General features: G+C 40.5%; 55 protein-coding genes (2 of these 55 cut by a window edge). 33 read left to right on the forward strand and 22 right to left on the reverse strand.

What is annotated here, in order from left to right; genetic code table 11:
- Both OCI93_RS11800 and OCI93_RS11805 read left to right on the forward strand, forming a co-directional pair.
- Positions 1-7, forward strand: the final stretch of a protein-coding gene (locus OCI93_RS11800) for a YnbE family lipoprotein (RefSeq protein ID WP_261595224.1). Its footprint begins 173 nt before the window's first position; the window shows 7 of its 180 coding nt (coding positions 174-180); the start codon falls outside the window, past its left edge; the stop codon is at positions 5-7.
- An 11-nt stretch (positions 8-18) separates the two neighbouring features.
- On the forward strand, positions 19-339 hold the full coding sequence (locus tag OCI93_RS11805; protein ID WP_261595223.1) for a YdbL family probable chaperone protein: 321 nt from the start codon (positions 19-21) through the stop codon (positions 337-339).
- 73 nt (positions 340-412) lie between these two features.
- On the opposite strand, the gene OCI93_RS11810 is transcribed toward OCI93_RS11805, so the two are convergent.
- On the reverse strand, positions 413-973 hold the full coding sequence (locus tag OCI93_RS11810) for a DUF1415 domain-containing protein (RefSeq protein WP_261595222.1): 561 nt from the start codon (positions 971-973) through the stop codon (positions 413-415).
- Positions 970-2,244 (reverse strand): lipid IV(A) 3-deoxy-D-manno-octulosonic acid transferase, encoded by a 1,275-nt coding sequence (waaA, locus tag OCI93_RS11815; protein WP_261626483.1) that lies wholly within the window; start codon positions 2,242-2,244, stop codon positions 970-972. The genes OCI93_RS11810 and waaA overlap by 4 nt, the downstream gene beginning before the upstream one ends.
- Positions 2,245-2,422: 178 nt before the next feature.
- On the opposite strand from waaA, the gene OCI93_RS11820 reads away from it, so the two are divergent.
- Genes OCI93_RS11820 through hldE form a run of 3 tightly spaced genes read left to right on the forward strand, consistent with a single transcriptional unit; the run spans position 2,423 to position 5,976 of the window.
- Positions 2,423-3,874 (forward strand): capsule assembly Wzi family protein, encoded by a 1,452-nt coding sequence (locus OCI93_RS11820; protein ID WP_261595220.1) that lies wholly within the window; start codon positions 2,423-2,425, stop codon positions 3,872-3,874.
- Between the two features lie 54 nt (positions 3,875-3,928).
- Positions 3,929-4,519 (forward strand): SIS domain-containing protein, encoded by a 591-nt coding sequence (locus OCI93_RS11825; protein ID WP_261595219.1) that lies wholly within the window; start codon positions 3,929-3,931, stop codon positions 4,517-4,519.
- Positions 4,519-5,976, forward strand: a complete 1,458-nt coding sequence (hldE, locus tag OCI93_RS11830; protein ID WP_261626484.1) for a bifunctional D-glycero-beta-D-manno-heptose-7-phosphate kinase/D-glycero-beta-D-manno-heptose 1-phosphate adenylyltransferase HldE — start codon at positions 4,519-4,521, stop codon at positions 5,974-5,976. Before OCI93_RS11825 ends, hldE begins: the two co-directional genes overlap by 1 nt.
- On the opposite strand, the gene OCI93_RS11835 is transcribed toward hldE, so the two are convergent.
- Complete coding sequence (locus tag OCI93_RS11835; protein ID WP_261595217.1) at positions 5,966-6,694, reverse strand: 3-deoxy-D-manno-octulosonic acid kinase; 729 nt, start codon at positions 6,692-6,694, stop codon at positions 5,966-5,968. The two genes, hldE and OCI93_RS11835, sit on opposite strands and share 11 nt — an antisense overlap.
- Positions 6,695-6,817: 123 nt before the next feature.
- Between OCI93_RS11835 and OCI93_RS11840 the strand changes: the two genes are divergently transcribed.
- The 6 genes from OCI93_RS11840 to OCI93_RS11865 all read left to right on the forward strand — a co-directional run bounded on the left by OCI93_RS11840 (position 6,818) and on the right by OCI93_RS11865 (position 12,067).
- Positions 6,818-7,864 carry a glycosyltransferase family 9 protein gene (locus OCI93_RS11840; protein ID WP_261595216.1) on the forward strand — a complete coding sequence of 349 codons (1,047 nt, stop codon included), beginning with the start codon at positions 6,818-6,820 and terminating at the stop codon, positions 7,862-7,864.
- Positions 7,861-8,415 carry a D-glycero-beta-D-manno-heptose 1,7-bisphosphate 7-phosphatase gene (gene gmhB / locus OCI93_RS11845; RefSeq protein WP_261595215.1) on the forward strand — a complete coding sequence of 185 codons (555 nt, stop codon included), beginning with the start codon at positions 7,861-7,863 and terminating at the stop codon, positions 8,413-8,415. The genes OCI93_RS11840 and gmhB overlap by 4 nt, the downstream gene beginning before the upstream one ends.
- A gap of 183 nt (positions 8,416-8,598) precedes the next feature.
- Positions 8,599-9,795: a glycine C-acetyltransferase gene (locus OCI93_RS11850; protein WP_261595214.1), complete on the forward strand. Its 1,197-nt coding sequence runs from the start codon at positions 8,599-8,601 to the stop codon at positions 9,793-9,795.
- Between the two features lie 41 nt (positions 9,796-9,836).
- Positions 9,837-10,862 (forward strand): L-threonine 3-dehydrogenase, encoded by a 1,026-nt coding sequence (gene tdh, locus OCI93_RS11855; protein WP_261595213.1) that lies wholly within the window; start codon positions 9,837-9,839, stop codon positions 10,860-10,862.
- 63 nt (positions 10,863-10,925) lie between these two features.
- A complete protein-coding gene (glpE, locus tag OCI93_RS11860) occupies positions 10,926-11,243 on the forward strand; it encodes a thiosulfate sulfurtransferase GlpE (RefSeq protein ID WP_261595212.1) in 318 nt (105 codons plus the stop codon).
- The gene (locus OCI93_RS11865) at positions 11,240-12,067 is read left to right on the forward strand and encodes a rhomboid family intramembrane serine protease (RefSeq protein WP_261595211.1); all 828 of its coding nucleotides are present in this window, start codon (positions 11,240-11,242) and stop codon (positions 12,065-12,067) included. Before glpE ends, OCI93_RS11865 begins: the two co-directional genes overlap by 4 nt.
- On the opposite strand, the gene OCI93_RS11870 is transcribed toward OCI93_RS11865, so the two are convergent.
- Positions 12,048-12,443, reverse strand: a complete 396-nt coding sequence (locus tag OCI93_RS11870) for a flagellar basal body-associated protein FliL (RefSeq protein ID WP_261595210.1) — start codon at positions 12,441-12,443, stop codon at positions 12,048-12,050. The genes OCI93_RS11865 and OCI93_RS11870 overlap by 20 nt on opposite strands.
- Before the next feature lie 174 nt (positions 12,444-12,617).
- Between OCI93_RS11870 and OCI93_RS11875 the strand changes: the two genes are divergently transcribed.
- Both OCI93_RS11875 and ubiA read left to right on the forward strand, forming a co-directional pair.
- The gene (locus OCI93_RS11875) at positions 12,618-13,166 is read left to right on the forward strand and encodes a chorismate--pyruvate lyase family protein (protein WP_261595209.1); all 549 of its coding nucleotides are present in this window, start codon (positions 12,618-12,620) and stop codon (positions 13,164-13,166) included.
- Positions 13,144-14,016 (forward strand): 4-hydroxybenzoate octaprenyltransferase, encoded by an 873-nt coding sequence (gene ubiA, locus OCI93_RS11880; protein WP_261595208.1) that lies wholly within the window; start codon positions 13,144-13,146, stop codon positions 14,014-14,016. The genes OCI93_RS11875 and ubiA overlap by 23 nt, the downstream gene beginning before the upstream one ends.
- Positions 14,017-14,113: 97 nt before the next feature.
- Here ubiA and OCI93_RS11885 read toward each other — a convergent pair whose 3' ends face one another.
- The 3 genes from OCI93_RS11885 to OCI93_RS11895 form a co-directional block, all read right to left on the reverse strand.
- The gene (locus OCI93_RS11885) at positions 14,114-15,013 is read right to left on the reverse strand and encodes a LysR family transcriptional regulator (protein ID WP_261595207.1); all 900 of its coding nucleotides are present in this window, start codon (positions 15,011-15,013) and stop codon (positions 14,114-14,116) included.
- A gap of 110 nt (positions 15,014-15,123) precedes the next feature.
- Positions 15,124-16,650, reverse strand: a complete 1,527-nt coding sequence (locus OCI93_RS11890; RefSeq protein WP_261595206.1) for a DUF3369 domain-containing protein — start codon at positions 16,648-16,650, stop codon at positions 15,124-15,126.
- Positions 16,651-16,713: 63 nt separating this feature from the next.
- Positions 16,714-17,109 (reverse strand): DUF2721 domain-containing protein, encoded by a 396-nt coding sequence (locus OCI93_RS11895; RefSeq protein ID WP_261595205.1) that lies wholly within the window; start codon positions 17,107-17,109, stop codon positions 16,714-16,716.
- A 37-nt stretch (positions 17,110-17,146) separates the two neighbouring features.
- Between OCI93_RS11895 and OCI93_RS11900 the strand changes: the two genes are divergently transcribed.
- The 3 genes from OCI93_RS11900 to tsaD all read left to right on the forward strand — a co-directional run bounded on the left by OCI93_RS11900 (position 17,147) and on the right by tsaD (position 19,156).
- Positions 17,147-17,479: a putative signal transducing protein gene (locus OCI93_RS11900; RefSeq protein ID WP_261595204.1), complete on the forward strand. Its 333-nt coding sequence runs from the start codon at positions 17,147-17,149 to the stop codon at positions 17,477-17,479.
- Positions 17,463-18,053 carry a YjaG family protein gene (locus tag OCI93_RS11905; RefSeq protein ID WP_261595203.1) on the forward strand — a complete coding sequence of 197 codons (591 nt, stop codon included), beginning with the start codon at positions 17,463-17,465 and terminating at the stop codon, positions 18,051-18,053. Before OCI93_RS11900 ends, OCI93_RS11905 begins: the two co-directional genes overlap by 17 nt.
- Before the next feature lie 89 nt (positions 18,054-18,142).
- A complete protein-coding gene (tsaD, locus tag OCI93_RS11910) occupies positions 18,143-19,156 on the forward strand; it encodes a tRNA (adenosine(37)-N6)-threonylcarbamoyltransferase complex transferase subunit TsaD (protein ID WP_261595202.1) in 1,014 nt (337 codons plus the stop codon).
- Here the strand turns inward: tsaD and plsY are convergent.
- Positions 19,153-19,740 carry a glycerol-3-phosphate 1-O-acyltransferase PlsY gene (gene plsY, locus OCI93_RS11915; protein ID WP_261595201.1) on the reverse strand — a complete coding sequence of 196 codons (588 nt, stop codon included), beginning with the start codon at positions 19,738-19,740 and terminating at the stop codon, positions 19,153-19,155. The two genes, tsaD and plsY, sit on opposite strands and share 4 nt — an antisense overlap.
- 114 nt (positions 19,741-19,854) lie before the next feature.
- Here plsY and folB point away from each other — a divergent pair, with 114 nt between their 5' ends.
- The 3 genes from folB to OCI93_RS11930 are packed head-to-tail and all read left to right on the forward strand — an operon-like array spanning position 19,855 to position 21,499.
- Positions 19,855-20,208, forward strand: a complete 354-nt coding sequence (folB, locus tag OCI93_RS11920; protein WP_261595200.1) for a dihydroneopterin aldolase — start codon at positions 19,855-19,857, stop codon at positions 20,206-20,208.
- A gap of 2 nt (positions 20,209-20,210) precedes the next feature.
- A complete protein-coding gene (folK, locus tag OCI93_RS11925) occupies positions 20,211-20,699 on the forward strand; it encodes a 2-amino-4-hydroxy-6-hydroxymethyldihydropteridine diphosphokinase (protein WP_261595199.1) in 489 nt (162 codons plus the stop codon).
- Complete coding sequence (locus tag OCI93_RS11930) at positions 20,696-21,499, forward strand: undecaprenyl-diphosphate phosphatase (protein ID WP_261595198.1); 804 nt, start codon at positions 20,696-20,698, stop codon at positions 21,497-21,499. The genes folK and OCI93_RS11930 overlap by 4 nt, the downstream gene beginning before the upstream one ends.
- Positions 21,500-21,722: 223 nt before the next feature.
- Here OCI93_RS11930 and OCI93_RS11935 read toward each other — a convergent pair whose 3' ends face one another.
- Positions 21,723-22,829, reverse strand: coding sequence for a tRNA nucleotidyltransferase (locus OCI93_RS11935; protein ID WP_261594416.1), 1,107 nt, complete (start codon positions 22,827-22,829; stop codon positions 21,723-21,725).
- 103 nt (positions 22,830-22,932) lie between these two features.
- On the opposite strand from OCI93_RS11935, the gene OCI93_RS11940 reads away from it, so the two are divergent.
- Both OCI93_RS11940 and OCI93_RS11945 read left to right on the forward strand, forming a co-directional pair.
- On the forward strand, positions 22,933-23,844 hold the full coding sequence (locus OCI93_RS11940) for an ExeA family protein (RefSeq protein ID WP_261594415.1): 912 nt from the start codon (positions 22,933-22,935) through the stop codon (positions 23,842-23,844).
- Between the two features lie 9 nt (positions 23,845-23,853).
- Entirely contained in the window at positions 23,854-24,855 is a 1,002-nt protein-coding gene (locus OCI93_RS11945) for a general secretion pathway protein GspB (RefSeq protein ID WP_261594414.1), read from the forward strand.
- Positions 24,856-24,858: 3 nt separating this feature from the next.
- Here the strand turns inward: OCI93_RS11945 and OCI93_RS11950 are convergent, their stop codons facing one another.
- Complete coding sequence (locus OCI93_RS11950; protein WP_261626485.1) at positions 24,859-26,100, reverse strand: HD-GYP domain-containing protein; 1,242 nt, start codon at positions 26,098-26,100, stop codon at positions 24,859-24,861.
- A 196-nt stretch (positions 26,101-26,296) separates the two neighbouring features.
- Positions 26,297-30,100 carry a bifunctional proline dehydrogenase/L-glutamate gamma-semialdehyde dehydrogenase PutA gene (gene putA, locus OCI93_RS11955; protein ID WP_261594412.1) on the reverse strand — a complete coding sequence of 1,268 codons (3,804 nt, stop codon included), beginning with the start codon at positions 30,098-30,100 and terminating at the stop codon, positions 26,297-26,299.
- Positions 30,101-30,379: 279 nt separating this feature from the next.
- Between putA and OCI93_RS11960 the strand changes: the two genes are divergently transcribed.
- Positions 30,380-30,865 (forward strand): winged helix-turn-helix transcriptional regulator, encoded by a 486-nt coding sequence (locus tag OCI93_RS11960; RefSeq protein ID WP_261594411.1) that lies wholly within the window; start codon positions 30,380-30,382, stop codon positions 30,863-30,865.
- Between the two features lie 39 nt (positions 30,866-30,904).
- Here OCI93_RS11960 and OCI93_RS11965 read toward each other — a convergent pair whose 3' ends face one another.
- Complete coding sequence (locus tag OCI93_RS11965; RefSeq protein ID WP_261594410.1) at positions 30,905-31,531, reverse strand: TIGR04211 family SH3 domain-containing protein; 627 nt, start codon at positions 31,529-31,531, stop codon at positions 30,905-30,907.
- A 167-nt stretch (positions 31,532-31,698) separates the two neighbouring features.
- Between OCI93_RS11965 and OCI93_RS11970 the strand changes: the two genes are divergently transcribed.
- The 4 genes from OCI93_RS11970 (at position 31,699) to OCI93_RS11985 (ending at position 36,870) form a co-directional block, all read left to right on the forward strand.
- Positions 31,699-33,219, forward strand: coding sequence for a CYTH and CHAD domain-containing protein (locus OCI93_RS11970; protein WP_261626486.1), 1,521 nt, complete (start codon positions 31,699-31,701; stop codon positions 33,217-33,219).
- A complete protein-coding gene (locus OCI93_RS11975; RefSeq protein WP_261594408.1) occupies positions 33,210-33,875 on the forward strand; it encodes an START domain-containing protein in 666 nt (221 codons plus the stop codon). Before OCI93_RS11970 ends, OCI93_RS11975 begins: the two co-directional genes overlap by 10 nt.
- Positions 33,876-34,004: 129 nt before the next feature.
- On the forward strand, positions 34,005-34,919 hold the full coding sequence (locus tag OCI93_RS11980) for a DMT family transporter (protein ID WP_261626487.1): 915 nt from the start codon (positions 34,005-34,007) through the stop codon (positions 34,917-34,919).
- 112 nt (positions 34,920-35,031) lie between these two features.
- A complete protein-coding gene (locus OCI93_RS11985) occupies positions 35,032-36,870 on the forward strand; it encodes an FAD-binding oxidoreductase (RefSeq protein ID WP_261626488.1) in 1,839 nt (612 codons plus the stop codon).
- A gap of 36 nt (positions 36,871-36,906) precedes the next feature.
- Here the strand turns inward: OCI93_RS11985 and OCI93_RS11990 are convergent, their stop codons facing one another.
- Entirely contained in the window at positions 36,907-37,725 is an 819-nt protein-coding gene (locus OCI93_RS11990; protein ID WP_261594405.1) for a sterol desaturase family protein, read from the reverse strand.
- 475 nt (positions 37,726-38,200) lie between these two features.
- Between OCI93_RS11990 and OCI93_RS11995 the strand changes: the two genes are divergently transcribed.
- The gene (locus OCI93_RS11995) at positions 38,201-39,154 is read left to right on the forward strand and encodes an AraC family transcriptional regulator (protein WP_261594403.1); all 954 of its coding nucleotides are present in this window, start codon (positions 38,201-38,203) and stop codon (positions 39,152-39,154) included.
- A 55-nt stretch (positions 39,155-39,209) separates the two neighbouring features.
- Here the strand turns inward: OCI93_RS11995 and metK are convergent, their stop codons facing one another.
- Complete coding sequence (gene metK / locus OCI93_RS12000) at positions 39,210-40,361, reverse strand: methionine adenosyltransferase (protein WP_261594402.1); 1,152 nt, start codon at positions 40,359-40,361, stop codon at positions 39,210-39,212.
- A gap of 265 nt (positions 40,362-40,626) precedes the next feature.
- Here metK and tkt point away from each other — a divergent pair, with 265 nt between their 5' ends.
- Positions 40,627-42,618 carry a transketolase gene (gene tkt / locus OCI93_RS12005; RefSeq protein ID WP_261594401.1) on the forward strand — a complete coding sequence of 664 codons (1,992 nt, stop codon included), beginning with the start codon at positions 40,627-40,629 and terminating at the stop codon, positions 42,616-42,618.
- A 307-nt stretch (positions 42,619-42,925) separates the two neighbouring features.
- Here tkt and OCI93_RS12010 read toward each other — a convergent pair whose 3' ends face one another.
- From OCI93_RS12010 to lptD, 7 genes are all read right to left on the reverse strand, one after another.
- Positions 42,926-44,941 carry a methyl-accepting chemotaxis protein gene (locus tag OCI93_RS12010; protein ID WP_261594400.1) on the reverse strand — a complete coding sequence of 672 codons (2,016 nt, stop codon included), beginning with the start codon at positions 44,939-44,941 and terminating at the stop codon, positions 42,926-42,928.
- Positions 44,942-45,057: 116 nt separating this feature from the next.
- The gene (locus OCI93_RS12015; RefSeq protein ID WP_261626489.1) at positions 45,058-45,858 is read right to left on the reverse strand and encodes a symmetrical bis(5'-nucleosyl)-tetraphosphatase; all 801 of its coding nucleotides are present in this window, start codon (positions 45,856-45,858) and stop codon (positions 45,058-45,060) included.
- 7 nt (positions 45,859-45,865) lie between these two features.
- The gene (gene apaG / locus OCI93_RS12020) at positions 45,866-46,255 is read right to left on the reverse strand and encodes a Co2+/Mg2+ efflux protein ApaG (protein WP_261594398.1); all 390 of its coding nucleotides are present in this window, start codon (positions 46,253-46,255) and stop codon (positions 45,866-45,868) included.
- Positions 46,239-47,045 carry a 16S rRNA (adenine(1518)-N(6)/adenine(1519)-N(6))-dimethyltransferase RsmA gene (rsmA, locus tag OCI93_RS12025; protein ID WP_261594397.1) on the reverse strand — a complete coding sequence of 269 codons (807 nt, stop codon included), beginning with the start codon at positions 47,043-47,045 and terminating at the stop codon, positions 46,239-46,241. Before rsmA ends, apaG begins: the two co-directional genes overlap by 17 nt.
- The gene (gene pdxA / locus OCI93_RS12030; protein WP_261626490.1) at positions 47,042-48,034 is read right to left on the reverse strand and encodes a 4-hydroxythreonine-4-phosphate dehydrogenase PdxA; all 993 of its coding nucleotides are present in this window, start codon (positions 48,032-48,034) and stop codon (positions 47,042-47,044) included. The genes rsmA and pdxA overlap by 4 nt, the downstream gene beginning before the upstream one ends.
- A gap of 11 nt (positions 48,035-48,045) precedes the next feature.
- Positions 48,046-49,338: a peptidylprolyl isomerase SurA gene (surA, locus tag OCI93_RS12035; RefSeq protein WP_261594395.1), complete on the reverse strand. Its 1,293-nt coding sequence runs from the start codon at positions 49,336-49,338 to the stop codon at positions 48,046-48,048.
- 16 nt (positions 49,339-49,354) lie between these two features.
- Positions 49,355-51,601, reverse strand: a complete 2,247-nt coding sequence (gene lptD, locus OCI93_RS12040) for an LPS assembly protein LptD (protein WP_261626491.1) — start codon at positions 51,599-51,601, stop codon at positions 49,355-49,357.
- A gap of 88 nt (positions 51,602-51,689) precedes the next feature.
- Here lptD and OCI93_RS12045 point away from each other — a divergent pair, with 88 nt between their 5' ends.
- The 3 genes from OCI93_RS12045 to djlA are packed head-to-tail and all read left to right on the forward strand — an operon-like array spanning position 51,690 to position 54,213.
- Positions 51,690-52,700 (forward strand): aminoglycoside phosphotransferase family protein, encoded by a 1,011-nt coding sequence (locus OCI93_RS12045; protein ID WP_261626492.1) that lies wholly within the window; start codon positions 51,690-51,692, stop codon positions 52,698-52,700.
- Positions 52,700-53,365 (forward strand): N-acetylmuramate alpha-1-phosphate uridylyltransferase MurU, encoded by a 666-nt coding sequence (gene murU, locus OCI93_RS12050; protein ID WP_261626514.1) that lies wholly within the window; start codon positions 52,700-52,702, stop codon positions 53,363-53,365. Before OCI93_RS12045 ends, murU begins: the two co-directional genes overlap by 1 nt.
- A 2-nt stretch (positions 53,366-53,367) precedes the next feature.
- A complete protein-coding gene (djlA, locus tag OCI93_RS12055) occupies positions 53,368-54,213 on the forward strand; it encodes a co-chaperone DjlA (RefSeq protein WP_261594392.1) in 846 nt (281 codons plus the stop codon).
- A 1-nt stretch (position 54,214) separates the two neighbouring features.
- Here the strand turns inward: djlA and OCI93_RS12060 are convergent, their stop codons facing one another.
- Positions 54,215-55,072: an alpha/beta hydrolase family protein gene (locus OCI93_RS12060; RefSeq protein WP_261594391.1), complete on the reverse strand. Its 858-nt coding sequence runs from the start codon at positions 55,070-55,072 to the stop codon at positions 54,215-54,217.
- Positions 55,073-55,287: 215 nt separating this feature from the next.
- On the opposite strand from OCI93_RS12060, the gene OCI93_RS12065 reads away from it, so the two are divergent.
- Together OCI93_RS12065 and nhaD are read left to right on the forward strand one after the other, a co-directional pair.
- Complete coding sequence (locus OCI93_RS12065; protein ID WP_261594417.1) at positions 55,288-56,163, forward strand: DUF368 domain-containing protein; 876 nt, start codon at positions 55,288-55,290, stop codon at positions 56,161-56,163.
- A gap of 491 nt (positions 56,164-56,654) precedes the next feature.
- Positions 56,655-57,671, forward strand: partial view of a sodium:proton antiporter NhaD gene (nhaD, locus tag OCI93_RS12070; RefSeq protein WP_261594390.1) — the 5' portion only. Its footprint extends 369 nt past the window's final position; the window shows 1,017 of its 1,386 coding nt (coding positions 1-1,017); the start codon lies at positions 56,655-56,657; its stop codon lies off the right edge, out of view.

Here is a 57,671-nt window from a genome sequence, read left to right on the forward strand (position 1 = left end):
ATTCTAAGGGAGAGAAAAATGAAAGCGAATAAGTTAATTGTGGCAATTGCAGCTGTTGGTATGGCATTTTCAGCTTGGGCATTAACCTTAGATAGTGCAAAAAATCAAGGTTTAGTGGGAGAAACAGCGAGTGGTTATTTGGCAGCAGTGTCTAGCAATTCGCAAACGCAGCAACTCATTTCTGAGGTAAATACTAAGCGCAAAGCTAAGTATCAACAGTTAGCGAAAAAGAATGGGATCAGTCTGTCACAAGTGGAAGCACTCGCGGGTAAAAAGGCGATAGAGAAAACATCAAAAGGTCACTATGTGCAAATAAATGGCCGTTGGGTTAAGAAATAGCTATACAGTATTTCCTATTTCAAAACCCTTATCTAAACCTGAGGTCAGATAGTAAGCAGGTGATACAGTGCTATCACCCGCTTTTTTTGTGACAGTCTTTTAGTAGCTGTTGCCAAAATGCTTCGCCTTTTCTTCTGGCTAAGCGAATGTTATTGTCTGGGATGCTTTGAGGATCATCGTAGCTTTGCAGTGCTTGAGCCATACTTTGTTCGCGAATTAAGTGCAAGGTAGGGAAGGGGGCGCGGTTGGTATAATTTGCCGCGTCTTGCTCGTCACTATCGGCAAACACATAATCAGGGTGGAAATTTGCGAGTTGATATTTTCCTTCATAGCCTTGCACGCTGAGCATGGCATTGGCTAAGTCAACCAAGTCTAGAAAGTCGCCGAAGTCACAAAAACCATTTTCAAAAATAAGCAGTGATGTTTCTCGATTTGACTCATTGTCTAATGTGGTGCATTCATCCAGCATATCCATAACGGCATCATCATGGTTTATGGCTGTGGATACTCGATAATAAATTGTATTTTGCTCTACTTCTTGACGAGCAAATGGACAGAAGTTGTATTTAACAATCACTGAGCTAACCCAGTTTTGCATGACTTTTTGTGGCGTGAGTGAAGGATGGTTTGTCATGACTGTTCCGTGGTTTTTAATTGAGATTGCAATAAGTTGAGGGTTTTTGTTATTGCGCCTTGATTGCGCGCTAAACATGCTAAGGCTTGCTTGCCTTGTGTTTTTCTTTGTGGCTCATCATTGAGTAAAGTATTTAAAAGGCTTGCGAGCTCTTGGCTGTTGCTCACTTTAGTTGCTGCATTTAATTCAAATAGTAATGGATAGATATGAGCAAAATTATACACATGAGGGCCGGTCAAAATCGGTAATGAAAATGCAGCCGCTTCTAACGGATTATGGCCACCGCGCTCAATTAAGCTTCCACCAATGTATGCTATATCAGCACATCCAAATAACATTTTTAATTCACCGAGAGTGTCTGCTAGTAATACTTGTGATTTTGGGTCAAAAGTTGAACTACGTCGGCAATGTTGCAAAGGAGATTGTGTGAGTAACGCTTCTACTTTATTAAACTGCTCTGGATGGCGAGGAGCAATAATTAACAGCGCGCTGGGGTGAGTATTTAATAATATTTGGTGTGCAGCTAAAATTTGCTCATGCTCACCCGGATGTGTTGAACCGGCAACCCATATAGGTCGTTCAGAGAACGTTTGTTTTAGCTGGTTGGCAGTATTTTTGTCATGTTTTGTAAGCTGTATATCAAACTTGATAGAGCCTGTGACCATGACTTTGTGCGGCTCTAACCCTAAGCGAATAAAACGTTGTGCATCTTCGTCATTGTGACTGGCTAAGGTATTTATGTGCTGCATAATAAACCGGCTCAAAGGGGCGATTTTTTGATAGCCCAGAAATGATTTTTCAGATAACCGAGCATTGATGATATTGACAGGGCAGTGCAGTTGCCTTGCGTGGGCAAACAGGTTTGGCCAAAGCTCTGTTTCTAACATCACCAGGAGTTTGGGTTGCACATGGTGAATAAAACGTTTACTAGAAAAATAAAAATCAATGGGTAAGTAACACACAGTGACAGTATTACCTAGATTCTGTTCTATTTGCACTCTGCCTGTTGGTGAGTTGCATGTAACTAATATGTTCTCTAGTGGGTTTTGTTGAATAAATGTTTTTATTAATGGTGTGGCTGCAAGCACTTCTCCTACAGAAGCACAGTGAAACACCACGGCATGTTTAGGTATTTCAGTACTATAGATACCCAAACGCTCTAAAAAGTGTTGCCGATAGGCGCTTTGTTTGTTGCCACGAATTGCATACAAATACAACAAAATAAGCGGACTTAGTAACGCCAATGAGAGTGAGTAAAGTAGTTGGGTCATAAAGGCTAGGCCTGTGATCATGAAAGGTTGTTTTGAAACGTCAGATATTATGCCATTTTAACGTGTTCGATGGCTTAAGTGAAATACTATAACAAAATTACACATTTGGGGTCGTGCTCATAAAGCGGTTATTTGTTATTATGCTACTACTTTAATCTACTCATAATTATAATTCACTATGTCGTTAAAACTCTCTTCATATTTGGCTGCGCTGGCACTATTTTTTTCGAGCTACAGTTTTAGTGCGCCTACTGCATATTTGCCGATTGGTAAGGATACATTATTAGAGTACCAAATTGACCGCATGTTCGCGCTTACTGATGGTACGCCAATGGCTAAACCTTATCGTATTAGCGAAATTAACATAGCTTTGCGCCACTTACAGCGTATTGATAAACCTTTATACAGCTCAATTCGTAAGCGTTTAAAAAGGTATTTTAGTAAGGATGATGTAACACGTCAGGGAGTTAAACTTCGTTATGACTCTGGTGAAACTGTAAAACTTGCCAATGATAGAAGTAATTCATCTAATGAGTACGCAGAGGTGTCACTCGAAGGTGTATGGCGAGGGAGTGAAAGTTCCTTGCTGCAGTTAGGAATGGACTATCGAGTTCGCGAAGGTGATTTGGTGCCTTACAATACTTTCTATGCATTAGGCGGTGATACTTTTCAATTAAATTTGGGCTATAAAGAGCATTGGTTTTCGCCTTTTAAAAGCTTTGCACAAGTTTACTCAAATAATGCGAAGCCTTCTCCGTCAATATCTTTAGGTTTAATTGCGCCATTACAAAACTGGTGGAATTTTGACTTTGAATTGTTTTATTCAGAATTAGAATCGGTAGAAAATGGCATCGTATATCAAGGCAAGCTTCACGGTGGTTCACCCAAGCTTGCTGGTACTCATTTTAGCTTTGAACCTATTGCAGGCTGGAAGATAGGCATTAATCGTATGATGCAATTTGGTGGTGGGCCAAGAAAGGTTGGCACAAGTGATATTATCAAAGCATATTTTGACCCAGCTGGTAGTGACAATAAAACGGCTGAATTGAGTCAAGATGACGAACTGGGCGACCAATGGGCGACTATCACCAGTACCATAAGAACTGACTTTTATACGCCAATTGAGTGGTACTTTGAATATGGTGGTGAAGATACTAAAGGCCATAAAAACTATCAATTTGGTAATACGACCAACAGTATTGGCTTCTATTTGCCACAACTAACAAATACCACAACACTGCGCTATGAATATACCAATATGCACAGTCTTTGGTATGTAAATGAGATTTATCCGAAAAGTGGCAATACCATCAAAGGTGCAGTAGTGGGTCACTTTGCTGCTGATCATCGAGTGTTTGGTGATGCAGCGCCAAGTCAAATTCATACAATTGAAGCGACTTACAATAGTGATAGCAACTCAATGTGGCGAGTGAAATATACACAGATAAATAATGAGAGTAACTATCTTAATGAGCTCAACCAAATCGGGGCTGAATATGAGCAGGCCAGAGCTGTTGAACTAAGTAATAGTCAAAGAATAGATGGTCGTCAGGTAGAAACTACCTTGAGCTTTGGCACGGATGTGTTTGGTGAAAATTATACTTGGCTTTCGCTCAATGTATACTGGTAACCTTGTACGATATTAATAAAGTTTATACCCGAAAGTGGTAATTTAGGAACAGATATGTCGCAAAATGAGCAAATTGAACAAAGTTACTTAGCGAGCCTTGAACGCCACCAATTGTTATTTGAAACAATGGCAAACTATCACCAAGAATGTATCAGACTGCTAGAAGCATGTCATAGTACATTAGCTAAGGGTGGTAAAGTGATTTGGTTTGGTAATGGTGGTAGCGCTGCTGACGCGCAACACTTAGCTGCGGAATTTGTGGTGCGCTATAAGTTAGAACGAGGCCCGTTGGCATCGATTGCTTTAACGACTGATACATCGATTCTTACTGCACATAGTAACGACTATCATTTTGATACTGTTTTTGAGCGCCAAGTGCAAGCTTTATGTAAACCAGAAGATTTAGTCATTGGTTTAACTACCTCAGGCACGAGTAACAATATTAATTTAGCATTAGCGGCAGCTAATGAGATTGGTGCCAACACGGTCGCGTTAACAGGTCGTGATGGGGGAGATGTAAAAAACATCGCAAAATTACCAATTATCATTAAAAATGATGAAACAGCACGTATTCAAGAAGCGCACATGTTTATTGGGCATTGGTTATGTGAAGCCGTTGATATGTTGGTTGCGGAGCAGCTGTAATGGACTTTTTTCGCTTACAGAACTTAAATCAGGCTCGCATTTTGGTTGTGGGTGATGTGATGCTTGACCGATACTGGTTAGGTGATACTGCGCGAATTTCTCCAGAAGCGCCAGTGCCTGTTGTTAAGGTAAATAGTTTAGAAGACAAAGCGGGTGGTGCAGCAAACGTAGCTAAAAATATTGCTCATTTAGATGGTCATGTTGGTTTGCTAGGACTAATCGGTGAAGATGACAATGGGCAGTCTTTGACGCGTATTCTAGAGAATGAAAAAATTGCGTCTCAGTTGGTTAGTATCGAAGAATTACCAACCATTGCTAAAATGCGTGTAATTAGTCGTCATCAACAGGTTGTACGCTTAGACTTAGAAGAACCATTTACCGAACAACATAGCCGTTTGCTTCTAAAGCGACTTGAGCAAGTTATTGATAGCTATGATTTTGTGCTCTTTTCAGATTACAACAAAGGTGCACTTAGCTCGATTAAAGATATGATTGCCCTAGCAAAAAGTGCAGGGAAAACGGTATTAATTGACCCCAAATCTAGTGATTTATCTTTGTATCGGGGGGCTGATTTTATTACTCCAAACTTAAATGAGTTTAAGCTTGCAGGTGGCCTGCTAGATAGTGAAGACACATTGACGCAAAGCGCGCGAAAGTTGATTGCAGACAATGGCATTGGCGCTATGTTGTTAACACGTTCGGAACAAGGTATGTCACTCATTTCTCAGACTGAAAAGTATGACTTTCCAGCTCAAGTGCTAGAGGTGAGTGATGTTACTGGTGCCGGTGATACGGTGATAGCGACGCTTACCACGATGCTTGGTGCAGGTATGCAACCTAAAGACGCTGTTGAGGTAGCGAATATCGCAGCAGGTATCGCAGTGAGTAAGCTCGGTGCCGCAACGGTTTCTCCTGAAGAGCTCAGTCGTAAAATGGGTCAGTACTTACGAGAAACAGGTGAGCACTATCAAACACCATTTGACGATGTGTTTAAGCATGTTGCTTTTGCCAAGAAAAATGGTGAAAGAATCGTCTTTACCAATGGTTGTTTTGACATTTTACATGCAGGGCACGTACGTTATTTGGCACAAGCAAAAAGTATGGGCGACCGTTTAGTTGTTGGGCTAAATAATGATGAGTCAATCACGAGGCTTAAAGGGCCTGAGCGGCCGATTAATTCATTACATGAACGCGCCATGGTATTGAGTGCTTTGGCTTCGGTTGATTGGGTTATTCCCTTTGGTAGTGAAGCTGAAAATGACACGCCAGCTAAGTTAATTGAGCAAATAAGCCCTGATACCTTAGTAAAAGGGGGGGATTATAAAGTTGAAGATATCGCGGGAGCTGACTTTGTGCTGAGTCAAGGTGGTCAGGTTGAAGTGTTGGCATTTTTAGACGGTTGCTCTACGTCGGGCATCATAGCAAAAGCCAAACTGGGTAAAAAACTTAAACTTTAACTGTTTTCAATGAGTTTAAGTAAGATTGGTGTAGTAATTGCCAATCGTCTTTGGTGAAATTAAAGGCCGGCCATTTGCCGGCTTCTTTATTAAATGAGCGTTGTAAGCGGCTAATGTTTTCTTTTTGCCAGCTAGATTTCGGTGAGCGTAGTTGGCCTCGGTCAAAGTCAATCAGATATACCTGACCGTCGTCACTAAATAATATATTATTAATATTTAAATCTGCATGAAAAACACCAGCGTTGTGAAAGTTGGCAAGCGTTTGAGCCACTAATATTAGCTCTTCTTTGCTTGTACTACGCGCTTGTAATACTTCACATAGACTTTTAGCGCCACTAATTGCATGTGTAATTAAGTCACCGCGATAAATTATACCGCTGCGCGTTACTTTTGCTGCAATAGGCTTTGAAATAGATAAGCCTAGAGCGTCAAGTTGACATAAAAGGGTAAATTCTTGATATACACGGGTGTTTTTAAAACCGCTAAAAAAGTATTGATCAGACAAAAATTTACCGGCTATTCCACCACGCCAATAGTGCTTTAGTACATTCACTTGTCCATCATTTTTAAAAAACCAAGCGGTCGCACGGCCTTGTTTAGTCGCAACTATCGCATTTTTTTGTTGCCAATATTTGGCATCAAACCAATTTAATGTAATTGGATAGCTAACCGACTCAGGTGTAAGTAAATAATGATTATCAATGATGGTTGTTTTCATGCAAAAAAATGTGCTTATGAACAATTGCGTCAAGTGTAACGTTTTTTTTGTCGGCCATAAACTTGCAAAGCAAATTGATTAATTTAAGATCTGGGCCAAAGATTTTTGATAAGCAGGAAATTTGTGTCTCAAGCTCCTCGTTCTATTTGTATTTTAAGGTTATCGGCCATTGGCGACGTCTGTCATGCAGTTGCGGTTGTACAAGCAATTCAATCGCAATATCCAGAGGCGTCAATCACGTGGGTAATTGGCAAGGTTGAAGCGATGTTGCTGGCCGAATTGCCCGGTGTTGAGTTTGTTATTTTTGACAAAAAACAGGGTAAAGCAGCTTATCAAAGCCTTAAACAAACTTTTAAAAGCCGAAAGTTTGATGTGCTGCTGCACATGCAAGTGGCATTTCGTGCCAACTGGGCTGCACGTTGTATTCCTGCCAAGATAAAAATAGGCTTCGATAAAGGGCGTAGTAAAGAACTCCATTCGTTATTTGTTAAGCAACGTATTAAGGCGCAAACCGAACCACATGTACTAGAGGGTTTTCAAAATTTTGCACGTGCCATTGGTGTTCAATGTGATACACCGAGCTGGCAAATGCCCATAACGGTGCAACATGAGCAGCAGGCACAAATGCTATTAGCTGATTGTAATGATAGAGTGTTTGTTATTTCACCCGCGGCCAGTAAAGCCGAGCGAAATTGGTTAGCTCAGCGTTATGCCCAACTTGCAGAACACGCAGCTGCGCGTGGTTTCTCTGTTGTTATAACGGGTGGCCCTACTGCCATGGAAGAAGACTTGGCAAAGCAAATTATAGCGCATGCACAATGCAATATTATCAATCTGGTCGGTAAAACACAGTTAAAAGTGTTGTTGGGTGTGCTCAAACAAGCTTCCTTAGTGCTAGCACCTGATACAGGTCCGGCGCACATGGCAGTAACCGTGAATACACCGGTGATAGGTCTTTATGCTCATTCTAACCCTAAACGTACTGGCCCCTACTTGTATCAAGATTATGTTGTGGAGGTTTACCATAAAAATTTACTAGAACAAAGAGGTAAAACAGCACAGCAATTGCCTTGGGGTATGCGTGTAAAAGGGAGCAACTTAATGCAGCAAATTACAGTAAAGCAAGTAGTGGAAATGTTTGACCGTGTAGTGGAAGCTGAAAAGTTATGATTAAGAAACAAAACAAAGCAATATTCTTAGACCGAGATGGCGTAATAAACGTTGACCATGCTTACGTACACAAAATCGAAGACTTTCATTTTATTGATGGCGTTTTTGAAGCATGTCAGCAATTTGTGGCTATGGGTTACATCATCGTAGTTGTTACCAATCAATCTGGTATTGGCCGTGGTTATTATAATGAACAGCAGTTTGCCACACTAAGTGATTGGATGTGTAATGAGTTTGCAAAGCACCAAATTTCAATAAGTAAAGTGTATTATTGCCCACACCACCCTGACAAAGCAATTGCGCCTTTTAAGCTTGACTGTAATTGCCGTAAACCAAACCCAGGCATGTTATATGAGGCCATCGAAGAGTTTAATATTAATGTTAGTAGTAGTGTTATGGTGGGCGATAAATTATCAGATATTAAGGCGGCAAGAGCCGCGGGTATAAAAACAGCAATTTTGGTGGGATCAGGCCACTCACTTAGTGATGAGGCTAAAGACCACGCTGACAATGTTTGTGCATCACTACAGCAGGTGCCTGCATTGCTGTAACTTATCTCAAAAGTGTTTACTTGACGTGTTATCACACGATAATCACAACCCGTGCAATTGGGGCTTTAACCTTTTACAATAGCAGCCCAGTTTTTTGATTTACCCTGTATGCGTTTTGACACTCTCACTTAATGATAATAGTGGCGCGTACATTGGGACCCGTGCAAATAATGGAGACTCCAAATGAGAGCATCGGCCTTTTACAGCCAGCTACAACAACAGCTTGAAGATGTTAAAGCTGAAGGTTTATACAAAAGTGAACGTGTGATCACTTCTTCTCAACAAGCGCAAATAGCGGTTGAAAGTGGTGAATCAGTAATTAACTTTTGTGCGAACAACTACTTGGGGCTTGCCAATAACCCAAGCCTAATCGCTGCAGCAAAGCAAGGATTAGACGCACATGGCTTTGGCGTAGCGTCTGTACGCTTTATTTGTGGCACACAAGATATTCACAAAACACTTGAAGCTAAAATTAGTGAATTTTTACAAATGGAAGATACCATTTTGTATTCTTCGTGCTTTGACGCGAACGCAGGCTTATTTGAAACTATTTTAGGCCCTGACGATGCAATTATATCAGATGCACTAAATCATGCTTCAATCATTGATGGTGTTCGTTTGTGTAAAGCTAAACGTTTCCGCTATGCTAATAATGATATGACTGATTTAGAGCAGCAGTTAATTGCGGCTACAGAAGCTGGTGCAAAAACTAAATTAATTGCCACAGATGGTGTGTTCTCGATGGATGGCGTGCTGTGTAATTTAGAAGCAGTGTGTGATTTGGCCGATAAGTATGATGCATTAGTTATGGTAGATGATTCTCATGCTGTTGGCTTTGTTGGTGAAAATGGCCGTGGTACGCCTGAGTATTGTGGTGTAATGGATCGAGTTGACATTATCACTGGTACTTTGGGTAAAGCACTTGGCGGTGCTTCGGGAGGTTACACATCTGCTAAGAAAGAAACGGTTGAGTGGTTACGTCAGCGTTCACGTCCATATTTATTTTCAAACTCACTGGCTCCTTCTATTGTTACTGCTTCTATCGCTGTATTAGATATGCTCAAAGACGGTAAAGCGTTAAGAGATACTTTGTGGACCAATGCAGCCTATTTCCGTGAAAAAATGGAGGCGGTAGGTTTTACTTGTGCAGGTAAGGATCACGCAATCATTCCAGTGATGTTAGGTGATGCAAAAGTTGCGGCCCAAATGGCTGACAAGCTATTGGCTGAGGGCATTTATGTAACAGGTTTTTCCTTTCCTGTTGTGCCAAAAGGGCAGGCTAGGATCCGTACTCAGATTTCAGCAGCGCACACACGTGAGCAGTTGGACAAAGCTATTGATGCCTTTACACGTATTGGTAAAGAGCTGGGTATTATTTAATTTTAAAGTGAAGCTTCGGCTTCCTTGTTTGAGTAACAATTATGAAAGCTTTATCTAAGTTAAAAGCCGAACCAGGTATTTGGATGACAGATGCGCCCAAACCGGAAGTAGGGCATAACGATCTGTTAATTAAAATTCGTAAAACGGCTATTTGTGGAACAGACGTACACATTTATAAATGGGATGAGTGGGCACAGAGTACGATTCCTACCCCAATGGTTGTGGGTCATGAGTACGTAGGTGAAGTGGTTGATATGGGACAGGAGGTTCGTGGCTTTGACGTTGGTGACCGAGTGTCAGGTGAAGGTCATATAACATGTGGGCATTGCCGGAACTGTCGCGCTGGGCGTGTTCATTTGTGCCGTAACACAACCGGTGTAGGTGTTAATCGCGAAGGTGCTTTTGCTGAGTACTTAGTAATACCTGCATTCAATGCATTTAAAATTCCAGATAACATATCTGATGACTTAGCTTCAATATTTGACCCGTTCGGTAATGCAGTGCATACCGCCTTGTCATTTGATTTAGTGGGTGAAGATGTACTTATAACAGGTGCTGGTCCTATTGGCATAATGGCTGCCGCGGTTGCTAAACATGTTGGTGCTCGTCACGTAGTGATCACCGATGTCAATGAATATCGCTTAGATTTAGCGCGTAAAATGGGCGCAACTCGTGCGGTAAACGTGGCCAATGAAAAGCTTGAAGATACCATGACTGAGCTTGGCATGACAGAAGGGTTTGATATTGGTTTAGAGATGTCAGGTGTGCCTGTTGCGTTCAATAGCATGCTAAATAATATGAATCATGGTGGAAAAATAGCGATGCTTGGGATTCCGCCTTCTGATATGGCTGTTGACTGGAATCAAGTGATTTTTAAAGGGTTAGTAATTAAAGGTATTTATGGCCGAGAAATGTTTGAAACGTGGTACAAAATGGCCAGTTTAATTCAATCGGGGCTAAACCTAGAGCCTATCATTACACACCAGTTCCAAATAGATGAATTCCAAACAGGCTTTGACACGATGATCTCTGGTCAATCTGGTAAAGTGATCTTAAACTGGGGTTAACATCCAACTTTTAACACATGAAAGGCGGCATCAGGTCGCCTTTTATATTTTGAGTAGTAATTTATGACAATGAAACATATATCAGTAACCCAAACCAAAGCGTTACTTGAGCAAAAAGATGTAATAGTTGCTGATATTCGCGATGAAAATAGCTTTGCACAAGGCCATATTCCTGGCTCAGAGCATTTATCTAACGCTAATATTGGCCACTTTATGCAAGAAAAAGAGTTTGATCAACCGATCATTGTTGTTTGTTATCATGGTATAAGTTCACAAGGTGCTGCAAGTTATTTAATAGAGCAGGGCTTTGAAGATGTGTATAGCATGGATGGTGGTTTTACTCAGTGGGCTTCACAGCTGCCGGATTGTATTAATAAATGATTTTGCTGGGCACATTTAATAATCCACGCGCTGTTCAGGGCGCAGCCGATTACTTTAAAATGCAAGGCGTGCTTGTGAGCCTTCGCTCAAATGATGGTATGACTGTTGAGGCTTGGGTTGCGGATGAGCACCGTGAGCAAGGCGCTATATTGTGGCAAGATTTTTTGAATGACCCCTATCAAGAAAAATACTCTAGTGCATCTTGGCTTAGTGGCGAAGCGAACTCCCCACTAAAGTACGGTGGTAGTGAACTGAACTTAATGCAACGCTTTCATGCGTTACATTGGTTTTTAAAAGTAATTTTTGGGCTTGGTTTAATTGTATTTGGTAGTTTCTATATTTTTGATGCGAATACAACCTTTAATTATCTACAATTTAAGCCTGACACTCCAATAAGTTGGGTAACACCAGTATTGCTGCACTTTGGTGTATTACACTTAGTTTTTAATTTAAGTTGGTGGCTTCATCTTGGCCAGAAAATAGTAGAGCGAACGAGCCCTCGCTACTTGTTTTTACTATTTTTTATTAGCTCGATAGTAAGTAATTGGGCTCAGTATTTAATGGTTGACAGCCGCTTTGGGGGGCTCAGTGGTGTTGTTTATGCTTTGTTGGGCTTTGCTTGGGTATACAGTGTAAGGCATCAATCTGAGCCTGAGTTAGTCAGCAAACCGGTGGTTGGCTTTATGCTACTTTGGATGGTGTTTGGCTTCACCGAGTTATTTTTTATTAGCATGGCTAACTGGGCTCATTTGTTTGGGTTACTCAGTGGTATTCTGGTTGCTTTTTTACAGCCGACAAAGCGTACTAGTGATAGAGATACTTAGTAAACAATACGTCTCTAATTATCTCACTGCCAGTCTCTTCTTTTAGTAGGCTCTTTAATTTATCTGCACAGCGCTGTCTTATCTCTTCTCGGCCAGTAAGAGACTTTATGGTTTCTTCAGGCTCTTTACTTAAAATTTGAACGATGGCGTCTCTAAGTAATGGTGTATGGTGTTCAACAACACTGATATTACCTACATCATCTAACATCAAGTCAACGGTTACTCGCACGTAACCAAGCTTCTTATTTGATTGGCCAATATAGTTTGTGATTATGTCTGGTTCAAAACCAAAATAGCCTACGTTAGAGTTCGCACGAACGCCAAAACAAGTGATGACGAGTGTAAAAACTACGAGTAAGTAATAAGGTTTGTTCATAACAATTTGAAATCCCATTAGTTCAACTGCGAATTGGCACTGTTAAGTGTATACTTAAATGCAAGTATTTTACATATTTGTAGTGGATATCTTATTAAAATATCAGCAAACTTTTGTGTAAGGCTTGGTGGTGCTATGATGTGATGAGTTTTTAGAAGAACAGATAGAGTTGTGTTGAGAACGCCTTTTTCCATTGACTTTGCATGGCAATTAGCCTCAGAGTCCGCTCATTTACCAAATGATGATGTAAATATTATATTAGACAGTGGGTCATTAACCGCGCTGCTAAAACAGCACTTTGAACAATTTAGAGTTGATGTGTTACGGGAGCAGTGGTTAGCTTGCGAAGTACAACATAAGAAAGTTTTAGGTCAACAATGCAAGCAGTTACAATGTCGAGAAGTGTTACTTGTATGTGATGATGTGGCTAGAGTGTATGCTCAAAGCTGGATTAGTACACAAGCTTCAGATTTGGGAGTTCGAAAGCTGGGTAATAAGCCGCTTGGAGAGGTTTTATTTCAAGATGCAGCTTGGCAACGCTCACCAATTGAAATCGCGCAGATTAACTATCAACAAGGATATGAATCCTTACTTAAAGATTTGCATTTACCGTACAAGAATATGTTTGCACGGCGCAGGGTGTTTTCATACCAAGATGCCAAAATCATGGTCTGCGAAGTTTTTTTACCTAAGGTTCACTATGCAACTCAATTCGCTTCATAAATCGCATATTTCTGCTTATTTACGCTTAATGCGAACTGATAGGCCAATAGGTACCTTGTTGCTGTTGTGGCCTACTTATTGGGCATTATGGTTAGCAAACTCAGGTGTACCACCTTTAGGGCTGTTAGTTATTTTTAGTTGCGGTGTCTTTATTATGCGCAGTGCTGGGTGCGTAATTAATGATTTTGCCGATAGGAAAGTGGATGGTGCAGTCAAACGAACGTCGCAACGTCCGCTGGCAACAGGGGAAGTAAAGCCAGGTGAAGCATTAAGCTTATTCGGCTTGCTTATTATTTGTGCATTTGCATTGGTGTTAATGCTTAATTGGCAAACTATTTACTTGTCTGTTGGAGCCTTAATGCTTGCAGCATGCTATCCATTTATGAAACGTTATACACATTTACCGCAAGTGGTATTGGGAATGGCGTATAGTTTTTCTATTCCGATGGCGTTTATGGCAAGTACAGAGGAAGTGCCTAATTATGCTTGGTTACTTTTTACTGCGAATGTGCTTTGGACTATAGCCTATGACACAATGTATGCAATGGTTGATAGAGATGATGATTTAAAGATTGGTGTAAAATCTACCGCTATATTATTCGGGCGTTATGACAGGCATTGGATTGCAGTTTTTAATATTATGTTTTTAGCAATTTTATCTTATATAGGCATTGTTCAGTCACTACAGTGGCCCTACTTTTTTGGGTTAAGTATTTCAAGTTTATTACTCATGTTGTTACAGCGAGCGATTCATAAGCGTGAGCGAGATAGCTGCTTTAAGGCTTTTTTAAATAATAATCGGGTTGGCTTTACTATTTTTATTGCTATAGCTGTGAGCTATCTGGTTTAGTTTTATTATATGGCTCACTCTTGTTATTTCTTAGTGCTCAAGAATGAAAAAAGAAGTGCATTTGCACCTCTTTTTTAAGTCATTTATCTTTGTAAGTCTACATATTTGAAGTGCAGGCTTTAGATTTTGCTGACGTCTCTATAAGACCTAATAAATGCGTGATATGGCTATCACGACTAACATGATGATTAGTCTGAACTACTAATTGCTCATGGTTAATATCTTTGTTAGTTCTTAAAATAACTAAATTAGGGTCTTGAGCAATGGTATTGGCGTGCTCAATACTCGCAATAGCAAAATGACTTGACTGTTTTAGACCCTCAATTACTTGATCTATATTGCCAATTTTCATACTGCTACTTTTATTGAGTCCTTCAACGGCTTCATTGAGCATAGATTGAACTTGCTTCGATTGTGAGAAACATCCATACATTGGGAAATCATATAGCTCTTCCTTGCGTAATGAGTCTTTACTTGCAAGTGGGTGATGTTTTGCAACAAAAAGTATAAGCTGATCTGGCAGGTAAATATTACTAACGACATTACTTGCGCTTTGCAAATATACGCTAATATCAATTTCACCAAGCTGTAATTTACGTGTTAGCTCATGCTCATCTTGTAACTGCATCTCGATTTTAATGTTCGGGTAATCAGCAAGAAACTGACCACAAGACATAGGTACTATAGAGCTGGCTTCACTGGTGTAACCAATAACAAGCTTTTGTTGATCTCTACCAAACAAACTCTGTTTGATTGTTTTCTTAGTTAACTCAAGCTCTGACAGCGTTGTTTTGCAATAACTCAAAAACATTTCACCCTGCTCTGTAAGTCTTACTGAGCGTGTTGAGCGTTTAACAAGCTGGCAGCCTATCTCATCTTCCAATGTTTGAATACTTCTAGTTAAGGCTGAAGTACTTATTTTGGTTTGTTCCGCTGCTTGTCTGAAATGGCGCAAATTGCCTAAAGCTACAAACTGTTCTAGTTGTTCAAATCTCATTTGAAATTCCTTTTAATTTCTACTTATCACATACTGTTAATGTGTTTTCCTAATACTAATACAAGTAAAGGAAAATTGAAAGTGAAAATTTTACATTTTTGCTTACAAAGTTAATCGGGGTAACTATCTCTAATTGCGATAAACTGATTTAAATTGTTTATAAATAAATCAACGAGTTTAGGGTCAAATTGCTTCCCTTTTTCAGATTCTATTAGTGTGAGTACCTTCTCTAGAGGCCAGGCGGGTTTGTAACATCTGTCACTCCCTAAGGCATCAAATACATCAGCTAGAGCTGTTATTCGTCCAACTATATCTATTTTCTCACCTTTTAAGCCTCTCGGATACCCCGTACCATCCCATTTTTCATGATGCTGATGCGCTATTGTAGCGCCACATTGTAAAATTTCGTTAGAAGAATGTTGTAAGATTTCGTAACCAGTCTGTGCGTGGGTCATCATAATCTGCCATTCACTTGGTGTAAGCCTATCGGGTTTATTCAAAATATTATCTGGAATACTGATTTTCCCAATGTCATGTAAAGGAGAAGCAAGTTTAATAATTTCAGCATGATAGTCTGAAACTCCATAGAGCTGTGCTAATAACATGCTGTAATGAGCAACCCGTTTAACATGAGAGCCAGTTTCTTTAGATCGGCGTTCAACGGCTTCACCGAGGATATAAGATAGCTCTTTTTGTGAATCTTTCACTGTTTCTCTAAGCTTAATATTGTCATAAGCGAGTGCAATATTGTTTGCAAAAAACTCAAGTAACTGTCGGTCGGTACTTTTCATGTGTGAATCTTTACCAACATAGAGCATGGTTTCCCCTCCACCAGCTGAAGGAAAATAGCCAACATACTCTGTTTCGGTAGAACGAGAGGCTTTAATATTATGAGATTCAATGAATAACTCTCTAACATGCTCAGGAATAGTCGACGTTTTTGGTTCTATCCCCTCGCCTGAAGCGGCCAAAAGCTTGAACTTTGCACCTGACTCTTTTGAATGGTTAATAGCTGCAGCACAATAAATATCATTGTCATTTAAACCCATTACATTGGAGACATGTGTTAAAATTGTTGATGCAAATTCACGTACACTGTTGCATTGTAAAAATGAAGATGATGCATTAATGATTTGCTCGAGACCTCGCTTATGACGTTCAATGGTTTGAATATCCCGATGGGCACGCAATGCCGAGTAAAGTAAGGTTTTTAATTTAACGGCTGTTAACTCTGTTTTATTTTTGTAATCATTAATATCATAGTCTCTGATCACTGATTCTTCTGGCGCTTCGCCAGGTTGCCCCGTGCGTAAAATTAAACGTACATCATGATTTGCTAAATCATTTCTAATATATTTGATAAGGTCCAAGCCAGCATGGTTTGTTTCCATTACAACGTCGACTAACCCGACAGAGATTAGCTGCTCTTTGGCAAGAATTTCTTTTGCTTGCTGTGCAGAGTATGCATGATGAAATCGCAGCGACTTTTGTTCAAATTCGAAACCCGATAGCACTAATTTTGTTACTTGATGAATGTCTTCTTCATCATCCACAATGAGAATATCCCAATGCTCAGATGCAAGGTGTGGGTTATTTGGCTCTTCTATTAACTCATCAGAGAAAAGATAACTGCTCACTCGCTGCCCCTTTAATGACTATTTACTTAGTTAGTATAGTCATTAAAGTGACTGCCTGCTTAATCAAGCAGTTGGCTTTTTCTCAATATTTTGCAATTCTATTTCTATGGCGTCGCAGGAAATATGTATCTCATATAAAGAGGTAAACAAAGAAAGTATGAGGCAGCACAAGCTGGCACCAAAAAGAATGATCCCTGTTAATGCAATATCAATAAATAAGGCAAACATAGAGAATGTACACAATAAAAACGCAACAACGCCCCATACTTGCATAAATCGTATTAATTTAATGCGTTTTCTTAGATTATCGATTTGTGCGCGGACAAGTGGACGAATACTCTCGCCCTCACGAGCATTGAGCTCCCTTATGAGTTGCGCTAGTACTAAAAATCGATTGGTATAGGCAAGTAATAATAAAGAAATAGCAGGAAATAAAAGCCCGGGAGTGGTCAGTGTCATTTTTGCCTCTTTCAATCAGCATGGAATAATTACCAGTATGACAGATAATAACTTTAAATGGCGATGTGTATTTACCACTGACAATGTACTTGAAGCACACATTGTGCAAGGCTTATTGTATCAAGCTAAAATAGAAACTCGGATTAACGGTGAGCCTTTAGTGGGTGCTATAGGAGAGATCCCAGCTGAGCAAGCTAAACTTAGTTTATTAGTTTACGATATAAAAGTGCCCGCAGCACAAAAAATATTGTTAAACTACTCGCAAAAGCAACCTAGTTCTGACTGGCGTTGCAATCATTGCACAGAAATCAATGGACCAGCATTTCAATCTTGCTGGCAATGTGGAACAAATAATGACCAAAGCGAATAATTTCCAACGTATTAGAGAGCTAAATTACCTTCAGCAAGCTGTGTTAGCAGCAGCTATTATTGAACGAATGCTACCTAATTATGGGCTATTTAGTGAAGCCACCCAGTTTGGTGATGAGTTAGCTTTAAGGAATGCCCTTAATGTATGTTGGGAGAAAATCCTGTTACCAAAAAGTAAAATTAGCTTTGAAAAGCAAATTGAAAAAGTAGAGCCGAATGTACCTGAACTTGCGCAGTTTGATATGTTCGGAACGTATCCAGCAATTGATGCAGCAACGGCTTTGTTAGGCCTAATGCATGGTTTAATGACAAAAGACGAACAAGAGTTTGTAAGCATTGCAAAGATATCTCAAGCGACGGTTGCTCGTTACGTTGAGTTTGTATTAGAGAGTGATGATATAGATGCTGATAACAAATCAGTTCGAGAGCATCCTTTAATGCAATATGAGATAGAAGTGTTATCTGAGCTCATCGATTTTGTGGAAAATATGGGTCGGATCACGGCAGATAATACTAAATCGCTCAAGCAGCATGCGCTTGCGGATGGTCAAACTAATATAGGTTTGGCAATTTAACGAAACAGTAAGGCTCTTTTGCTTGCTCAATAAAACCCCCAGCAGGTAAAATATCCGCCTTTTATATCATTTTACTCGGGAGTAAATGAGTGCGAATTTTAGGCATAGAATCGTCGTGTGATGAAACTGGCATTGCAATTTATGACGATGAGCAAGGTCTTCTGGCACATCAGCTTTACAGTCAAGTTAAAGTGCATGCGGATTATGGCGGCGTAGTGCCAGAGCTGGCGTCACGTGATCATGTTCGTAAAACTATTCCACTAATAGAAGCTGCATTTTCAGAAGCTGGATGTGGTCCTGAGTCATTAGATGGTGTTGCTTACACGGCAGGTCCAGGGCTTGTTGGTGCGTTGTTAGTGGGAACATCGATTGGGCGCGCGCTTGCATTTGGCTGGCACCTTCCAGCAGTGGCGGTTCATCATATGGAAGGGCATTTACTGGCCCCCATGCTTGAAGATGAGCGTCCTGATTTTCCTTTTATTGCGCTGCTTGTATCAGGTGGCCACACTATGATGGTAAAAGTTGAAGGCATTGGTGAGTATGAAGTGCTGGGTGAGTCAGTCGATGACGCTGCAGGTGAAGCATTTGATAAAACGGCCAAACTGCTGGGACTAGATTACCCTGGCGGCCCATTGCTTGCCAAAATGGCGGAACAAGGTGTGGCTGAGCGCTTTGTTTTTCCAAGACCGATGACGGACAAACCCGGGCTTGATTTTAGCTTTAGTGGTTTAAAAACAGCGGCGGCTAATACTATTCGCACTAGTGGTAATGACGCACAAACTAAAGCAGATATTGCGCATGCATTTGAAGTTGCAGTTATTGATACACTCGCTATCAAATGTAAAAGGGCGCTTAAGCAAACTAAGATTAAACGTCTAGTGATTGCCGGTGGTGTGAGCGCAAATACGCAACTACGCAATAAGCTTGAGCGTGTTATGCAAGGTATGCAAGGCAAGGTGTATTATCCGCGTACGGAGTTTTGTACTGACAATGGTGCAATGATAGCTTTTGCCGGTATGCAACGCTTAAAAGCGAAGCAATTCGCACCGCTTGATATGAAAACTCAACCTCGTTGGCCGCTGGATAGCTTAAAACCACTTTAACTTTTTTTACTGCCTACTTTAGGCTCTTTCCCAGTAAGGAGCCTTTTAATATTCCCTCTGTGCCTTAATATAATTAATACAGTTAAAAAACTAACCGGCAATGTATAAATAGGTTTTATCCACCAAGTATATAAGGGGGCCAGCGTAACAGCTGTAATTGCAGCCAATGATGAGTACCGTGTTAGCCAAAGTACTAATAGCCAAGTGCTTATTAATAACCCGCCTAGTGGTAAGCCTATTGGTAATAATGCACCAAATGCAGTGGCTACGGCCTTACCGCCATTAAAATGAAAAAAAACGGGATAAATATGTCCTAAACAGGCTGCAACCGCAACCGCTCCAAGCCAAATTGGTTCAATTTGCAAAAAGTAAGCACCCCATACTGGGATTGTACCTTTTAAAATATCAAAGATTAACACCAAGATTGCAGGGAACTTACCACCTAAACGCAATACGTTGGTTGCACCTGGATTTTGTGAGCCTGAGAAACGAGGATCGGGCAGGGCAAAGACTCGACAGACTAAAACAGCTGACGAGATAGAACCAATAATGTAAGCACAGACACAGATTAAACTAACTAACACGTGTTTCCTTATTTTGTCTTGTGGCGTTTTCGGCTATGATCGACGTATAAATGCCGACTGTAACTAGCATAAGTTGCAGTTATAGAGCGATTCTAGGTAACCAGTGGAGTATCAATGGATAAGGTGTACATCTCACAACTACATGTCGAAACTATAATAGGAGTTTACGACTTTGAAAAGGAAAGTAAACAAAGCTTATACTTTGATATTGATATGTTGACCGATATTTCGGCTGCAGCAAAAGCGGATGATATCACTTTAGCTGTAGATTATGCCAAAGTAAGTGAACGAGTTATTGCACATTCGATAGCTAAACCAGTCGAGTTATTAGAGACTTTATTGGAGCAATTAGCGACTCTTATTTTAGCTGAGTTTAATGTAGAGCAAGTCACAATTAGAGTGAGTAAGCCCGCAGCGGTTGAAGCGGCGCAAACGGTGGGTGTCGAAATCACACGAGTGAAACGTTAATTATGGCGCAAATTTACATTAGCTTGGGCTCAAACGTTAATCGCGAGCAAAACTTCACCGCTGGTTGGGCCGCACTTATCAAGTATTTTCCAAATTATCTGCATTCAAGTGTGTATGAGAGTGAAGCGGTTGGATTCAATGGTAGTAATTTTTACAATTCTGTCCTTGGGGCAAAGACCGAGATGCCACTCTCTCAAGTTTGTGAATTACTCAAAGAAATAGAATTGAAAAACGGCCGTACTCGTACGGATAAAAAGTTTAGCCCTCGCACACTGGACCTAGACTTATTATTTTATGATGACGTTATTTGTGAGCAACCAGCTCAGTTACCTCGTGATGAAATAACCAAAAATGCTTTTGTATTATTGCCTTTGTTTGAGATTGCGCCAACACATATACACCCCGTTTACAAAAAAAGTATTGCCTGTATTTGGCAAGAGTATGACAATTCAAACCAAAAGCTATGGAAAGTGGAGTTTTCTTTACCATGAGTATTATTGAAGTTATTGTTTTAGCCTTAGTGCAGGGGTTAACTGAGTTTTTGCCTATTTCTAGCTCGGCACATCTTATTTTACCGTCTCAAGTGTTGGGCTGGGTTGACCAAGGCACCGCCTTTGATGTGGCAGTACATGTTGGCACTTTACTCGCGGTGATTATATATTTTCGTAAAGAAGTTGGAGATATTTTAAGTGCTTGGTTTAAATCGTTTGGTCAGCAAGGAAGAACGGATGACAGCCAATTAGGCTGGTGGATAATTATTGCCACTCTTCCGTCATTAATTATCGGCTATTTGGTTAAAGACTATGTAGAGGTTTACTCACGTAATGCTTGGGTAATAGCGACTACCACTGTCGTTTTTGGTTTATTGCTTTGGTATGCCGATGCAAAAGCCAAGCAAATAAAAACCATCTACCAAATAAATTGGCTAAGTGCTTTGTTAATCGGTCTTTCTCAGGTGGTAGCAATGATATTTCCGGGGACTTCTCGTTCAGGGATCACCATGACTGTTGGGTTATTGTTAGGTCTGAATAAACAAAGTGCGGCAAGATTCTCATTTTTGATGTCTATTCCTGTGATAGCTGCAGCAGGTTCATATTATGTTTATAAGCTCAGTTCAGGGGATGAAGCATTTCAGTGGCAGGCCATCATTTTAGGGGCTGTATTGTCGTTTTTAGCGGCTTATGTGTGTATTCACTTTTTCTTAAAAGTGATTGAGCGCATGGGCATGATGCCATTTGTAATATATCGATTGTTACTTGGTGCAGGTTTATTCGCTTTTTTACTTTGGTAGATATTTTTAGCCTAACACACCTCAGCGTTGGATTAATTCAGCCATTTCTTCGGTACTTTCACTTGTAATAGCCTGCTGTTACAAGTGAAAGTACCTTGATATTGAGTAAAGTGTCATCTTTGGATAGCAGTTATATAAGTCCTAGTTACAGCGTTTTTTATTTCAAAACCCCTTATCCAAACCTGAGGTTAACTAAGCTCGTACTTGATGCGGACCTTTTCTTTCAAGCCTCCAAACTTTGTTCAAGGGCTTTAAATCTTGCCAAGTTTAGTTGGTGTTTAATGTCTGAGCCTTTAAAGCCTTGTGAAATAATACCTTGAGGTTTAATTGCACAAGCATGAAGTGCTGCCTGTTGTATTTGGGTTATACAAACAGGGTTGATTTGTGCTGCTGATGCGGTTTGGCAAAATATATCAAATCGTTCTGGGCGTCGCCAAATGTCTAGTTTATTTAACATATCTAGTACTGATTGTGCATTGAGGTTTGAGTCAGATAGCAGCGCTTTATGTTGGCAGAAATCACGCACGCTTTGTGCGTATTTGTTTGGAGCTTTTAGGGTTTGCTCGATATTATCTAACGATGACAAACTACATGTGCTAAGCCATAAGCTAAAAGAGATGAGTTTAAAATTGTCACTTTGTTTTGACAGCACTGCGATGTTTTTTGCCAGCTCGGCTGCATGTTCAATACTCCAGTGCTTTAGCATTGGCAATACAATTGGTAGTGCGCCTAGCTTGTTCAACTCATCACTAAAAATAGCCACACATCCATCACTGAGGCTTTTATCAATTTCTAACCATATACGCTCTTTAGTGAGTGTTGCTAGTTCCCCATTAGCGACCATATCAGCCATCAGTTGTTGTGTTTCTTTTGCGATAGTAAAACCAAGGTAATCATAGCGAGCGGCAAAACGAGCAACACGCAGTACACGCAGTGGGTCCTCGCTAAAAGCAGGGCTTACATGTTTAAGTCGACGCTGTGCTATATCTTGTAGGCCATGGTAAGGGTCAACCAGCGTGCCATTTTCATCTTTGGCAATTGCGTTAATCGTTAAATCTCGACGATATAAATCTTGCTCTAGTGTAATGTCGGGTGAAAAGTCACAAATGAAACCCCCATAGCCTTGACCTTGCTTTCGTTCCATTCTGGCAAGTGCATATTCTGCTTTGCTGTGTGGGTGTAAAAATACCGGAAAGTCTTTACCTACTTGAGTGTATCCAAGGCTGAGCATTTGCTCAACACTTGCGCCTACGACGACATAATCCCTATCAATAACGGGGCGACTGAGTAACTCATCTCTTACTGCTCCCCCAACTAAATATATCTGCATGGTTGCCTCTATAAAACAATTTGCATAAAACTAGAAACAAGGTTTTAACTTACCGTGTTTTTTTGCCATTATAGGCACCATCATAACAATAAAGAGACGTATCGTGTATTTACGCTATTTTGGACTAAGCGAAAAACCGTTTTCCATTGCCCCTAACCCAGAGTATCTATTTTTAAGTGATAGGCATAAAGAAGCTTTGGCACATCTAACATACGGGTTAGGAGATGCTGGAGGCTTTGTATTGTTAACAGGGGAAGTGGGTACGGGTAAAACTACAGTAACTCGTAGTATGTTGGCACAATTACCAGAGTCTACTCAGGTGGCCTTTATACTTAATCCTGCCTTGTCCGAAATTGAGCTACTCGCCAGTATTTGTGATGAACTCAATATTGATTACAACGAACAAGCTAGCTTAAAAGTATTAACAGACTTAATTAAAACTCGGTTACTTGATAATCATGCCGCTGGTGGTCATACAATGCTAATTATTGATGAAGCACAGCATTTAGCGGCAGAAGTGTTAGAGCAGTTGCGTTTACTCACTAATTTAGAAACCGATCATAAAAAGCTGTTACAAATAGTATTAGTAGGTCAACCAGAGCTACAACACCTTTTGCAGCGCAATGAACTGCGCCAGCTTGCGCAGCGTATAACCGCACGGTATCACTTGTTACCATTGACGCAATCTCAAGTGTACGCCTACATTCAGCATCGTTTAAAAAAAGCCGGTTGTGAAAGTATGCTGTTTAATCACGATGCTATCGCGTATATGCATAAAGTTACAGCTGGTATCCCTCGATTGTTAAATTTGTTAGCAGACAGGTGTTTACTTGGTGCTTACTCTGCACAACAGCAACTTGTTGATAAAAAGATTGCTACGCAAGCGGCCAAAGAGGCGCTGCCTTTAGACTTGGTGCCAATGCAAACAACGCGGCAAAAATCAAAAACATGGTGGGTTTCATCAGCTGCTTTTAGTAGTTTTGTACTTGGTTTTGCACTTTCATTTGTTTTTTAGTGGTGGGTTATGTCGTATTTAGTTAATGCATTAAAACAATCGCAACAAACAGCACATAGTGAGCAAGATCACTTTGCTTATCAACATGAGAAACAACTGAAGCTTTACCGTACCTTGATTTTTAGTTTATCAGGGCTTGTATTAGTTGGAGGGTTTACTTTTGTAGGTTATCTAAGTGGTCATTATTTGCAATCATCAATTGCTCAAAAACAAGTGCTCAGCCAAACACAGAATAATGCGCAAGAGTATGCGTCGGACCAAGCAGTAAAGCCGCAATCTAATGGCAATATTGAACAACCAATGAGTAAAGAGACTACACCAATCGCAGAGCAATCAAGGCCAGTAATAGCACAAACTGTGCAGCAACCAGCAAATATGGTGATAGGACAACCCTTGGTTAATACCAGCAATATGATGAGCCCTGTGCAGTATCAGTGGATGTCTGTTCAAGCTGGGCTTGATGCAAATGGCCAACCATTATATCGTCAACAATTAGTACCAGTAGTAAACCAACAAATGATGAATGCGCTACCTGCAACAATCCCTCAGCAAGTGGTTGCTCAACCGAGTACGCAAATTGTGCAGCAACCAGCAAGCGAAGACTTAACGCAATATAGAGTGCTTGGCAAACCTTTGCCTAAACCTAAAGAGCAAGACTCTGAATTGGCAGGCGTGTCGAAAGAACTTAAAGAAGCTTTTGCACAAGCTGTAGCAGAGACTGAAGTTCAACAACCGCATCATGTTACTGCGAGCAGCCGTAACTCTGCACGAGCAACTCCGATTGAGCTCTTGCCCAAAGGGCTGCAAAGCAGTTTGCCGTCATTACGCTATCAAGCGCATATTTATGCCACTGACTCAGACAAGCGCTGGATAAAGCTAAATAATCGAGAATTATATGAAGGAGATAGCATTGGCGTATTAGAACTGCTTGAGATCACGCCAGAACAAGCCCTTTTTAACTACGATGGTTATGAATTTAGCATGAAAGCCATGCAAGATTGGCTGCCATAAACACTATGGCAGCATGGAGTGTTTAAAAAATTTCAGCAAGTGAAGATTAAACTCTTCAGGTTTGATGGCGGCTTCAATTTCGTCATCAATACGTTTACTAGATAAATCAATATCTTTTACTTCGGTGTTGAGCATATTTTTTGCGTGGTAAAATATTTTTACCACGGGCTTGAGTGGGTTGTCGGGGTTGCTTTGGCTGATAACCCCAACACGTTGGCTTTTTAACTTAACTAATGTACCTACAGGGTAAACCCCTAAGCAATGGATAAATGCATTGAGCAATGATTCATCATACTTATCGGGGACCTGTTCACGCAAAATTTTAAATGCTGCAACGGGTGTCTTTCCAACTTTATAAACTCTGTCGGCGGTTATTGCATCATAGCTGTCTACGATGGCAACCATGCGCACATATTGAGGTAGTTCAGCAGCTACTTTGCCAAATGGATAGCCACTGCCATCTAAACGTTCGTGATGAAAAGCGGCTATTTCACAGGCAATTTTCCCGAGTTTCGCATTTTTGACTATGTCATGGCTGTAGCGAGCATGTTGTTTAATTTGTTCATATTCATCGGGCGTTAGCGCACTTGGTTTATGTAAAATTTTATCAGGGATTTGAATTTTACCAATATCATGAAGTAATGCCCCTGTGGTTATTTGCTCAATAATTTCTCTTTCTAGTGATAAATGTTTGGCAAAAATACTACTTATGATGGCGACATTAATTGAATGCTCGAGTAAATATGCATCTTTTTCTTTTATTTGTGCAATACAGGCAAGCGCATCTTGGTTTCTAAATATTGAGTCAATTAAAGCGCTAGCAGTGTCTTGAAATGGGGTTAAATCAAGCTGCTTTCCTGCCTTTAAGTCGAAGAATGTCTTTTGCTGCAAAGTTTTAGCTTGCTGATATAGCGCGTTGGCTTTATCTAACTCATTTTCGATAGAGGTAGATTTATGCCAAGGGTCAGGTTTTGAGCTCTGTATATTAATATCAGCTTGAGACTCATCAGTGGCTTGCGTGTTGGCAGCAGGTTTTGTCTCATCGGGTTGTTTATCTTCTGAGCTTGCTTTTAAGGTTTTATCCGGATCGATTTCTACTGCTCTTACACCTGAATTTCTCAAGTTTTGGATGCTGCCTTGTGTTTTCACCCAGCCTTGGTTTTTGATTTTAATATGGCCAGTTTGCTTAGTGACGCCAACGACAAACATTCCGGGTTTTAGTTCACTGATATCTATGGTTTCCACAGTGCTTTCTTCGTAATGATGGGTAAATTTAAGATTAGCAAAGAACTGTTTAAATAAAAGAAAGTGTGTAATAAATAATGGTATCAGTGCGTATAAGCCATTTATCTATCGCAATATCTGGTCATTTATTTAATGCAAATAAAAAAGCCAGCATTTTGCTGGCTTTTCAATAGGTTTATGACTTATTTAGAGGTGTTTAATCCTCATCTTCTACTAGTGTCATTAACGATGTATTACCACCTGATGCAGTTGTATCAATACTGATGGTTTTTTCAGTTATCAGTCGATTTATCAAAGTATCGTAATACTCAGCACTTATAACAGGTAAAATTGCGCCAGAGCGTGCTGCAAGCTGTTGGCTAAAATAGCCTAGGCGTGATGAGCGTGCTGCAACAACCGCACCTGATAAGTGAGGGTGGGCCAATATGGCTTGTAATTGATTTGGTTTAGCTACTTGGAAAACCCCCTCAGCAATGCCGGTAGAGATAAACTTATTTCTAAACGCTTGAGCTTCTTCATAAAATAGCTCTGATGCGACAGTGATCACCGTATTACCGGCGGCAAGCGCAGTAATAATAGAAATAGCCCAGAAGTTAAATGACGTAGTCTTGTCGGCATAACATACGACACAGCCTCGTGGTTCTAAGTGCAGTGTATTAGACTCACCTGTTGGACCTGGAAGCGTTGTGAAGGTACGCATACGTTTTTCTAGTCTATTTAACTGTGCACGGGCATCAGCCAATGTTTTTGCTAAGTCATCTGCAAGCTCGTCAATGATCTCAACCGTTGCTATTTTGGCTAGTAATTGACGTACTGCTGACACTCGGTCATTAAGCAGCGTATTACGCCAAATTTTTTCATCACGCATAGAGTTACGCATTAACAAATCAACTTGCTCAGCAGCACCAGGAAAGTCATGAGTTTCTAGCTGATCTGAGGTTAGGTTTGTCATTTGTACGTTTTCAGGTGATGCTTTTTCTTTCACCAAACGATACAGGTAGTTTGGACCACCTGCTTTTGGACCAGTCCCTGACAAGCCACGACCACCAAAAGGCTGAACACCTACAATTGCGCCAATCATGTTGCGGTTAACGTAAACATTACCTGCTCTAGACATTTTAGAGACGTAATGGCAGCGCTCTTCAATACGAGAATGAACACCCATCGTTAGGCCATAACCTGTGCAGTTGATTTGATCAATGACGTTATCTAAGTCACTGGCTTTATAACGTACGATATGCACGATTGGGCCAAAGACTTCACGTTTAAGCACTGACAAGTCTGCAATTTCATATAAACGAGGAGCAAAGAAGTAGGCACCATTTTTGTTATTGTCAGGTATTTTTGATTCAAACAATAACTTACCATTGCTTTTCATATACTCAACGTGTGCAGTCAGCGTATTTAGAGCTTTTTCGTCAATCACAGGGCCAACGTCTGTGGAGAGTAAAGCAGGGTCGCCAACATGTAGCTCCTGTAATGCGCCTTTAAGCATCTGAATAATGCCATCGGCTACATCATCTTGTAAGAATAATACTCGCATTGCTGAGCATCGTTGCCCAGCACTTTGGAAGCCTGAAGAAATAACGTCGTCCACAACCTGTTCAGGCAATGCTGTTGAGTCCACTATCATGCAATTTTGACCACCAGTTTCAGCAATCAACGGCACTTGGATATCGTTACGTTCTGCTAAAACTTGTGAAATAAGAGTACCTGTTTCGGTAGAACCTGTGAACATGACTGCCTGGATACGCTCATCAGGTACAATATGTTGACCAACTTCACTACCACGAGCTATAACAGGCTGTACTACATTTTTTGGTAAACCGACTGTATGCATTAACTCAATACAACGCAGCGCAATGTAGCTAGTTTGTTCTGCCGGTTTGGCAATAACAGTATTACCCGTTACGATAGCAGCAGCAACTTGACCTAAGAAGATAGCCAAAGGGAAGTTCCATGGACTGATACATAAAATTACGCCACGGGCTTCAAAACGCTCATCTTGAGAAAGCTCTTCGGCACGTGCTGCGTAGTAGCGACAAAAGTCGACTGCTTCTCGAACTTCATCAATACCATCTTGTGCTACTTTACCTGCTTCTTTAATACAAATTGCGACCAGTTCATCGTGATGTCGCTCAAGTATATCTGCAATACGACGCAGTAAATTAGCTCTGTCAGTAACAGGAGTTTGCGACCAGCTCTCAAACGCTTGGTCTGCGTTAGCAAGCATCGCTTGCATTTCATCACTTTGATGGATACGTACTTGGCCTATCACTTCTTTGTGATTGGCGGGGTTGCGCACCGCAAGGTGACCTTCTTGTACTGCGCTTTGTGCAATTAAGTGTTCATCAAACCACGAGTCTAAGTTCTCTTTAAATGGTGTTAGCACGTTAATATCGGTTAAGTCCATCCCTTTAGAGTTATGGCGCTCGTCACCGTATAGCTCAATTGGCAATTTAATTTGTTTATTGAACTTGTTACGTAACCCTTGCAGCGTTTCAACTGGGTCGGGTAATAGTGACTCAACAGGTTTAGAGGTATCAACAATAGCGTTAACAAATGAAGAATTGGCACCGTTTTCTAATAAGCGACGAACTAAATAAGCAAGTAGGTCTTCGTGTTGGCCTACAGGCGCATATACACGGCATTGTACTTTATTGTTTTCAACAATTTGATCAAACAGGGTTTCTCCCATGCCGTGTAAACGTTGAAATTCAAAACCTTTGTTATCACCTTTTGCGACTTCTAAAATAGTCGCTGCTGTATAGGCGTTGTGTGTTGCAAACTGTGGGAAGAGTACATCTCGCGCTTCAAGTAGTTTAATTGCACAGGCTTTATACGATACGTCTGTGGTTGCTTTGCGAGTAAATACAGGGAAGTGATTTAAACCATCTTGTTGTGTGGTTTTAATTTCTGTATCCCAGTAAGCGCCTTTAACTAGACGTACCATTAAACGACGACCAACGCGACGGGCAAGTTCAGCGACCCATTCAACAACAAAAATAGCGCGTTTTTGATAGGCTTGAACTGCTAAACCAAAACCTTGCCAATCACCAAATTCTTCATCAGAGAATACCGCTTCAATCACATCTAAAGAGATATCTAAACGGTCGGCTTCCTCAGCATCAACTGTGAAACCGATGTCGTATTTTTTAGCCGCTAAAGCGAGTTCTTTGAGCTTAGGAACAATTTCTTCCATCACGCGTTCACTGTGGCTAAATTCGTAGCGTGGGTGAATTGCAGATAATTTAACTGAAATGCCAGGGCTCTTAATCGGGCCACGACCATTAGCTGCTTTACCTATCGCATGGATAGCAGTCATATAGCTATTATAATAGCGCTCTGCATCGGCCATGGTACGAGCGCCTTCACCTAGCATGTCATACGAATATACATAGCCTTTTTGTTCTTTATCGGCTGCACGCTCGATAGCCTCATCAATATTTTGGCCCATCACGAATTGTTTACCCATGATCTTCATTGCAAAATTGACAGACTTGCGGATCACTGGTTCACCTAAACGACCAATGGTTTTTTTCAGTACACCAAATTGTTGGTCTTTATTTTTGTCTGTGTAGTTCACCATTTTACCGGTAACCAACAAACCCCAACTAGAGGCATTGACAAATAATGAATCACTGCTGCCCAAATGCGAACTCCAATCACCTTTGGCTAACTTATCGCGGATTAGATTGTCTTGTGTTGCTTTATCTGGCACACGTAATAATGCTTCGGCCAAGCACATCAGTACAACGCCTTCTTCTGTGGAAAGCGAGAACTCGTTTAATAAGGCGTCTACGCCATTTTGGCTGTCTTGGTCTTTACGAATATTTAAAACCAATTGACGCGCACGTTCCCATGCCCGACTTCGAGCTGTAACGCCTACCTCAGCAAGCGGCAAAATATGATCGATAACTTCATTTTCATCAATTCGGTAGAAGTCACGGATTTTTTGTCTGATAGGACAGTTAGTTGTCAAATCGCCGTTATAAAGCATAAGCAACCTTCAAGTAAGAGTAGAGTCAAAAGTACATGTAATTAGTGCCCGCACCTATAGTATTTAATGCAGAAATTTAATTACGACAAGTTTAATACTGCGTGTTGAGCCCACCATATCACAATGATTTAGGTGTACAAAATACCATCATCACGCATCGCGTTTTTTATCAATTTTCGCGAGCATTCTATCCAAATTACACCAGTATATGCTGTCTTATTTTTTCTGATTACGGTAAATTAGCGGGAGATTATTAATTCTCACAGAATAAAATGCTGAATGACTACTTCAATCAAAACACGCGTACTTGATCGCATTGATTTAGCTATTTTGGATGTCTTACAAAAGCAAGGCCGGATCTCGAATGTAAATTTAGCTAAAGCGGTAAATTTAAGTCCTAGCCCCTGCTTAGACAGAGTCAAAAAGTTAGAATCCGAAGGGTACATTGAGGGCTATACTGCGCGCCTTAATCCTATGAAACTTGGTCAACACCTTGTTGCTCATATTGAAATCACCCTGAAAAGCTCTACAGAGTCGGTATTTGATACTTTTAAGCAACATATTTTGTCGCTGCCAAATGTGGTGTCATGCGATATGGTCGCAGGGGGGTTTGATTATTTATTGAAAATTCGTGTGCAAGATATGCGTCAGTATCGGGAGGTGTTAGGGCAGATTGTTGAGATCCCCGGTGTTGGTACAAATCATACTTATATGGTAATAGAACATATTAAATCAGATATGGGAGTTGAGGTGTTAAACCTTTAGTAAAAAAGGTCGCATTTGCGACCTTTTTTACTCGTATTATTACCAACCATCATAACGCTTACGACGTGACAGCAATAATGTCAGTATTACTCCAAACAATAACCCAGCAAGTGCAATAGCACCACCGTAGGTGAGCATAAGATGTTGCTCTTTTTGTTTTTTGTTTGTGCTGGCTTGACGTTGTTCATTGAGACTCGTTTGTAATTCATCAATGCTTTGTTGCAAGCGTTGATTGTCTGCGAGTAAATCATTGTTTGCTTGTTGTAGTAATGGGAGTTCATCACGCAGTGTATCGACTTCAATTTGGCTGTTTTTTAGTGTTTCATTCGCTTGTTGAAGTTGTTGTTTTAGACCCGGTTGAGTAGATACAAATTTAGCTTCTACCCATGTTTCTCTGCCTTTGTCATCAAGGATTTGAATGAACTCTTCTTGTATTTCAGAGGTGATTGTTACTGGGGTTCCAGCATCCACTGAGCCTAAAATTCGATAGTTTTTACCTGGGCCAGAATGCATATAGATGAAAAGATTATCAACAATATAGCCTATATTGGCGGATTGTTCAGTTGACGCGGCTGCTTGCGCTAAAACCTGTTCATCATCTGTTTGTGCAACACTAAAATGTGAGCATAAAACAAGCAGGGTTGGCAAAACAATTCTGTTTAACATTAGGGTGACCCAAGTTTTTGATAGTTTGTAGAAATAGTATGGATTTAACATCACAATAGCAAGTCGGTGGTGAAACTTAGCTGCTCTTAATAGTAAAAAATTTGCAAAGCGACTTATCATTGTATATTTTGAGCGTTCGATAACTATATAGGTAATAACTTACCCAAATGGACACTGAAATAGAACTGAAGTTTTTACTTTCAGACAATGAATTTCCTCTGATCCCAGGACTCATTACGCAGTTTGCAAAAACAGTCATTAATAAACCTGCTAAAAACCTAAAAAATGCCTATTTTGATACTCCCAGTCGAGAACTCCGTGCACTAGATATTGGTTTGCGTACAAGGTGCTGTGACGATACATGCGAACAAACTATAAAGTTAGCGGGAGAGGTTGTTGGTGGACTGCACCAACGTCCAGAATTTAATCTACCACTTGAGTCAGGTCGGCCGAACTTATTAGCATTTGACCCAAGCATTTGGCCTCATGGCATGCAAGTAGATGCAATTAACGACAACCTATTCCCGATCTTCAGTACGAATTTCATTCGCCGTACTTGGTTAATTGAAACAGAGCAAGGTAGTAAAATTGAAGTCGTTTTAGATAAAGGCGAAGTTGTTGCGCAGGGCCAAGTTGAAGCGATTTCTGAATTAGAGATTGAGCTTGTAGAAGGGCAGCGCAGTGATTTGTTTTTGTTAGCCGATCATCTTATCAATTTGTCAGGCATGCGCTTAGGCTTATATTCTAAGGCCGCAAGAGGGTACCGACTTGCAGATGACAAACCGCTAAAACCGAATAAAGTTATTGGTTTTGTGCCATTACAATTAGACGTGACACAAGAACAAGCTTTTGCCGCGGCCATCAATTATGGTATTCAATTCGTACAAAAACACGAGCAATGCTACTTTGATAAGCCTAGTTTGAAAACACTTAAACGCGTTATTGATGGTATTACTCTTATTCGTCATAGCTTCAGATTATTTTCTGGGATAGTTGATAAATCTTCAACTGAGCATTTACGTGGTGAATTAAAGTGGTTACTGAGTGAGTTAGAGTGGGTTGAAAATGCTATTCATTTGAAAACATATACCTCAAAACGCCACGCTTATTATAAAAAAATAAATAATGCAGCTGAGCTTGCGCATGTTATAGATGATTTGAAAGATGTTCAGCCTACATCAACCGATATAGAAGATTTGTTCCATTGTGCTCGTTATAACCGACTTATTTTGGCATTAACACGCTGGTTGGTTGATAAAGGCTGGCGACAAAATTGGGATCAAGGGTCATTAAATGCTGCTCAAATGCCTTTGAGTGATGTTGCTCGTTCTATGTTTGATAGAGATTGGGAGGAGCTGCACGAGTTATTACCCGAAGGTAAAGTACTCACAAAAGAACACTACTTGCATTTACGATCTAGACTTGAAAATACCTTACTAAACGGTAACTGTCTTGGTGAGCTTTACGATAAAGAGTCAAGACAAGAGTTTAGAACACCCTGGGTTGATATTGTTTATGGTATTTATGAACTAGGTACGCTTTCTTATTTGACGCAATTATGCCAAGGACAAAATACCGAGGCTTTGGCTGAGATTCAAAGGTGGCTTGAGAAAAAAGCTGACTTTTTAGTTGGCGCGATGGAGCAAAGTCGTAGCGTTTCTTTTAAAGGCTTTCCCTATTGGCGTTAAATGTTGCGTTCAGGTTTTTTGTTATTGCGCTAACAGCACTAAGTTTATCGCCATGTTTTGCATCACAGTGGCAAACATGGCACAAAACTTCTGATTTAGAGATTTCGTTTTTAACGCATGAAAGTGGTATTAACTATATAGAAGTAAATGCACGCTTTCACGGAGTAACCGTGAATGCATTGCTTAATGTTCTGGATGATACCGATAATGCGCCAAAATGGCTTAGTCGTAGTCGCTCTGTCGAAGCTATTGCCCGCCCTACATCGGCACAAGCAATAGTTTACACTTATTTTGATTCACCTTGGCCTGTTCGTGATAGAGATATGCTCACCCATTCTTGCTTATCGCAACTGAGTGAAATGCAATATCGGTTAGATATTGTGAGTACACAAAGATACCACGTTCCAAAAAGTAACGCGTTACGTATATCTCCAGTTAAGGGTTTTTGGTTGCTAACGCAAACGCCAACGGAGCTGAAGGTGAAACACCAAATTTATGCAAACCCAAATGGCTCACTACCTCATTGGTTAATTAACAGTACTGCCTTGAAAAGTATTCGTAGCAGCTTTAAAGCGCTAAAAACTGTGCTTCAAAACCCAAAATATCATGGATTAGAGAGCTATTTTGTCGCTGGAGATTGTGATGATTTTAGTTAATATGAAATGAGGTAAAACAATTTGTCTAGCTGCAATAATTTGGTTATATTGCAGCTCTCTTTTACGCTTAACTGCGCCACGGGACACCATTGCTTATGGTGTCTATTTGTGTGATATGCAAGGACCGTTATGACCACCTATGCCCAAGCCGAAAGCACCAATGAATCACCATTGATTTTTATACTTATTGTAGCCATGTTGTTGTGGGGGGCAAGTTGGATTTCAGGCAAACTCATTGCCGATTTGGCACCTGCGTCTGTTACTGTATTTTATCGATTAGCAATCGCAACGATTGGCATGCTGCCAATTCTTTGGTTGGTCCATCGTTTTAAAGTCGTTAAGCTGCGCTTTTCTCGTAAGGCTTTATTGTGGTCAATACCTGCAGGCATTCTTTTAGCGCTTTACAATCAGCTGTTTTTTTTAGGTTTGCATGATGGTTTGCCTGGAAAAGGTGGCATGTTGGTCACAACTACCAACCCAGTGTTTACATTTTTATTGACCACGTTGATTTTTAGGCAAAAAATAGCATTTTTGCAAGCCGTGGGCCTTGCTCTAGGTTTAACGGGTGGCTTGTTCATGATTGAAGTTTGGCGTTTTGATTATGACCAATTGCTAGCAACAGGTAATGCATTTTTTATTATGGCGGCGTTGACGTGGGCATTTTTAGCGTTAGTCAGTCAGCAAGGTACGCGATTTGCGGACTTTTTGCTATTTAGCACTTTGATGTATGCCTGTGCAAGTGTAGTGAGCTATGGAATTGCCTATGAGCACTCGCCTTTGAGTACGATGAGCCAGTATTCAGCCTTTTACTGGCAGCATATGTTATTTTTATCTGTGGTGGTGGTGAGCATTGCTACCAGTGTGTACTTTTTGGCTAATCAGCAACTAGGCGCTAGTCGTTCAAGTTCATTCATTTTTGTGGTACCAGCATCGGCTATGGGCTTATCAGCATGGTACTTTTCTGAACCTCTCTCTTTGCCTGTTGGTTTTGGTGGACTACTTGCTCTTGCTGCTGTGTACTTAATCAATAGCAAGCGAGTGTAATGACTTTTGTTAGCCAAGCGTTGTAACGCTTTGTAATATGATATTTAGTGAAAAGCGATAATACTTAGGAAGCTTACATGCAATTATAGATATCATATAAGGAAACATAAGTATGCAAAGTGAACAAGCACAAATAAGTGATGTGGTCGTTGGTTTAACAGAACAATTGACTCAAAGAGCTTCACAGAATACGCCAGACCCGCATAATCAACGCCGAGAAGTGCAGGCTGTATTTGCAGATACGTTCAATAATTTTAAATTGTTCTATCAAGCCGCATTAGAAAGTGGTTTTTGCAAAGCACGGTTATTGAGCCAAACGAGTAATGGTTTAAGTGATGTTCCGGGGCTCAATAATTATCAAACTGAAGCGATGATATTTAATACGCGATTTGGTCAGCAGCCGTTTACCATTGCATTATGCGAGTCAACGTTAGAAGTACAGTTAATTTATAAACTTGCCATAAAATATAATTTGCCTATTCGGGTGCGCTCTGGTGGCCATGATCATGAAGGGGAGTGCAGCGGTAACCATACTATTTTAATTGATACCAGCCGTATTAAGCATTTTAGTTACGATGACTCTTCAGAGGTCGCCTGCATTGGTGCCGGATATCGCTTTTACCAGCTTACGCCAAAACTTGCTGAACAAGGCCGTATGATAGCGCATGGTACCTGCGCAACCGTGGGACTCACTGGGTTTATTCAAGGTGGTGGTTGGGGACCATGGACTCGTAAATACGGAATGTGTTGTGAATACTTGGTTGGTGCTACTGTGGTGCTTGGAAATGGCGAAGTGCTTGAAGTATACGATAATCGCAGTGAAAATAATGGTAAAGAGACACCCGAAAGTGAAATTTTATGGGCGCTTAGAGGTGGCGGCGGTATGAGTTGGGGGATTATTACTGAATTAAGAGTAAAAACGTTTGAACTGCCTGATGAAATACACCGTTTTGAAGTAAGTTGGAATCAATTAGAAAAAAATGCCTCAGATGAATATGTGCCGCAAAAGCAACGTCCAACGATTGAAGTGTTAAAAGCGTGGGAGGCATCGATAGAGTCAAAATGTACTGCCGATTTGTTGGGTACAAACTTGAAAGTTAATGCGATTGCTAAAGAAGATAAAAATACTAAAGAAGATTACCAAAAATTATATCACCCCTGCACAATGTATGGTTATTGGCAAGGTACTGAAAAAGACATGAAGCAGTACATTGATGATACGTTTGGTAATATCGGTAAAAATACCCCAAAGCCAACAGTTACCTGCACAAAAGTGGGTGGAAAGGTTAAGCAAGCAGCTGGCATGGCGTCAGGCCAAAAATATCATTATGACCACGCTTTACTCAGTAATTGGGCAAGAGAAAGCATTGCCGATCAAAATGTGCCATTACACTCCCTTTTACAGATGCAAAAACAGGCATTTAAGCCTGATTATGATGCACCTGCACCTCATAAAATCACTTCTAAATTAGTTGAAGAAGATGGCTTAAGCGAGGCCGGTTATGAGCAATTATTAGATACCTTAACATCTCCTCTTATTCAACAAGAAAGTGCGAGTTTAGGATTGTTTAGCTATGTGACCTTAGGCGCTATTGTTGGCGATTTTTACCATAACTTAAAAGAAAGTGAAACCGCGTTGGGGGTCTCATTTCCTTATCAGAAGAGTCTGTATACCATTCAATATCAAACTTGGTGGAATGAAGAAATAAAAAATAAGTTAGAGCTACAAAATAATCCAGTGTATGTAGATACTAACCGAGCGATGGATTGGATATCGGCTAGTCGAAGTGCTGAAATACAAGGGGCATATGGCGCATTTATTAGCTTTAAAGATGCCTCGATTCCGACTCCTGTTTATTTCCAGCAAAGCTATAATCGATTGGTTAAGATAAAAAAAACCTATATCAAAGATGATTATAATCATCTTCGTACCAGAAAAACTATTATCTAACTTGTCATGGCCGCATAGTAAAAAATTATGCGGCTATTATTGTTTCAGTGTGTTTGGTTTACCGATTAGTATTATTAGCTTTTTATACCATGTAGGCTGTGCTTTTAAATTTTTATACAAAACCTTCCATGGTGTGATCAGCACATCATAAAATGAGACGGTATAAGTTCGCTCTGTGACACCATATATTGGCTGCTCCGATGGCACCGGCTCAGCGAAGGTGCCAAATAGCTTATCCCAAATAATGAGTATGCCAGCAAAATTCTTATCGATGTAGGGCCCGTTTGTGGCATGGTGTAAACAATGGTGTTCAGGCGTGTTAAATAGCATAGCAAAGTATTTAAGGCGTGGTGCTTGCTCTGTATGAACAAAAAATTGATAAGCAAGGTTAAGTGCAACAATCGTAAATACCAGTTTGGGTGGGTAGCCTAAAACCACTAAAGGTAGCCAAAACAGCCACATACCCACTAAAGGGTAAAATAAGCTTTGTCGCATAGCCGTAGAGAAGTTCATATTTAGCGAGCTGTGATGCACGATATGTGCACACCAAAGCCAATTACAGAAATGGCTGGCACGATGAAACCAATAGTATAAAAAGTCTTGAATAATAAACGCTAAAATGATGCTCCATACGTTTAACTCAAAGTAAAATAACGCGTAATTATTATATAACCACTCAAATAAAGGCATCAGTAGTAATAATGCAAGTAAATCAGTTGTTTGATGCGATAACGCTAGGCCAGCATTAAGTACAAATTCTTTAAAAGTATAGCTGTCTTTGGTTTTGCGATATTCAATCAAGATAGCGATAGCAAATAATGGACTTAATGCGAGTAAGATAAACTCAGCATTCATGGTATAGCTTCCTTAGCCGCCTCGCAGCAAGGTTGAAGTCGACAAATATGACTAATTTAAGCAGCCAAGTTGGCAGCCAAGTGTTACTGAAACCAAAAATCTGATATCTGATCTGTAAATTTGCGCAGGTGTAAATAAGTGAAATTTCACCATGGTGTTGTTTAACGGGCCCTTGGCCTTGTATTTGATAGCATAAACGCTGAGGACTTTGATGTGTAATCACTTCAACAAAGTTGTGACCGTGTAGGGTGACATGCCTTCGTGGTAAGCCATTTTGTGCAGGCAGTGGAGTAAATTCCCCCTTAAATATACGTGTTAATATTGAGCAGTCGGTGAGAGCCTCTAAGGTAAAGTGACTCGATTTTGGCAGTAAAATTAGGATATCAAGTAAGCGCATAAACAATGCCAATGAGTAAATAGTAGTACTAGCATATCGTTGTACAGCGAGGCATACTTGACTTTATGAGTCATATTTTTGTCTTTTCACGCCATTATGTTTGATGTTTGTCGTCAGTATTGCCAAGTGTTGGCCGATTATTTGCCATCAGAGTGTATACACTTAACCCGGATCCCGATGCAGCAATACTTTTCTGCTCTTGAACGAGGTGCAGAAGCAAAAAAAGACCCTCTTTGGGGGTTTGAGCTAGGTAAGCAGATCACCAGTGCTCAATATGGCCTGCTTGGATATTTAGTTGAATCTTCAAGTACTTTGCAAGAAGCATTAGACGCTTTACTGGCTTTTGATAAAACAGTGGCTGATATTGGTGTTTGTCAATTTAGTATCGTGAACAATATCGCTTGTATTACTTGGCAGCCTTATGAAAATAACCAGCATGCTATTTTACGTAATATGACGGCGTGGATTGCTATGGTTAGGCATATTACTGGCAAACCGCTTAGTGCGGACAGTATTGAGCTTAATGTGAATGTCAGCGAACCTGAACTACAGCGATTAACAACATGGTTTAGTTGTGAGATAAAAGGTAAAGCAGCTTGTAATGGGATCTACTTTGACGCTGAGTTGCTAAGTCATCCTATATTAACGAAAAATGAATTTGTAAGTGCTAACTTATATCCCGCGATTCAAGATCTTCAGCGTACGTATGAGAGCCCCTCGAACTGGCTGGGGCAATTGCAACCCACATTACATAGTTGTGACTTGCATGATATGTCTTTATTGCGCCTAGCTAAAGTCTTAGCAACATCACCTCGTACATTGCAAAGACAATTAAAATCTCATGATTTAAGTTTTTCGCAATTAATAGAGCAAGAGCGCAAAAGGCGTTTTACACAATTTTGCTGTGTTCTAAACAAACAAGCTTTGAGTGAAAGACTGGGTTATTCAGAACAAGCGTCGCTTAATCGAGCAGTAAAGCGCTGGTATGGTATGTCGCCAAGTGAATATATTAGAACAACAAACAGTCAGTAATATTAGGAAATAAAAAAGGTGCTTTAAGCACCTTTTTTATTTAAAAACTTAATGCTTACAAGCCAGCAGACGCTTTTAATGCATCAGCTTTGTCTGTTTTTTCCCATGGGAACTCATCACGGCCGAAGTGACCATATGCAGCTGTTGGTTGATAAATAGGACGCTCAAGGTCAAGCATAGTTAAGATGCCGTATGGGCGTAGGTCGAAGTGCTCGCGGATGATTTCAATTAAACGTGCTTCTTCTAATTTACCTGTGCCAAATGTTTCAACGCTGATAGATGTTGGCTCAGCAACACCGATTGCATAAGAAACTTGTATTTCACACTTATCTGCAAGCCCAGCTGCAACGACATTTTTAGCAACATAACGTGCTGCATATGCCGCTGAGCGGTCTACTTTAGATGGATCTTTACCAGAGAATGCCCCACCACCGTGTCGAGCCATACCACCGTAGGTGTCTACGATAATCTTACGGCCAGTTAGGCCACAGTCACCCATTGGGCCACCGATAACAAAGCGGCCAGTCGGGTTAATGAAAAACTTGGTTGCTTGAGTGATAAGCTCAGCAGGAAGAACCGGCTTGATAATGGTTTCCATTACTGCTTCAACCAAATCATCTTGAGAAATTGAATCACAATGTTGAGTTGATAATACCACAGCATCGATACCCACCGCTTTACCATTTTCGTAGGCAAAAGTTACCTGCGATTTAGCATCAGGGCGTAACCAGCTTAGCTCGCCACTTTTGCGTACTTGCGCTTGGCGTTGAACTAGGCGGTGTGAGTAAGTAATGGGTGCAGGCATTAGCACGTCAGTTTCATTACATGCATAACCAAACATTAGACCTTGGTCACCAGCGCCTTGCTCTTCAGCGCGCGCACGGTCAACACCTTGGTTAATATCAGGTGATTGTTTACCAATGGTGTTTAAAATAGCGCATGAATCGGCATCAAAGCCCATATCTGAATGTGTGTAACCAATTTCACGTACAGTTTTACGTGTTAGCTCTTCAATATCTACCCAAGCACTTGTGGTTACTTCACCACCGACCATAACCATACCGGTTTTAACGTAAGTTTCACACGCAACACGTGCTTTTGGGTCTTGCTCTAAAATTGCATCAAGTACCGCATCAGAAATTTGATCGGCGATTTTATCCGGATGACCTTCAGAAACAGACTCAGAAGTAAATAAATGTTTTGCCATTGTATTTATGCTCACAAATATTGCGCTTCACAAACTACGGGAATAGCGCTAAAAATTAAAGAAAGTATATTAACTAAAACTGTAGCATATTCATAGCTTTTTTACGCCTAGACGTCTAAAACGGTTTAATCGCTTCACAAGGCTTTAAAAACTGGGCTTTGAACCATGTTTTATTGGAATTACCATTGCAGTTTAGAGTGAAAATAAGTAAGAATGGGCACTTTCAAGACCCGCGCACAAATAAATTTTAAAGGTAGGAGAATTCATGCCATCTCGCAAAGAACTTGCAAATGCAATCCGTGTTCTGTCAATGGATGCGGTTCAAAAGGCCAAATCTGGTCACCCTGGCGCCCCTATGGGTATGGCGGATATCGCAGAGGTACTCTGGCGCGATTATCTAAAGCATAATCCAAGTAATCCACAATGGGCTGACAGAGACCGCTTTGTATTGTCAAACGGGCATGGTTCAATGCTGATTTATTCTTTGCTACATTTAAGTGGTTATGAGCTATCGATTGATGATTTGAAAAACTTTCGTCAAATGCACTCAAAAACACCAGGTCACCCAGAATATGGTTATGCACCAGGTATCGAAACAACAACTGGTCCATTAGGCCAAGGCATAACTAATGCAGTTGGTATGGCGATTGCTGAAAAATCGCTCGCAGCCCAATTTAATCGTGGCGAGCATGACATTGTAGATCATTACACCTATACCTTTTTAGGTGACGGTTGTTTAATGGAAGGGATTTCGCATGAAGCATGTTCGTTGGCAGGTACGCTAGGCTTAGGCAAGCTAATCGCGTTCTGGGATGATAACGGCATATCTATTGATGGCGAAGTTGAAGGTTGGTTTAGCGATGATACACCAAAGCGTTTTGAAGCTTATGGATGGCATGTTATTGCCGGTGTAGATGGTCACGATAGTGACGCAATTACCGCTGCTATCGAAGCGGCGCGTGCTGAGTCAGATAAGCCAACATTAATTTGTTGTAAAACGGTGATTGGCTATGGCTCTCCAAATAAGTCTGGTAGTCATGATTGCCATGGTGCGCCATTGGGTGATGATGAAATTAAAGCGTCGCGTGAGTTTCTAGGTTGGACGCATGGTGCGTTTGAAGTTCCTGAAGATATTTATGCCAAGTGGAATGCCACAGCGCGTGGTCAGCAACAGCAAAGCGAGTGGACAATTAAATTCACAGAATATCAGCTTGAGTATCCAGAACTGGCCGCTGAATTTGAACGTCGAATGAAAGGTGACTTGCCAGCAAATTGGCAGGAGCATACGCAAGGGTACATTGCGCAATTGCAAGCTAATCCAGCGAACCCTGCAACACGTAAAGCATCGCAAAATGCACTCAATGCATTCGGCCCTATTTTACCTGAATTTATGGGTGGCTCTGCAGATTTAGCGGGTTCTAACTTAACATTATGGGATCAGTCAAAAGGCCTAACTGCAGACGATGCCTCAGGTAACTATATCTTTTACGGTGTACGTGAGTTTGGTATGTCTGCCATTATGAATGGTATTGCACTGCATAAAGGGTTTGTGCCTTATGGTGCAACATTCCTAATGTTTATGGAATATGCACGTAATGCAGTTCGTATGGCTGCACTGATGAAGCAGCCAAGCATTTTTGTATATACACATGACTCAATTGGTTTGGGGGAAGATGGGCCAACGCACCAGCCAGTAGAACAAATTGCCAGCATGCGTCTAACACCAAATTTAGTAAACTGGCGTCCGTGCGACCAAGTTGAATCAGCTGTTGCATGGCAGCAAGCGATTGAGCGCAAAGACGGTCCAACGTCACTTATCTTTACTCGTCAAGGCTTAGAGCAGCAAGCACGTGATGAGCAGCAAGTTCAAGCAATTAAGCAAGGCGGTTACGTACTAAGTTGTGACGAAAACCCTGAGCTTATTCTGATTGCTACTGGCTCAGAAGTTCAATTGACGGTTGATGCTGCCAAGGTGTTACGCGAGTCAGGTAAAAAGGTACGCGTTGTGTCTATGCCATCAACTGATGTATTTGATGCGCAATCTGCACAATACAAAGAAAGTGTACTGCCAAGTGCAGTATCTCGTCGTGTTGCAGTTGAAGCGGGCATTGCAGATTACTGGTACAAGTACGTAGGCTTAAATGGTGCCGTTGTTGGTATGAGCACCTTTGGTGAGTCAGCACCAGCAAATGAATTATTTGCACACTTTGGCTTTACCGTTGAAAACGTGGTAGCGAAAGCAAACAGCTTGTTTTAATCGCACTCTACTGAATACAGTAGATTGTTAGACATAAACAATGATGTAAAAACCCGCTTCGGCGGGTTTTTTATACCCAAGATTTGCTAAAGATTAAAGTTGCAGTTTGCACTAATACCAGTTTTATTAAGCATTGAATATTCAAGCGAACTTTATGACTCATAAGCTGCGTTTAATACTATGTGTGGTATAACTCAAATTATTTATTGGGCAAATTCGCTTATCCAGAGCAGGGGTTAGCTTATAGTAACTGCACTAAAAAAGCGCCATTAAGGCGCTTATCAAGAATCCGATAAATTTTACCAGTCTAAACTTTAAATTGCTCAACCGATTGACGTAACTCTTCTGCCAGCTTTGCCACTTCACTACTTGAAATTGACGTTTGACTGGCACCTTCAGCTGTTTGCTCGGCAATAGATACAATAGACTCAAGACGCTCACTGATCTCTTGTGCAACTTGTTGCTGCTCGTTGGCTGCATTGGATATCTCTTCACTCACATCATGCGCTTGTGATACTGCTTGCGTAATTGAGTTTAGCGCATCGTTTGCAAGGTCGCTTTTCTCTACACAAGATTCAGCTTGCTGTTTGCCTTTAGACATGGCTCTAACTGCTTCTTCGGCACCCGCTTGGAGTGATTCAATCATAGACTGAATTTCTTGCGTAGATTCTTGCGTTTTGCTCGCTAATGAGCGAACTTCATCTGCAACGACAGCAAAACCACGGCCTTGTTCACCAGCTCGGGCTGCTTCAATCGCTGCATTGAGCGCTAGCAAGTTCGTTTGTTCAGCAATACCACGGATCACATCTAAGATACCGCCAATAGATGCACTGTCTTGATGGAGCTTATTGATAACGCCTGAGGCTTCATCTACCTCTTTTGCAAGTTGTTCAATGGTATGTTTATTATCGTAAGAAATACCTTTAACTCTTTCAGCTTCTTTATCCGCATTTTTTATCTCAAGCAATGCTTGATGTGCGCTGTTGCTCACACCGTGCGAGGTACTACTCATTTCGGTTGTTGCAGTAGCCGCTTGTTCAACTTGCGCCTGTTGGTTACGAATCGCTTGGCTTGATTCATTGGTAATGGTTGATGTTTCTTCAGACGCTGCAGCAAGTTGTGTGGAGCGAGAGACGATGCCTGTAATTAGCTCACGTAAACTACTAATCAAGGTATTACAGCTACGAGATAGCTCACCAAACTCATCCCGAGCAGAGTCATCTAACTTCTGAGTCATGTCACCACCGGCAACAATAGTTAAAACTCGATTGACTTCAGATAGTGGCTTGGTAATTAAGTTGACAGTAATATAGGCCACAACAATGGCGATTAAGGTCGCGACTATCATGCCAACCCAAGTCCATAGATTTGCCGCATTCACATCTTGTCGCACGTCTTGTTGCAAATTGAATGCAACTTTACTTGCTTCGTCTAGTAGCTCATCAAGCTGTTTTAAAGCTGCTTGGGTAGTTTGCTCAGAATCTTGTAATTCCTTGCGAGTCATGTCGATGGCATTAATCAATCGCTTTTTGTTTTCAAATAAGCTTTGATTACCTGTTACTTGCTTTTCAAGGGCGCCATAGTACGACTCTAAATCTGCAAATAAGTCAGCATCTAGTGCTAATACTGGGCCTTTCATTAGGTCCATATTACGTGCAAGCTCACCAATTAAATATTCTTGATCTTTTTTAACGATAGAGAGTGTGTTCAAGTTAGTAATCGTTAGCATGTCAGTACTATTAGTTACCATAGATGAAAAGTTATTTTCCATACTAGTTGCAGCTTGGTAAGCGCGTGTACTTTGCTCTTTTAACTCATCTAGGTCAATAATATCCAAAACCACCGTGGTGGCATCTTCAGCACTTATCTCTATTTCTTCTAATTGTGACTTAAGCGTTTTACGCAACTCAAGTTCAAGTGCCTTATCTTTTTTTAAGCTGGCAACAGATTTAGAAAAAGTGGCAAAGGTTTTCCCAACATCGCGTGCATTGTTAGCCAATTTAGGACTATCTTGTACAACTTGCTTTAATTGGGAGTAGGTTTTTTCAAACGCTCTTTGTCTTTTATCAAACTGGGTTTTTAAATTATTCAGCTCAGCAGGTGTTTGCGCATAAAAAGTGCCTTGTGCCATTTTGCTCATCAATGAAAATTCAACTTGCAGTTCTGAGCTTTTATCTAGCGCGGGCAGAGATAGTCGATTGACCTGTTGTGTCGAGCTATCGATATTTGCAATCCGTAGCAACGAGTTTCCGCCAATTAACAGCAGTAAAAGAGTGATAAAAATAAAACCACCCCAAATTCTTTGGCTAACAGTCAAGTTCATACAGGTTCCATAAATTTACTAATAGGATTGAATAACTTATCGGTCACATTAAGGATAAGTTAAGTATTTTATAGCAGATACGTTTAAAAAATTCAGTAAAACCAGATAAGTTTACCTCATTTGCATGAAAAATGCTCACCTGATGTTAAATCCATTAATGTCATCGGGCCACCCCACACACATCCAGTATCTAAAGCAATCACATTTTTTAAGTTAGTTTTCCCTTCAAGGGCTGCCCAATGTCCAAAAACATAGCGAGTTGTATCTTGCGCAAAGCGTTTATCTGCAAACCAAGGTTTTAAGCTATCAGATGACTCAGCAGGACCTTTATGCCTGAGATCCAATTGATTATCTTTGTCAACAAAGCGCATACGTGTAAACACATTGACAATGGTTTTGAATTTATCAAACTGACTTAGCTCGTTTAATTCACCATTAGGACATTGGCCATACATGTTTGCAAAAAAGTTCATGCTATTTTTTGATTGATAGCATTGTTTTGCAAAGTCAGCAAGTTGTAAAGCTTGCTGAATACTCCAATTAGGATGTATTCCTGCATGAGATATAAATGTATCAAGCTTTGGTAAAAAAATAGCTAATGGCTGGCTTTGTAACATCGATATATATTGTGGCAATTTTTTACTGGCAAATACGCCTTCTAATCTGTCTTTAGCATTGGGGGCTTTGCTTAGGTACGCACAGGCCAAAAAGTGCAGATCGTGATTGCCTAGTGTAATGGTAATGGCATTTTGGTTAACGCACAAAAAGTCTAAACAAGCTTGTGAATCAGGCCCTCGTGCAACAATATCTCCTACTAGATAGAGGTGATCTTGGCTTGGGTTGAAATCTACAATATCTAAAAGCTGCATAAATGGTTTATAGCAGCCTTGTAGATCTCCAATTGCATATTGAGCCATAATAAAGCTAGTGTAAAATGTTTGGACAGGCTAAACGAAATACGGCAACCGGGGCTTCAAATTCACTGCCAAATTCGTTACGCATAACGTAATGGCCTTGCATGGTGCCAATAGGGGTGTCCAGTACTGCGCCACTGGTGTATTTATAGCTTTCGCCAGGGCCAATGGTTGGTGTTTCTCCTACAACGCCTTCACCTTCTACTTCCGTTTCTTTACCGTTTGCATCAGTAATTAACCAATACCGACTATAAAGTTTGGCACTACACAAACTATGATTTTTGATAGTGATTGTATAGGCAAATACAAATTTGTCTTTTTCAGGCTGTGACTGGGCTTCTACATAAAAAGTTTCTACAGAAACTTTAATCGGTGAGCCAATATTACTGCTTGTTGTCATAAATCCAATTAGCTATATCTATAAATTGTGCAAGGGATAGGTTTTCAGCGCGTTTAGATGCATCTATACCCAATTGTGCCATTTCATCGCTTGTTAGTAAATTAGATAAACTATTACGTAACGTTTTGCGGCGTTGATTAAAGGCTTCTAAACAAACTGTGTTTAGAATTTTAGTGCTTTTAGCACTGCGTTGCTCTGGCTTTTTTGGGATTAAACGAATAACAGCAGAGTCTACTTTTGGTGCAGGCTTAAAGCACTCTGGTGGTACATCAATCACCGGCATTGCATGACAATAATACTGAGTCATGACGCTTAAGCGACCAAACGCTTTAGAGTCAGGGCTTGCAACCATGCGTTTTACGACTTCTTTTTGCAGCATAAAATGCATGTGCTCTACATTGTCTGCAAATTCGAATAAGTGAAACAGCAGCGGTGTAGAGACGTTGTAAGGTAAATTACCGAAAATTTTAAGCTTCTCATCGCCTTTAATTAAGCTAGAAAAATCGAACTTCATGGCATCGCCTTGATGAACGGTAAGCTTGGGTCCCATAAACGGATGGTGAATTAGACGCTCTGCGAGATCTTTATCTAGTTCAACAACTGTAAGGTGACCACTTAAATCAACAACTGGTTCTGTAATGGCACCGAGGCCTGGGCCGATTTCGACTAAATGATCGGCAGGTTTTGGGTCTATGGCGGTAACAATTTTATCGATGATCATATCATCGTTTAAAAAGTTTTGACCAAAACGTTTACGGGCACGGTGGCCTAAGTGTACTTTGTCTGTCATGAACTCTGTGCTTTTTCAGTGGCGAGCTTAATAGCTTCGCGAATAGCTAAATCAAAACTACCCACCTCAATATCGTTAGTTGCTGCTAAATCGAGTGCAGTACCGTGATCAACCGAGGTGCGAATAAAGGGTAATCCCAGTGTGATATTTACTGAGTTACCAAATCCTTTATATTTTAACACAGGTAAGCCTTGATCGTGATACATAGCGAGTACCGCATCGGCATTATCTAAATATTTAGCTTGAAATAAAGTATCTGCGGGCAATGGACCGATAAAGTTCATACCTTGTTGGTTAAGCGTATTCAGTGTAGGTGTAATGGTATCTATTTCTTCTTTCCCTAAATGGCCGTCTTCACCTGCATGCGGGTTCAGGCCACAAACCAACACTCTTGGCTTATCAATTCCAAACTTATTTTTTAAATCGTCATGAAGTATTGAGGCAACCTTAGTTAAGCGTTCTTTAGTTACGGCTCTAGACACATATTCTAGAGGGATATGTGTTGTGACAAGTGCAACTCTTAGTCCCTCAGTAGCAAGCATCATCACAACATCTGATGTACCTGACTGTTGTGCAAAATACTCAGTGTGCCCACTAAAGGAGATACCCGCTCGATTGATAATACCTTTATGTACAGGGCCTGTAACCACTGCATCGAAAGTACCATCCATGTTTTTTTCAGATGCCAAACGCAGAGTTTCCAACACGTATAGACCATTTATTTCGTCTAGTATGCCAGGTGTTACAGCACCGCCTTTATTTACTTGTAAGTAATATAAGCAGCCTGGTGGAGCTGGTTGGGGCTCATCATCAGCGTTAAACTCTAACATTGTGATACTCGCCCCAAGCTCTTTGGCACGTTGTTCTATAACTGTTTTGTCTACAACTGCGACAAGCTGCACAGGCCAGCTTTTTTGTACAAGTTTAATAACTAAGTCAGGACCAATACCTGCAGGCTCACCCGGCGTAATCGCAATTCTTAATGTCATAACGTATCTACTTACTCTGTGGCAAAAACATCGATGTGAGCTTGCTCTCTAATTTCACTTTGCCATTTAAAGGCTTCTTCTTTGAACTTTCGATTGTACAGTAGACCGTGTGCACGGTTGAGCTTTGCTTGCTCTGTTTTATCGGCAACACGTTTTTCAAGAAGCTGAACAATATGCCAACCGAAACTGCTTCTAAATGGTTCACTTATTTCATCTTTTTCTAATGAGGAAAGCGCTTTAGTAAAAGCTGGGACGTAAGTTGTTGGGTCAGTCCAATCATACTCACCACCTTTAAGTGCAGACCCCGGATCCTCTGAGTGCTCTTTGGCTAGTTCTGCAAAGTCAGCGGTGCCGGCTCGTAGGTCTTTAACAAACCCAGTTAGCATTTGCTTGGCTTTTTCTTCGCTGAGAATAATTGATGGTTTGATTAGTATATGTCTAGAGCGTACTTCTGTGGTTTCTACAACTTTACGGCCACGAATGTCTTGGATTTTTAATACATGAAAACCAGCACCAGAGCGAACAGGACCGATAATGTCGCCTTTCTTCTTTCCTTTAACAGCTTCTGCAAATAGTGATGGCATTTCATTTATACTCATCCAGCCTAGTTGTCCACCTTCTAATGCCTTTGGGCCGCTAGAGGATGCAATCGCGATGCGTTTAAACTCTTTTCCTTCGTTTAAAAATTCGATTACTTTATTGGCACGCGTGCCCGCATCCTCAATTTCTTCAGGTGTCGCTTTACTTGGAATTTTAACTAAGATATGACCTAAGTCGAACTCTTCAGAACTGCCTGTTTGCTCAGATAAGATTTTCTGTAAGTTTGCTATCTCACGTGGGCTGATGTATACACGGCGGTCGACATTCGCGCGTCTAACTTGGCTGATGGTAATTTCTTTGCGAATTTGTTCTCGATATTCTTGAAAACTCTCGCCGCTGGCTTCAACTGTTTTTCTTAAATCAGCAATGGTGCCAGCTTGCTCTGATGCAATGTTTGCCAAAGTTTGATCAAGCTGCGCATCAGATATTTCCATCCCCATACGTTCAGCTAACTGTAGCATAAGCGTTTGATCCACTAAGCGATCTACGGCTTGAATACGCAGGGTCTTATCGGATGGTAGCTCTGTACTTTGTTGTTTAGCTTGTTCTTTTACGCGTGTAATAATTTGATCCACTTCACTTTCTAAAATAACCCCATCATTTACAGTGGCGACTACTTTATCAATTTGCACTCGCTCAGCGAACGCATTTTGGTGAATACTAAGCCCAACGAGGGCAACCAATAACAGCTTTTTAAAATTCATAATGTTCTAATATTTATTAATTATTCAAAAAATAAGGGCGGCGATAGCTGAACAAGCCTTGTTGTAGTACTTGTTCAATATCGTAGTTTGACTTACCACCTAAGCCTTTAAGTACAAAACTTATACCTATGCTGGAGTCAAACTGTGCGTCATCTTGGTGTATGGTACGATTTAAGTCGGTTTCAATCTGTCTTTTACCTGTTAATTGAATTGCCCAGCAGCAACTTTCATAGCGCACGCCGGCAAATACTTCTACACTTCGTCCGGTTGTTAAGTCTCGGTGATAGCTTGCGATCATCTGCCAATTATCATTAATTGGTAAGCTGCTAAACAAGCCAACTTGATCTATTTCATACCCTGAGACATCGCTTGCATAACGATGGTTCAATTGAACTAGCTTATTATTATCACCTTTATAATCCAACGTGGTATGTGATTCTATGAGTTCTTTTGCGTCTGCATCATACTGTATGCCAGCAGAGAAGTACCAACGCCTGTGCCAATGTATCATGGTTTGGGCTGCAAACAAGGCATTATAGTTTGTTTGGTTATCAAAACTTTGTGCACTTGGTTTTACACCATCTTCTAGATAAATAATTTGTCCAGCACTGAAATTAAAACGCTCTTGATTTCTATCATCAAATATTCGAGTGGTTGCACCAAGTGTAATTTGGTTTGCTTGAGCAATTCTATCTACACCCGAAAAGCGTTGTTCTCGAAATAGGCCATAGAAGTCATCTTGCATTTTTGTCGTATCAAATAAACCTATATTTTCTTGGTTTCTTTCTGGCGTATACAGATATTGAACTTGAGGCTCAAGTGTTTGCGTGCCATTAAGTAAGAAAAGCTGGGTATCACGTTCAAAATTAAGCTGTCCATGAATACGAACTTTGGGCATAGTCCTTGAAACATCAAAATTATACACGGTGTTTTGTAAATCACCTTTTTGCTCATAACGCGTGTGTAAAAGGCTTACTTCGCTTAGCAGCGACCATGCGGTGTTGTTAATGCTAAAGCTTGCTTTGGGTTCTATATGAAAGCGTGAAGCTTCTTCAATTAATAGTTCGCTATTGCTAAAGTAGCTAAACTCACCTTGCAAGTTAAAATCAAGTCCTAGGGCATTGTATGCCTCTCGGTTTCGCCAAGTAATCTGCGGTAATGCGGCGTAAGATTCTGTATGATCTCCGAGAACTTCAAAGTTTTGTAGCTTTATATCTGTTAACCAATGCTCGCCTAAATAACTTAATACTGCGGTTCTATCGAGCTGCGTGCCGGTTTCATTTGCATACTCAGAAGTAAGATCAGTGAGGTAATTATCATCACTTACGTTAGTTATATCAAAACGTAAGCGCCAGTTATCACTGAGGTAACTTTGTTGGTTCCAGTGAACTAAATATCGCTCGTCTAAATGAGGCTCTGAGTCATCTTTTTCTAAAAACTCAATACCAAGTTGGCCGGTATGTTGCTCTGTTAGATAGCGAAATTCACTGTTTAATTGCACCCCTTGGTTTGACATATAGCGGGGTGATAAAGTTGCGTCAAAATTAGGTGCTATATTCCAATAATAAGGTAATACAATCTCTAAGCCATAACGGCTCGAAGGTGCTATTTTAGGCATTAACAATCCAGATTTACGTCTATCATCAATAGGGAACGTAAAATAAGGAATATATAACACGGGTGTGTTGAGTATTTTTAATACCGCGTTACGTGTTTCACCCCACCCCTCATACTTTGACAAAGTAATACTATCAGCTTCTAGCTCCCAAAATGGTTGCTGTGCAGGGCATGTGGTAAAACTTGAATTAATTAATGATATTTTGCTTTGTGATGCTGACAGCTTTTCAGCTCCACCATGACCGAGTTGTTGTGTTAATTGGTAGTCAGCGCCGAGTAAGCTGATTTCAGTATTATCTAAATCAGCATATAGTGCGTTGGCATTTACGTCGCTAAAAAGGTCTTGATAGCGAAGAGGGCCTGTCGCATTAAGTAAACCTTGTTTTTTATCAATGAGCGCGCTGCTTGCAAATAGCGACATTTTATTAGTGTTGATAACGACATTACCTGAAAACTCAGCACTATCTTTGCCTTGCATCTCAACATCATCGGCTTGAATATCAATGGCATTGTTAGGTAATGAGCTTAAAGGTTGCCATGCTAAAGGTTGCAAGTGCTGGCCACATAGTTTAGGTGTAAACTCTGACTCAGCTATCGCGTTGGTACTGAAAATTACAGTTGCGATAACGCCCCATGCTTTGCTCATTTATTAACCTTGAACGCCGTTGTTTATATATAAGCAAGACATGATAAAGTAAAACTTGGCGAAATACAGTAATTAAGAGTGGAATTTTGTGACAAAAAGGCAAAATAGACAAAGCTTATACACGGGCTTTTTACAGTCGTATTTTAAAAATGAAGACTTTCAATGTATCGCTATAACCAGTGATGCAAGCTTCCGTTGTTATCATCGAGTGTCGTGTAGAGAACAGAATTATATTTTAATGGACTCAGACCCCAGTAAGTTGGATAACCAGCCTTTTATAGCGCTGAATGCTAACTTTTTAAACAATGGCATAAAAGTACCTAAGATTTTACATGCCGACACAGAGCAAGGTTTAATCCTGTTAGAAGATTTGGGTAAAGAACACTTGGCTGATAGAGTTCATTTATCCAGCCGGTATACCGATTACTGTGAAATTCTTGCTCTGCTGCCTAATATCGCAACAACCTTAGAATCTCCTTTCATGAAAGCCTATGATGCTGAATTTATTAGTTTGGAAATAGATATTTTTTGGCAGTGGTTAGTATGCGAATGGCTAGCTTTAAGCCGCGATGAATTACCTTCTAAGGCGTTCCAAGCAAGTAAGTCTTATTTAGTGAATGCGATTTTGGCTCAGCCTCAAGTTACCATGCATCGCGATTTTCATAGTCGTAATATTATGCATACTAACACGGGTTGGGCTTTGATAGATTATCAAGATGCAGTGCAAGGACCTGTTACTTACGATGCGGTATCTTTACTGAGAGATTGTTATTTAAAATTGCCAAAAGAGGAGTTTAATACGCTTCGTTTAAAAAGTTTTGAAATTTTAGGCGATGCTCAGCTTTTATCTGGTATGTCTTTTGAACAGTATTGTTATTATTTTGATATGACTGGAATGCAACGACATTTAAAAGCAGCAGGTATATTTTGTCGTTTATTGTTACGAGATGAAAAAGCTGGCTACTTAAAAGATATTATTCCAACCCTTAAATATATTGAAGATGTGGCAAAGTGTTACGAGTCATTTCAGTGGCTTGCAACTTGGTTGCGCCATGAGATAATACCAAAAGTAGAAGTTAAGCTGAGTTGCAACACATGATAAAAGCAATGATCCTTGCAGCAGGGCGCGGAAAGAGAATGATGCCCTTGACTGCTAACCTCCCAAAACCCATGTTAGAAGTTGCTGGACGGCCGTTAATTGAGTATCACATTCAACGTTTAAAGCGCGCGGGTATTGTTGATATTGTTATAAACCTTGCATGGCAAGGCGAAAAAATCACTCAGTATTTTTCGGATGGGTCACAATTTGGTGTAAATATTTGCTATACCAACGAACCGGAAGGTGGACTTGAAACTGCTGGTGGGATCATTAATGCCATGAATTTGTTATGTGAGTTTGAGGATAAGTTTATTGTACTCAACGGCGACATATTTACCGATTATGATGTGAACGCTTTAACTCAGTTAGTGCTGAATCATGCAGAGGCACACATCGTTTTAGTTGAAAACCCTGTTCATAACCCCGAGGGAGACTTTTGTTTAGCCCATCAAGTAAATAACCAGCAGCACTATACATTTTCAGGTATTGGTTTGTATCAAAAAGCATTTTTTAGTTCTCATGATGTTGAATTTATGCCGTTAGGGCCGATGCTAAGAGCCGGCTTGGACGAAGGTCGGGTATCAACAGAGCTGTACTTAGGGCAATGGAGTGATATTGGTACTCCAGAGCGTTTGCTGGAAATAAACCGAAAGCAGGAGCAATAATTATGTGGGGAAAGCTGTTAGGTACTTGTTTTGGTTTTATGTTTGGCCGTTGGATTGGTGCGATATTAGGCTTTTGGCTGGGACATATGTTCGACAGAAGCTTAAAGCAAAACTTTGATAAAGTAGGTGGTTTTCAAGGCTTTTTTAGTGGTGATGATTTACATCAACGCCAAGCTTTGTTTTTTTCTAGCTGTTTTGCTGTAATGGGACATATTGCTAAGTCTAATGGGCGAGTGAGCGAAGTACATATTCAAGCTGCAACAGTATTTATGGATGAAATGGGCTTACATGGGGAAAATAGACAAGAGGCACAAAGTGCATTTAGGGCGGGTAAAGAGTCTGAGTTTAAACTCAAAGAGGCGATTCAAGACTTTAAAGAAGTGTTTGCTCGGCGTTATGATTTATTGCAGCTATTTTTAGAAATCCAAATCCAAATGGCTTTTTCTGATGGTCATTTGGCAGCACAAGAAAAACAGCTACTACAGAAAGTGAGTCAATATTTAGGTATTTCAACGGCACATTTTCGTTTTATGTTGAAACGCTATCAAGCAGAGTTTAGCTTTCGTCAACAACAGCAGCGTTTTCAACAAAGCCAGCAGCAATATTCTCAACAAAACAGGACTGTACAGCCTGATTCAACACTTTCAAAGACACAAGCGCTTGCCATGTTAGGCCTTTCTAATGATGCAAATGACAAAGATATAAAGCGTGCGTACCGTAAATTAATGGCACAACATCACCCTGATAAACTGGTCTCTCAGGGCTTGCCTGAGCATATGATGGAAGTGGCGAAACGGAAAAGTCAGGATATTCAGTCCGCATATGAGTTTTTAAAAAAGGCGGGTTAATTTATAATTGCCTTAGGAAACCATCCAGCTCTTTGCGCAAACGCTGATGTTGCCTTGGCTCGGTACTAATGCCAAAGAGCTCGCGTTGTCGGTAATCGTACTTGTTATTTCGTTTAACCCATCTAATGCGTTGCTTTGCGTTGTCTAAAATCGACTGAGTATCTTGTGAGTAAATAATATCGAGTAACGGCGGGCTAACCAACGAAAGTACAGCGGGTAAATGCTTGTTTCTTTTTGTGTTAGGTAGCTGGGCGCTGACTGTAACAAACGCATCGATCCTGATATTGGGCAATGATGCAAGGTACTCGGAAAATACCCCTGCACTGACTCCATGGGCAATGACCACCAGTTGTTCTTGGTTGGTCATTTGCAATTGATTATATAGAACATCAAAGCTTGCCAGTAATTGCTCTTTATAATCATTTAACATCGGCTCTGACCACGGCCCTGTGTAATCTGCTTCAGCAGCTTCTTCATTTTGTGTCGTTATTGGGTCGACTTGCAATAAATCTGCTTGCCAATTTAAGTGCGGAGTTTGAACAGCATAAGTATCAAAACCATCATCAGTGAGTGCTTGCGAGAGGTAACTTAAACCATGCACAGATAAAGGGCCTTGGCCCGCACCCGGTAGTATTATCGCTACTCCTCGTTTGCTTGCACTCATATAGGGAGAAAATAGAGTTAGTATTTTGCCTTCATCGGTCTCAAGCTCAATTAATTTATCAGGAAAATACTTAACTAAATCGCGTTGCTCGATGGTAACGCTAGGCTCAGGCATGACAAATTGTGCAGAGGCTGCATCGCTGGTTCCACTAATAGTTAATACTAAAACGCATAAAACGCATGTTACAAATGACATAGCGATACTATATAGATAAACAATAATCTTTTATCGGCAGCAAGCAGGTTTTTTTAAGTAAAAAAACAACGACAACATAAATGTTAAAGGTGTAGTGCTGTTTGATGTGATTATTTACGTTAAACTAGCGGCAAATTTAGACATGGAGTAAAAAAGTGACACGCCATTGTGATTCAAAACGGGACTATGTTTGGTTCTTCTTAAAAGGAGCAGGGATGGGCGCCGCAGATGTTGTACCAGGTGTTTCTGGTGGAACTATCGCGTTTATAACAGGGATTTATACACGTTTCTTACATGCACTTAAAAGTTTTGATTTAGAGGCCTTAGGGATACTACAAAAAAGTGGCTTAAAAGCGTTTTGGACTCATGTTGATGGTGCTTTCTTATTAACGGTATTTGCGGGTTTGATTACAAGTGCAGTCTCGCTTGCCAAATTGATCACCTATTTACTTGCTAATCATCAGCTCTTAGTATGGTCTTTTTTCTTTGGCCTGATTGTCGCGTCATTTGTGCATGTTGCAAAACAAGTCACTCATTGGCGGTGGCCAACAGTGTTTAGTTGTATAGTTGGGGCTGTTGCTGCTTTTGCGATCACAACAATCGCGCCGACTGAAGCTCAGCCTCATTGGTGGATGTTTTTTATCTCAGGCATGATTGCTATATGTGCGATGATTTTGCCAGGCATCTCAGGAAGTTTTATTTTACTTTTGCTTGGCATGTATGGCCATGTACTTAGCGCGGTAACAGAAAAAGAACTGCTGCTTGTTGGCCTATTTGTTATGGGCTGTGCGGTTGGGTTGATGATCTTCTCTCGGTTCTTATCTTGGTTGTTAGACAAGTACCAGCAGGTAACATTTTCATTACTAGCTGGTTTTTTACTCGGTTCTTTGAACCTACTTTGGCCTTGGAAAACAGTATTGTCGACTTATACCAATTCACATGGCTTAGAAAAGCCATTGTTACAGCAAAATGTGAGTCCGATAGAGTTTGCGTCTGTAACGGGCCTAGCACCACAAACAGGTACTTGTATTGCATTAGCAATTGCTGGTTTATTGCTAATTTTAGCTTTGGAAAAGCTCACGGCCAAATAACCTGTATGAATTAAACACCATTGAAACCAAAGAGGGATGATTGTCTTGGTTTTGATGGTGTATGCATTTTTTAAGTTCTTTTTATCTTATTTTTACAATATTCATTCCTATTTTCCTTGTTAGTCTAATACCAAAGCATAATTTATTTTTTTGTCTTTTCGCGAGAGCATATTAAGCAGATGATGCTTTCTTGCTATTAAGCATCAAAACTGGTGTGGTTTTGTGGTGCAGGTTTTTCTGTATCTGAGTAATACCAATTTTATTAAAACATTGATCATTCTAGGAGTTAAATGACTCATTAACTGTGTTAAAAATTCCAGTATATAGCATAACTACATACCGGAATTTTTGTCTGGTTACTAAGTCATTTATCTATTGCAATATCTGGTCATTTATTTAATGCAATTGGTATAAATCCTTTGAATCAATAAAGTAACTATTAAAGGAAAGTCATGGGTGCGTTGTGTGGTAGGTTTGGGTGGTTTATATGCATGTCCGTTGGATTAATAACCCCAGCATGGGCAAGTGGTGAGCCGTTAGACTTAACCTCATCGAAACTTGGCATAGTATGCATTGCTATTTTTTTTGTTGCTTATGCGTTAGTTATGCTTGAGGAAAAGTTGCATCTTCGAAAGTCTAAACCGGTGCTGGTGGCGGCTGGTTTAATTTGGATACTTATCAGTATTTACTATGTAAGTCATGATATTCCTCATGTAACTGAACATGCTTTTAGGCATAACTTACTTGAGTTTGCTGAACTAATGCTCTTTTTGCTAGTCGCGATGACCTATATTAATGCACTTGAAGAGCGCAAAGTATTTGATAGATTGCGGGCATGGTTGTTACAAAAAGGCTTTAGCTATTTAAGCCTATTTTGGATCAGCGGGTTCTTGGCCTTTTTTATTTCTCCAATTGCCGACAACTTAACGACGGCATTGTTAATGTGCGCGGTAATTATGAAGGTTGCCGAAGGCGATAAACGTTTTATTAATTTATGTTGCGTTAATATAGTGATTGCAGCCAATGCAGGTGGTGCATTTAGCCCTTTTGGTGATATTACGACTTTAATGGTTTGGCAGGCTGGACTGGTAAAGTTTAATGAGTTTCTTGCTTTGTTTGTTCCTTCACTTGTCAATTATATGGTGCCAGCGGCAGTAATGAGTTTATTTGTAGAGAAGAAAACCCCTTCCACTGTGTATACACCGGTTACGATGCTAAGAGGAGCAAGGCGTATTCTGACATTGTTTCTACTTACTGTTTTAACTGCAGTCTTGTGCCATAGCTTGTTACATATGCCTCCTGTTTTGGGGATGATGATGGGGCTTGGCTACCTTCAATTTTTCGGTTATTACTTAAGAGTTACTTTGAAAAGAAGGCAAACCAAAGCTCAGAGGCAAGGCGATCGTCAGCGAATCGACCTGCTAGGTAGTGTGGTACCATTTGATATTTTTCATAAAGTAGCTAGAGCAGAGTGGGATACATTATTGTTCTTTTACGGCATTGTAATG

The sequence above is a fragment of the Pseudoalteromonas holothuriae genome (assembly GCF_945859825.1).
Classification (GTDB): domain Bacteria; phylum Pseudomonadota; class Gammaproteobacteria; order Enterobacterales; family Alteromonadaceae; genus Pseudoalteromonas; species Pseudoalteromonas holothuriae.

Excerpts from the sequence above, each read along its gene's own strand:
- hldE (WP_261626484.1), top strand. The coding sequence starts at position 4,519 with ATGGACTTTTTTCGCTTACAGAACTTAAATCAGGCTCGCATTTTGGTT.
- OCI93_RS11980 (WP_261626487.1), top strand. The coding sequence starts at position 34,005 with ATGACCACCTATGCCCAAGCCGAAAGCACCAATGAATCACCATTGATT.
- OCI93_RS11985 (WP_261626488.1), top strand. The coding sequence starts at position 35,032 with ATGCAAAGTGAACAAGCACAAATAAGTGATGTGGTCGTTGGTTTAACA.
- tkt (WP_261594401.1), top strand. The coding sequence starts at position 40,627 with ATGCCATCTCGCAAAGAACTTGCAAATGCAATCCGTGTTCTGTCAATG.
- OCI93_RS11930 (WP_261595198.1), top strand. The coding sequence starts at position 20,696 with ATGAGTATTATTGAAGTTATTGTTTTAGCCTTAGTGCAGGGGTTAACT.
- waaA (WP_261626483.1), bottom strand. The coding sequence starts at position 2,244 with ATGACCCAACTACTTTACTCACTCTCATTGGCGTTACTAAGTCCGCTT.
- OCI93_RS11870 (WP_261595210.1), bottom strand. The coding sequence starts at position 12,443 with ATGAACAAACCTTATTACTTACTCGTAGTTTTTACACTCGTCATCACT.
- lptD (WP_261626491.1), bottom strand. The coding sequence starts at position 51,601 with ATGAGCAAAGCATGGGGCGTTATCGCAACTGTAATTTTCAGTACCAAC.
- gmhB (WP_261595215.1), top strand. The coding sequence starts at position 7,861 with ATGATTAAGAAACAAAACAAAGCAATATTCTTAGACCGAGATGGCGTA.
- glpE (WP_261595212.1), top strand. The coding sequence starts at position 10,926 with ATGACAATGAAACATATATCAGTAACCCAAACCAAAGCGTTACTTGAG.
- rsmA (WP_261594397.1), bottom strand. The coding sequence starts at position 47,045 with ATGACAGACAAAGTACACTTAGGCCACCGTGCCCGTAAACGTTTTGGT.
- apaG (WP_261594398.1), bottom strand. The coding sequence starts at position 46,255 with ATGACAACAAGCAGTAATATTGGCTCACCGATTAAAGTTTCTGTAGAA.
- OCI93_RS11885 (WP_261595207.1), bottom strand. The coding sequence starts at position 15,013 with ATGAGATTTGAACAACTAGAACAGTTTGTAGCTTTAGGCAATTTGCGC.
- OCI93_RS11895 (WP_261595205.1), bottom strand. The coding sequence starts at position 17,109 with ATGACACTGACCACTCCCGGGCTTTTATTTCCTGCTATTTCTTTATTA.
- pdxA (WP_261626490.1), bottom strand. The coding sequence starts at position 48,034 with ATGACATTAAGAATTGCGATTACGCCGGGTGAGCCTGCAGGTATTGGT.
- folK (WP_261595199.1), top strand. The coding sequence starts at position 20,211 with ATGGCGCAAATTTACATTAGCTTGGGCTCAAACGTTAATCGCGAGCAA.
- metK (WP_261594402.1), bottom strand. The coding sequence starts at position 40,361 with ATGGCAAAACATTTATTTACTTCTGAGTCTGTTTCTGAAGGTCATCCG.
- OCI93_RS11960 (WP_261594411.1), top strand. The coding sequence starts at position 30,380 with ATGACTACTTCAATCAAAACACGCGTACTTGATCGCATTGATTTAGCT.
- OCI93_RS11865 (WP_261595211.1), top strand. The coding sequence starts at position 11,240 with ATGATTTTGCTGGGCACATTTAATAATCCACGCGCTGTTCAGGGCGCA.
- tdh (WP_261595213.1), top strand. The coding sequence starts at position 9,837 with ATGAAAGCTTTATCTAAGTTAAAAGCCGAACCAGGTATTTGGATGACA.
- OCI93_RS11835 (WP_261595217.1), bottom strand. The coding sequence starts at position 6,694 with ATGAAAACAACCATCATTGATAATCATTATTTACTTACACCTGAGTCG.
- OCI93_RS11945 (WP_261594414.1), top strand. The coding sequence starts at position 23,854 with ATGTCGTATTTAGTTAATGCATTAAAACAATCGCAACAAACAGCACAT.
- OCI93_RS11900 (WP_261595204.1), top strand. The coding sequence starts at position 17,147 with ATGACAGATAATAACTTTAAATGGCGATGTGTATTTACCACTGACAAT.
- OCI93_RS11970 (WP_261626486.1), top strand. The coding sequence starts at position 31,699 with ATGGACACTGAAATAGAACTGAAGTTTTTACTTTCAGACAATGAATTT.
- OCI93_RS11990 (WP_261594405.1), bottom strand. The coding sequence starts at position 37,725 with ATGAATGCTGAGTTTATCTTACTCGCATTAAGTCCATTATTTGCTATC.
- djlA (WP_261594392.1), top strand. The coding sequence starts at position 53,368 with ATGTGGGGAAAGCTGTTAGGTACTTGTTTTGGTTTTATGTTTGGCCGT.
- OCI93_RS11905 (WP_261595203.1), top strand. The coding sequence starts at position 17,463 with ATGACCAAAGCGAATAATTTCCAACGTATTAGAGAGCTAAATTACCTT.
- OCI93_RS12010 (WP_261594400.1), bottom strand. The coding sequence starts at position 44,941 with ATGAACTTGACTGTTAGCCAAAGAATTTGGGGTGGTTTTATTTTTATC.
- putA (WP_261594412.1), bottom strand. The coding sequence starts at position 30,100 with ATGCTTTATAACGGCGATTTGACAACTAACTGTCCTATCAGACAAAAA.
- OCI93_RS11850 (WP_261595214.1), top strand. The coding sequence starts at position 8,599 with ATGAGAGCATCGGCCTTTTACAGCCAGCTACAACAACAGCTTGAAGAT.
- OCI93_RS11935 (WP_261594416.1), bottom strand. The coding sequence starts at position 22,829 with ATGCAGATATATTTAGTTGGGGGAGCAGTAAGAGATGAGTTACTCAGT.
- surA (WP_261594395.1), bottom strand. The coding sequence starts at position 49,338 with ATGAATTTTAAAAAGCTGTTATTGGTTGCCCTCGTTGGGCTTAGTATT.
- folB (WP_261595200.1), top strand. The coding sequence starts at position 19,855 with ATGGATAAGGTGTACATCTCACAACTACATGTCGAAACTATAATAGGA.
- OCI93_RS12065 (WP_261594417.1), top strand. The coding sequence starts at position 55,288 with ATGGGCGCCGCAGATGTTGTACCAGGTGTTTCTGGTGGAACTATCGCG.
- OCI93_RS11825 (WP_261595219.1), top strand. The coding sequence starts at position 3,929 with ATGTCGCAAAATGAGCAAATTGAACAAAGTTACTTAGCGAGCCTTGAA.
- OCI93_RS12060 (WP_261594391.1), bottom strand. The coding sequence starts at position 55,072 with ATGTCATTTGTAACATGCGTTTTATGCGTTTTAGTATTAACTATTAGT.
- OCI93_RS12015 (WP_261626489.1), bottom strand. The coding sequence starts at position 45,858 with ATGGCTCAATATGCAATTGGAGATCTACAAGGCTGCTATAAACCATTT.
- OCI93_RS11805 (WP_261595223.1), top strand. The coding sequence starts at position 19 with ATGAAAGCGAATAAGTTAATTGTGGCAATTGCAGCTGTTGGTATGGCA.
- OCI93_RS11810 (WP_261595222.1), bottom strand. The coding sequence starts at position 973 with ATGACAAACCATCCTTCACTCACGCCACAAAAAGTCATGCAAAACTGG.
- OCI93_RS11820 (WP_261595220.1), top strand. The coding sequence starts at position 2,423 with ATGTCGTTAAAACTCTCTTCATATTTGGCTGCGCTGGCACTATTTTTT.
- OCI93_RS11965 (WP_261594410.1), bottom strand. The coding sequence starts at position 31,531 with ATGTTAAACAGAATTGTTTTGCCAACCCTGCTTGTTTTATGCTCACAT.
- ubiA (WP_261595208.1), top strand. The coding sequence starts at position 13,144 with ATGCAACTCAATTCGCTTCATAAATCGCATATTTCTGCTTATTTACGC.